The sequence below is a fragment of the Niallia sp. 01092 genome (genome assembly GCF_052318935.1).
GTDB lineage: Bacteria > Bacillota > Bacilli > Bacillales > Cytobacillaceae > Niallia.
Window position 1 is genome coordinate 1 of sequence record NZ_JBQRKO010000022.1, and the last position, 57,671, is coordinate 57,671.

General features: G+C 35.3%; 55 protein-coding genes, 2 pseudogenes and 1 other annotated feature (1 of these 58 running past the window's edge). Of the genes and pseudogenes, 49 read left to right on the top strand and 8 right to left on the bottom strand.

The features are described 5' to 3' along the window. Positions 1-211 precede the first annotated feature (211 nt). Positions 212-928 (top strand): RNA polymerase sporulation sigma factor SigK, encoded by a 717-nt coding sequence (gene sigK, locus ACTXGU_RS17915; RefSeq protein ID WP_443482902.1) that lies wholly within the window; start codon positions 212-214, stop codon positions 926-928. Positions 929-1,044: 116 nt separating this feature from the next. Here sigK and ACTXGU_RS17920 read toward each other — a convergent pair whose 3' ends face one another. Next, on the bottom strand, positions 1,045-1,365 hold the full coding sequence (locus ACTXGU_RS17920; protein ID WP_443482903.1) for a hypothetical protein: 321 nt from the start codon (positions 1,363-1,365) through the stop codon (positions 1,045-1,047). Positions 1,366-1,614: 249 nt separating this feature from the next. Here ACTXGU_RS17920 and ACTXGU_RS17925 point away from each other — a divergent pair, with 249 nt between their 5' ends. Continuing rightward, positions 1,615-1,809, top strand: coding sequence for a hypothetical protein (locus ACTXGU_RS17925; RefSeq protein ID WP_443482904.1), 195 nt, complete (start codon positions 1,615-1,617; stop codon positions 1,807-1,809). Between the two features lie 367 nt (positions 1,810-2,176). Then, the gene (locus ACTXGU_RS17930) at positions 2,177-3,973 is read left to right on the top strand and encodes a M3 family oligoendopeptidase (protein ID WP_443482905.1); all 1,797 of its coding nucleotides are present in this window, start codon (positions 2,177-2,179) and stop codon (positions 3,971-3,973) included. A 125-nt stretch (positions 3,974-4,098) separates the two neighbouring features. On the opposite strand, the gene pssA is transcribed toward ACTXGU_RS17930, so the two are convergent. Then, positions 4,099-4,638, bottom strand: coding sequence for a CDP-diacylglycerol--serine O-phosphatidyltransferase (pssA, locus tag ACTXGU_RS17935; RefSeq protein ID WP_443482906.1), 540 nt, complete (start codon positions 4,636-4,638; stop codon positions 4,099-4,101). A 124-nt stretch (positions 4,639-4,762) separates the two neighbouring features. Between pssA and ACTXGU_RS17940 the strand changes: the two genes are divergently transcribed. Beyond that, positions 4,763-5,575, top strand: coding sequence for a phosphatidylserine decarboxylase (locus ACTXGU_RS17940; RefSeq protein ID WP_443482907.1), 813 nt, complete (start codon positions 4,763-4,765; stop codon positions 5,573-5,575). A 247-nt stretch (positions 5,576-5,822) separates the two neighbouring features. Here ACTXGU_RS17940 and ACTXGU_RS17945 read toward each other — a convergent pair whose 3' ends face one another. After that, positions 5,823-5,963 carry a sporulation histidine kinase inhibitor Sda gene (locus ACTXGU_RS17945; RefSeq protein WP_443482908.1) on the bottom strand — a complete coding sequence of 47 codons (141 nt, stop codon included), beginning with the start codon at positions 5,961-5,963 and terminating at the stop codon, positions 5,823-5,825. A 383-nt stretch (positions 5,964-6,346) separates the two neighbouring features. Here ACTXGU_RS17945 and ACTXGU_RS17950 point away from each other — a divergent pair, with 383 nt between their 5' ends. From ACTXGU_RS17950 to ACTXGU_RS17985, 8 genes are all read left to right on the top strand, one after another. Next, positions 6,347-6,865 carry a YqeG family HAD IIIA-type phosphatase gene (locus ACTXGU_RS17950; RefSeq protein WP_443482909.1) on the top strand — a complete coding sequence of 173 codons (519 nt, stop codon included), beginning with the start codon at positions 6,347-6,349 and terminating at the stop codon, positions 6,863-6,865. After that, positions 6,866-7,969 (top strand): ribosome biogenesis GTPase YqeH, encoded by a 1,104-nt coding sequence (yqeH, locus tag ACTXGU_RS17955; RefSeq protein ID WP_443482910.1) that lies wholly within the window; start codon positions 6,866-6,868, stop codon positions 7,967-7,969. It abuts the gene before it with no gap. A 257-nt stretch (positions 7,970-8,226) separates the two neighbouring features. Then, a complete protein-coding gene (gene aroE / locus ACTXGU_RS17960; RefSeq protein WP_443482911.1) occupies positions 8,227-9,057 on the top strand; it encodes a shikimate dehydrogenase in 831 nt (276 codons plus the stop codon). Next, positions 9,058-9,351 carry a ribosome assembly RNA-binding protein YhbY gene (yhbY, locus tag ACTXGU_RS17965; RefSeq protein ID WP_443482912.1) on the top strand — a complete coding sequence of 98 codons (294 nt, stop codon included), beginning with the start codon at positions 9,058-9,060 and terminating at the stop codon, positions 9,349-9,351. It begins immediately after the preceding gene. Between the two features lie 21 nt (positions 9,352-9,372). Beyond that, complete coding sequence (locus ACTXGU_RS17970) at positions 9,373-9,945, top strand: nicotinate-nucleotide adenylyltransferase (RefSeq protein WP_443482913.1); 573 nt, start codon at positions 9,373-9,375, stop codon at positions 9,943-9,945. Next, entirely contained in the window at positions 9,935-10,501 is a 567-nt protein-coding gene (gene yqeK, locus ACTXGU_RS17975; RefSeq protein ID WP_443482914.1) for a bis(5'-nucleosyl)-tetraphosphatase (symmetrical) YqeK, read from the top strand. The genes ACTXGU_RS17970 and yqeK overlap by 11 nt, the downstream gene beginning before the upstream one ends. A 4-nt stretch (positions 10,502-10,505) precedes the next feature. Continuing rightward, entirely contained in the window at positions 10,506-10,862 is a 357-nt protein-coding gene (gene rsfS, locus ACTXGU_RS17980; protein WP_443482915.1) for a ribosome silencing factor, read from the top strand. After that, entirely contained in the window at positions 10,859-11,605 is a 747-nt protein-coding gene (locus ACTXGU_RS17985) for a class I SAM-dependent DNA methyltransferase (RefSeq protein WP_443482916.1), read from the top strand. Before rsfS ends, ACTXGU_RS17985 begins: the two co-directional genes overlap by 4 nt. Positions 11,606-11,710: 105 nt before the next feature. Here ACTXGU_RS17985 and comER read toward each other — a convergent pair whose 3' ends face one another. Further along, complete coding sequence (gene comER, locus ACTXGU_RS17990; protein ID WP_443482917.1) at positions 11,711-12,544, bottom strand: late competence protein ComER; 834 nt, start codon at positions 12,542-12,544, stop codon at positions 11,711-11,713. Between the two features lie 87 nt (positions 12,545-12,631). On the opposite strand from comER, the gene ACTXGU_RS17995 reads away from it, so the two are divergent. Continuing rightward, complete coding sequence (locus tag ACTXGU_RS17995) at positions 12,632-13,267, top strand: helix-hairpin-helix domain-containing protein (RefSeq protein ID WP_443482918.1); 636 nt, start codon at positions 12,632-12,634, stop codon at positions 13,265-13,267. Positions 13,268-13,765: 498 nt separating this feature from the next. Here ACTXGU_RS17995 and ACTXGU_RS18000 read toward each other — a convergent pair whose 3' ends face one another. Further along, positions 13,766-15,010 (bottom strand): IS110 family transposase, encoded by a 1,245-nt coding sequence (locus ACTXGU_RS18000; RefSeq protein WP_443482919.1) that lies wholly within the window; start codon positions 15,008-15,010, stop codon positions 13,766-13,768. A gap of 306 nt (positions 15,011-15,316) precedes the next feature. On the opposite strand from ACTXGU_RS18000, the gene ACTXGU_RS18005 reads away from it, so the two are divergent. From ACTXGU_RS18005 to holA, 3 genes are all read left to right on the top strand, one after another. Next, complete coding sequence (locus tag ACTXGU_RS18005) at positions 15,317-15,901, top strand: ComE operon protein 2 (protein WP_443482966.1); 585 nt, start codon at positions 15,317-15,319, stop codon at positions 15,899-15,901. 400 nt (positions 15,902-16,301) lie between these two features. Beyond that, positions 16,302-18,647, top strand: a complete 2,346-nt coding sequence (locus ACTXGU_RS18010; RefSeq protein ID WP_443482920.1) for a DNA internalization-related competence protein ComEC/Rec2 — start codon at positions 16,302-16,304, stop codon at positions 18,645-18,647. A gap of 646 nt (positions 18,648-19,293) precedes the next feature. Further along, positions 19,294-20,325, top strand: coding sequence for a DNA polymerase III subunit delta (holA, locus tag ACTXGU_RS18015; RefSeq protein ID WP_443482921.1), 1,032 nt, complete (start codon positions 19,294-19,296; stop codon positions 20,323-20,325). A gap of 325 nt (positions 20,326-20,650) precedes the next feature. Here holA and ACTXGU_RS18020 read toward each other — a convergent pair. Together ACTXGU_RS18020 and rpsT are read right to left on the bottom strand one after the other, a co-directional pair. After that, a pseudogene (locus ACTXGU_RS18020) lies at positions 20,651-20,785 on the bottom strand (IS5/IS1182 family transposase); the annotation flags it as partial. A gap of 871 nt (positions 20,786-21,656) precedes the next feature. Continuing rightward, a complete protein-coding gene (gene rpsT / locus ACTXGU_RS18025; RefSeq protein ID WP_443482922.1) occupies positions 21,657-21,923 on the bottom strand; it encodes a 30S ribosomal protein S20 in 267 nt (88 codons plus the stop codon). Positions 21,924-22,185: 262 nt separating this feature from the next. On the opposite strand from rpsT, the gene gpr reads away from it, so the two are divergent. From gpr to deoC, 12 genes are all read left to right on the top strand, one after another. Then, positions 22,186-23,307: a GPR endopeptidase gene (gene gpr, locus ACTXGU_RS18030; protein ID WP_443482923.1), complete on the top strand. Its 1,122-nt coding sequence runs from the start codon at positions 22,186-22,188 to the stop codon at positions 23,305-23,307. Positions 23,308-23,477: 170 nt separating this feature from the next. After that, positions 23,478-23,831, top strand: a complete 354-nt coding sequence (locus ACTXGU_RS18035) for a YqxA family protein (RefSeq protein WP_443482967.1) — start codon at positions 23,478-23,480, stop codon at positions 23,829-23,831. Between the two features lie 149 nt (positions 23,832-23,980). Further along, positions 23,981-25,816: a translation elongation factor 4 gene (gene lepA / locus ACTXGU_RS18040; RefSeq protein ID WP_443482924.1), complete on the top strand. Its 1,836-nt coding sequence runs from the start codon at positions 23,981-23,983 to the stop codon at positions 25,814-25,816. Positions 25,817-26,130: 314 nt separating this feature from the next. Beyond that, complete coding sequence (hemW, locus tag ACTXGU_RS18045) at positions 26,131-27,264, top strand: radical SAM family heme chaperone HemW (protein ID WP_443482925.1); 1,134 nt, start codon at positions 26,131-26,133, stop codon at positions 27,262-27,264. Positions 27,265-27,597: 333 nt separating this feature from the next. Beyond that, positions 27,598-28,626, top strand: a complete 1,029-nt coding sequence (hrcA, locus tag ACTXGU_RS18050; RefSeq protein WP_443482926.1) for a heat-inducible transcriptional repressor HrcA — start codon at positions 27,598-27,600, stop codon at positions 28,624-28,626. Between the two features lie 144 nt (positions 28,627-28,770). Continuing rightward, the gene (gene grpE / locus ACTXGU_RS18055) at positions 28,771-29,364 is read left to right on the top strand and encodes a nucleotide exchange factor GrpE (RefSeq protein ID WP_443482927.1); all 594 of its coding nucleotides are present in this window, start codon (positions 28,771-28,773) and stop codon (positions 29,362-29,364) included. A gap of 35 nt (positions 29,365-29,399) precedes the next feature. Then, the gene (gene dnaK / locus ACTXGU_RS18060) at positions 29,400-31,229 is read left to right on the top strand and encodes a molecular chaperone DnaK (RefSeq protein WP_443482928.1); all 1,830 of its coding nucleotides are present in this window, start codon (positions 29,400-29,402) and stop codon (positions 31,227-31,229) included. A gap of 638 nt (positions 31,230-31,867) precedes the next feature. Continuing rightward, the gene (dnaJ, locus tag ACTXGU_RS18065) at positions 31,868-32,995 is read left to right on the top strand and encodes a molecular chaperone DnaJ (protein ID WP_443482929.1); all 1,128 of its coding nucleotides are present in this window, start codon (positions 31,868-31,870) and stop codon (positions 32,993-32,995) included. Between the two features lie 19 nt (positions 32,996-33,014). Then, positions 33,015-33,956: a 50S ribosomal protein L11 methyltransferase gene (prmA, locus tag ACTXGU_RS18070; RefSeq protein WP_443482930.1), complete on the top strand. Its 942-nt coding sequence runs from the start codon at positions 33,015-33,017 to the stop codon at positions 33,954-33,956. A 290-nt stretch (positions 33,957-34,246) separates the two neighbouring features. After that, the gene (locus tag ACTXGU_RS18075; RefSeq protein ID WP_443482931.1) at positions 34,247-34,990 is read left to right on the top strand and encodes a 16S rRNA (uracil(1498)-N(3))-methyltransferase; all 744 of its coding nucleotides are present in this window, start codon (positions 34,247-34,249) and stop codon (positions 34,988-34,990) included. Positions 34,991-34,996: 6 nt separating this feature from the next. After that, entirely contained in the window at positions 34,997-36,340 is a 1,344-nt protein-coding gene (gene mtaB, locus ACTXGU_RS18080; RefSeq protein WP_443482932.1) for a tRNA (N(6)-L-threonylcarbamoyladenosine(37)-C(2))-methylthiotransferase MtaB, read from the top strand. Positions 36,341-36,369: 29 nt separating this feature from the next. After that, on the top strand, positions 36,370-37,041 hold the full coding sequence (gene deoC, locus ACTXGU_RS18085) for a deoxyribose-phosphate aldolase (RefSeq protein ID WP_443482933.1): 672 nt from the start codon (positions 36,370-36,372) through the stop codon (positions 37,039-37,041). A gap of 127 nt (positions 37,042-37,168) precedes the next feature. Here deoC and ACTXGU_RS18090 read toward each other — a convergent pair whose 3' ends face one another. Further along, a complete protein-coding gene (locus tag ACTXGU_RS18090; RefSeq protein ID WP_443482934.1) occupies positions 37,169-38,086 on the bottom strand; it encodes a Na/Pi symporter in 918 nt (305 codons plus the stop codon). 257 nt (positions 38,087-38,343) lie between these two features. Here ACTXGU_RS18090 and rpsU point away from each other — a divergent pair, with 257 nt between their 5' ends. The 21 genes and pseudogenes from rpsU to dnaG form a co-directional block, all read left to right on the top strand. Continuing rightward, complete coding sequence (gene rpsU, locus ACTXGU_RS18095) at positions 38,344-38,517, top strand: 30S ribosomal protein S21 (protein WP_003152957.1); 174 nt, start codon at positions 38,344-38,346, stop codon at positions 38,515-38,517. A 16-nt stretch (positions 38,518-38,533) separates the two neighbouring features. Continuing rightward, positions 38,534-38,977 carry a GatB/YqeY domain-containing protein gene (locus tag ACTXGU_RS18100; RefSeq protein WP_443482935.1) on the top strand — a complete coding sequence of 148 codons (444 nt, stop codon included), beginning with the start codon at positions 38,534-38,536 and terminating at the stop codon, positions 38,975-38,977. Positions 38,978-39,383: 406 nt separating this feature from the next. Then, positions 39,384-40,058: pseudogene (locus tag ACTXGU_RS18105) on the top strand (NfeD family protein); the annotation flags it as partial. 3 nt (positions 40,059-40,061) lie between these two features. Continuing rightward, positions 40,062-41,051 (top strand): flotillin-like protein FloA, encoded by a 990-nt coding sequence (gene floA, locus ACTXGU_RS18110; protein ID WP_443482936.1) that lies wholly within the window; start codon positions 40,062-40,064, stop codon positions 41,049-41,051. A 30-nt stretch (positions 41,052-41,081) separates the two neighbouring features. Next, positions 41,082-41,489, top strand: coding sequence for a hypothetical protein (locus tag ACTXGU_RS18115; protein ID WP_443482937.1), 408 nt, complete (start codon positions 41,082-41,084; stop codon positions 41,487-41,489). A gap of 317 nt (positions 41,490-41,806) precedes the next feature. Next, a complete protein-coding gene (gene yqfC / locus ACTXGU_RS18120) occupies positions 41,807-42,091 on the top strand; it encodes a sporulation protein YqfC (protein ID WP_443482938.1) in 285 nt (94 codons plus the stop codon). A 14-nt stretch (positions 42,092-42,105) separates the two neighbouring features. Further along, positions 42,106-43,299 (top strand): sporulation protein YqfD, encoded by a 1,194-nt coding sequence (gene yqfD, locus ACTXGU_RS18125; RefSeq protein WP_443482939.1) that lies wholly within the window; start codon positions 42,106-42,108, stop codon positions 43,297-43,299. Beyond that, a complete protein-coding gene (locus tag ACTXGU_RS18130; RefSeq protein WP_443482940.1) occupies positions 43,296-44,261 on the top strand; it encodes a PhoH family protein in 966 nt (321 codons plus the stop codon). The genes yqfD and ACTXGU_RS18130 overlap by 4 nt, the downstream gene beginning before the upstream one ends. 208 nt (positions 44,262-44,469) lie before the next feature. Further along, positions 44,470-46,638, top strand: coding sequence for an HD family phosphohydrolase (locus ACTXGU_RS18135; protein WP_443482941.1), 2,169 nt, complete (start codon positions 44,470-44,472; stop codon positions 46,636-46,638). A 13-nt stretch (positions 46,639-46,651) separates the two neighbouring features. Beyond that, positions 46,652-47,122, top strand: coding sequence for an rRNA maturation RNase YbeY (gene ybeY, locus ACTXGU_RS18140; RefSeq protein WP_443482942.1), 471 nt, complete (start codon positions 46,652-46,654; stop codon positions 47,120-47,122). Then, complete coding sequence (locus ACTXGU_RS18145; protein ID WP_443482943.1) at positions 47,100-47,489, top strand: diacylglycerol kinase family protein; 390 nt, start codon at positions 47,100-47,102, stop codon at positions 47,487-47,489. Before ybeY ends, ACTXGU_RS18145 begins: the two co-directional genes overlap by 23 nt. Before the next feature lie 416 nt (positions 47,490-47,905). Continuing rightward, the gene (locus tag ACTXGU_RS18150) at positions 47,906-48,310 is read left to right on the top strand and encodes a cytidine deaminase (protein WP_443482944.1); all 405 of its coding nucleotides are present in this window, start codon (positions 47,906-47,908) and stop codon (positions 48,308-48,310) included. Then, on the top strand, positions 48,297-49,211 hold the full coding sequence (gene era / locus ACTXGU_RS18155; protein ID WP_443482945.1) for a GTPase Era: 915 nt from the start codon (positions 48,297-48,299) through the stop codon (positions 49,209-49,211). Before ACTXGU_RS18150 ends, era begins: the two co-directional genes overlap by 14 nt. Positions 49,212-49,420: 209 nt before the next feature. Next, positions 49,421-49,564, top strand: a complete 144-nt coding sequence (locus tag ACTXGU_RS18160) for a YqzL family protein (protein ID WP_443482946.1) — start codon at positions 49,421-49,423, stop codon at positions 49,562-49,564. An 83-nt stretch (positions 49,565-49,647) separates the two neighbouring features. Beyond that, entirely contained in the window at positions 49,648-50,403 is a 756-nt protein-coding gene (gene recO, locus ACTXGU_RS18165) for a DNA repair protein RecO (protein WP_443482947.1), read from the top strand. 45 nt (positions 50,404-50,448) lie between these two features. Further along, positions 50,449-50,622, top strand: a binding site (T-box leader). Between the two features lie 128 nt (positions 50,623-50,750). Continuing rightward, positions 50,751-51,632: a glycine--tRNA ligase subunit alpha gene (gene glyQ / locus ACTXGU_RS18170; RefSeq protein WP_443482948.1), complete on the top strand. Its 882-nt coding sequence runs from the start codon at positions 50,751-50,753 to the stop codon at positions 51,630-51,632. 1 nt (position 51,633) lies between these two features. Then, positions 51,634-53,700: a glycine--tRNA ligase subunit beta gene (gene glyS / locus ACTXGU_RS18175; RefSeq protein WP_443482949.1), complete on the top strand. Its 2,067-nt coding sequence runs from the start codon at positions 51,634-51,636 to the stop codon at positions 53,698-53,700. A 146-nt stretch (positions 53,701-53,846) separates the two neighbouring features. Beyond that, positions 53,847-54,473 carry a helix-turn-helix transcriptional regulator gene (locus tag ACTXGU_RS18180; protein ID WP_443482968.1) on the top strand — a complete coding sequence of 209 codons (627 nt, stop codon included), beginning with the start codon at positions 53,847-53,849 and terminating at the stop codon, positions 54,471-54,473. Between the two features lie 41 nt (positions 54,474-54,514). Next, positions 54,515-55,339, top strand: coding sequence for a pyruvate, water dikinase regulatory protein (locus ACTXGU_RS18185; RefSeq protein ID WP_443482950.1), 825 nt, complete (start codon positions 54,515-54,517; stop codon positions 55,337-55,339). A gap of 716 nt (positions 55,340-56,055) precedes the next feature. Then, entirely contained in the window at positions 56,056-56,490 is a 435-nt protein-coding gene (locus tag ACTXGU_RS18190) for a YaiI/YqxD family protein (RefSeq protein WP_443482969.1), read from the top strand. Positions 56,491-56,542: 52 nt separating this feature from the next. Then, on the top strand, positions 56,543-57,671 hold the 5' portion of the coding sequence (gene dnaG / locus ACTXGU_RS18195) for a DNA primase (protein ID WP_443482951.1). 686 nt of this gene lie beyond the right edge of the window; the window shows 1,129 of its 1,815 coding nt (coding positions 1-1,129); its start codon is at positions 56,543-56,545; its stop codon lies off the right edge, out of view.

Here is a 57,671-nt window from a genome sequence, read left to right on the forward strand (position 1 = left end):
TCATTTTACATAAATAAAATTTTTGTAGATTTTGAGATTAGTGGAGACGATCAAACTTGGCTCCAGTTACATAAGAAAGTTTTTTATTCCCATCCAAATATAAACAACAAATATTTTCTAAAGATTATTATCAACAGGACAGGCAAAACATCCCCCTTCTTCACATAGTAATAAAGTATAGGCAAAAGTCCTTGAATGTGGAGGTGGAACAATGTCTGGAATTTTATATTCGCTCGGAGTTTTTCTAAAAGAATTAGTGTTTCTTGTCTCCTACGTTAAAAATAATGCGTTCCCACAGCCATTATCCGCAGCAGATGAAAAAAAATATTTACGGTTGATGGCTGAAGGCGATTCACATGCACGTAATATGTTAATCGAACATAATTTACGCTTAGTTGCACACATTGTAAAAAAATTCGAAAATACAGGTGAAGATTCAGAAGATCTTATTTCCATTGGAACAATTGGTCTCATCAAAGGGATCGAAAGTTTTTCTGAAGGAAAAGGAACGAAGCTTGCCACCTATGCTGCTCGCTGTATAGAAAATGAAATACTAATGCATTTAAGAGCTTTAAAGAAAACAAAAAAAGACGTGTCCCTTCATGATCCAATTGGCCAAGATAAAGAGGGCAATGAAATTAGTTTAATTGATGTATTAAAATCTGAGTCGGAGGATGTTGTTAATACGATACAACTCAATATGGAATTAGAAAAAGTAAAGGAATATATTGATGTGTTAGATGACAGGGAAAAAGAAGTAATTGTTGGTCGATTCGGCTTGGATTTGAAGAAAGAAAAAACACAAAGAGAAATTGCCAAAGAGCTGGGTATTTCTAGAAGCTATGTTTCGAGAATTGAAAAACGAGCACTGATGAAAATGTTCCATGAATTTTATCGGGCTGAAAAAGAAAAAAGAAGAAATAATTAAGTATTGAATAAAATTATATAAAAATAACTTTATTAATATATTCCGTAAAAAAAGGGTACTCAAAAAATAAAAAGTACCCCTTTTTTTAAAAAGGAAGCATATGATTCTACTGGTACTTATTCATTGATCTTATATTGTAAAGTTTGTGTATTTGGAGTTGCTACTGTTTTCACTAATTCTCCATTGCGGTCTTTGTATATTTCATATTCTCTGTGCGTTTCTATTATGTAGCCGTTCTCTTTAACTGTAGAATCCAATTTGTATTCTAGTTCAGGAGCTCCTAATGTTTTTTCCTCTGCATTTACTTCTGTTGATTCACCTGTATCTCCGTAAAAATAAACATAATTTTTATTAATACTTGCTGTCGGTGTCTCTACATATGCTGTAAAAGCCAACAATAGCAAGACAATAAAACCTGCAAGTCCTTTTTTCATCATTCACTCCTCCTTCTATACATCTTATGCTTGTCTGAATAGAGTATGCGCTATAGTATTGCCATTTTAAAAAGTTCCTGATCAAATGAGAAACACGGTTCATTAAAATGATAGAAGTGTTTATATATAGTGGAAAATGGGATCAAGTGAATGAATGTAATGTCGCAACGAAAAATAAATCTACTAGTAAATTAGCCTAAACAATGTGCAGGAAAAATGAATAGTTTAGTAAAGAGAGGAGGAGTGTAAACAGTGGCATATTGTAATCCTTATCAAGCTTTTCCAAGCGGACCAATAGGACCAGGAGGTTACCCTTACCCGGCTCCAGCTGGATATGGGGCATGTTATGGTTTAGCCGGTGGTGCATGGTTTGCTTTGCTTATCATTTTATTTGTTATTATTATTATATTTGGAAGCTTTTGGTTTATCGGGAACCAATTTTGTTAAGAATCAGCAAGGTTCTTTAGATTAAGTGGATCCCCATTCAGTAATAATTTTCTATCTCCCTAGTTGGTTACACAAACGCTGAACATCGTTTGTGTTCCTCGTTTTTTTTACGGTAGGCTTCCCTATTTTCGATTCGTTGCTTCTCTTGATCTTTTTTAGTAGAAGCACTTCCTAATTATTATATCCAAGTAGTATTGCTTTCAAGTTTCTTTGTCAGTACGTTCTTAGTTTTGATCAAATGTAAAATAAAGAAATGAAAAAAATATATTAATAAAATAAAAAGTGGGTTTTCATTAAGATGGAATTAATAGAATTTCTTCCCTAATAAAATTATAATGTAATAGTAATGAAAAATGAGGGGGAGATAATGTTGTCAACAACAGCCTATTCAACAGTCTGGGATTTAGATGTATTTTTCGAAGGTGGAAGCAGTTCTCCTGCTTTTAAAGAACATCTTCAAAAAACAAAGGAAAGCATTAAATACTTTGCTGATAAAGTACAAAATTATCATCCTAAAGATGGAAAACAGGATCAAGCACTAGTAAAAGAAATAATTGATTTGTTTGAAGGTGTCGTGAAAAAAATTAGACAAGCTGGGGCATTTGTCAGCTGTTTACAAGCGCAAAATATGGAAGATAAAGAGGCAGATGCATTAAGAGGTCAGGTTACGGAATTAAGTGCTGCATTTCAAAATGTTTTAACAACATTTGATGGGAAACTAGCTTCTTATAACGAAGAGCAATGGCGTATTCTTCTTGAAGGAGAAGGGGTGTCAGAGCTGGCATTTATTTTAACAGAAAGAAGAACAGGGGCAAAAGAAAAGCTTTCAGAAGAAGAAGAAAAACTTATAAATAAGTTAAGCATCGATGGTTACCACGGTTGGGGACAAATGTACGATACTATTGTAGGCAGCATGCAAATTCCGTTTCATGAAGCGAACACAACAAAAGTTTTATCAGTGGGTCAAGCTGCAAATAAATTTTCCTATCCTGATCGTAAAGTTCGTAAAGATGTATTTTCTGAATGGGAAAAAGCATGGGATGATAAAGGAGCGCTATTGGCTAAAACGTTAAATCATTTGGCAGGATTTCGTCTAAATGTGTATGAAAAAAGAGGATGGAAGAATGTTTTAAAGGAACCGTTAACCGATAGCCGTATGCAGGAAAAAACGCTGCAAACTATGTGGCATGTCATTTCTAAACACAAAAAATCATTTGTGCAATTTTTAGAGCGAAAAGCAAAACTGCTTGGTGTCGATAAATTGAGCTGGTACGATTTAGATGCACCACTTAGTAAAGTAGAATCCAAGATGTCCTATCAAGAAGGCGCTGCTTTTATCTTAAAGTATTTTTCGCAATTTGGGGAAGAAATGACTTCTTTTGCAAAAAAGGCGTTTGAAGAGAAATGGATTGAAGCAGAAGATCGACAAGGAAAACGACCGGGAGGCTTTCATACTTATTTTCCAGAAAGCGGTCAATCCCGTATTTTTATGACTTATTCCGGAACGACATCCAATGTATCCACTTTGGCACATGAGCTCGGACATGGTTTTCATACATATGCAATGAAGAATATGCATACATTAAATCGAAATTATGCGATGAATGTCGCAGAAACAGCCTCTACTTTTGCAGAAATGATTGTATCGGATGCAGCAGTTAAAAACGCAGCAAATGAAGAAGAAAGACTAAGCTTATTGGAAGATAAAATCCAACGTTCCATCGTATTGTTAATGAATATACATGCACGTTTTCTATTTGAAACAATGTTTTATGAAGAACGTAAAAAAGGAATAGTAAGCAAGGAGCGATTAGATGAGTTAATGTTAGAAGCACAAAAGGTCGCTTATGGTGAAGCATTAGCTGAATATCATCCATCTTTTTGGGCATCAAAGCTGCATTTTTATAGTACCAGCGTTCCTTTTTACAATTTCCCATATACGTTTGGCTATTTATTTTCTCTTGGGATTTATGCAAAAGCATTACAAGAAGGAGCCGGTTATGAAAAGAAATATATTGCATTATTAAAAGATACAGCAAGTATGACGGTGGAAGAGCTGGCGAAAAAGCATCTTGATGTGGATTTAACAGAAGAAGCATTTTGGGAAAGTGCTGTTCAGCTATGTATCGACGATGTTAACGAGTTTTTAGCATTAACGAAGTAGGCAGCAAAAATTTAGAACAAAAAACCTTCATTCACATCATGTTTCAAAAGTGAAAGGGGGTTTTTGTTGTCTGTGTTGTCAGGCATCATACCAAAAAAAGAAGGAACTAAAATTCCTTCTCCAGCTTAAATTTTTCTCCATTTAAAATTACCGATCATTAAAATTGACAAGATTAATAGGAAAAATAAATAAAATTGTGGCGGAATAAAGCTTCTTCCTAAGCTTAAAAATGTGATAATGCAACCTGCAGCGGTAATTGGCAGACCTGTAAAATAGCCATTGTTTTCTGTAATATTAAACCTTGCTAGACGAAAAGCTCCGCAGCAAATATACAAAACGGTAAAAAAGGAACCAGGTGCTCCTAATTCATATAATATACCTTGATATATTAATAGTGCAGGTGCAATTCCAAAGGAAATAATATCACCCATAGAGTCTAATTGTTTGCCTAATTCTGATTCAATATTAAATTTTCTTGCTGCCATACCATCTAGTCTGTCAGCAAGGGCAGCAAGGAAGATTAATAACAAGCTTAATTGAATATGACCTTGAAGGCTGAAAATAATTGAAAACCCACCTAAGCATAAATTGGTTAATGTGAGGCAATTAGCTATTTGTGTTTTCAACTTTTTAACGGTTTGGTCGAAAACGTCTGGTAAAAACATTCAAATTCACTCCTAGTATGAAAATCCTTTCATACAACTATTTTTTATATAATAATATATAATTTTAATGTACGATATGATTATTCGTAAAGAAAAATTTACAAATTATTGGAGGATTTATCTATTGAAACTATTTTTTTATCGCTTTTTAATAGAATTAACTAATGGAAAATGGAGTTCTTATATTATTAAGAAGTTTGCTCATTCTAAAATTAGTTCTCTTATCATTCCTTCTTTTGCAAAGATCTACAAAATAAATCTAAAAGAAATGGAAAAAAATATAGATGAGTATAAAAATTTGCATGAATTTTTTATAAGGAAGTTAAAAACAGGGGTACGAAATAGCAAAGCTGACAACAAAGAAGTGACCAGCCCGGTTGATGCAATTATTGAAGACCTCGGAACCATTTATAGTGATCATACCATTCATGTAAAAGGGAAAATATATTCTATCTCCGAAATGTTAGGAAGTGAACAAGCTGTTCAGAAGTATACTGGTGGAACATATATGATCTTTTATTTAAGCCCAAGTCATTATCATCGTATACATAGTCCAGTGGAAGGAGAGATTGTTAAACAGTGGACGTTAGGAGGGAAATCTTATCCTGTTAATAAATGGGGATTAAAATATGGAAAAAGTACTCTTGCTAAAAACTATCGCACGATTACAGAAGTCAAAATAGCAGATAATCAATTTGCTGCAATTGTAAAAGTTGGTGCCATGTTTATTAACTCCATTGTCTTGTCCCATCAAGGGGAGCAGTTAAAAAAAGGGGAAGAAATGGCTTACTTTTCGTTTGGATCAACGGTTATTTTATTATTTGAAAAAGGAGCATTTACAAGCAAAGACTTTCTTTCTACTCCATATCCAGTTAAAATAGGTGAAGTAATTGGCGATTTGACGTTGAATTGCGAGGAAAATGAGGAGATTTGTTAATAATCAACGATTTTTAAAATAATTAATATAGTTAGGCTTAAAGGCGAGAATGCTTTTGTAAAATGGAATAGGTGGATCTTAGATAGAAAAGCCCATTAATGGGCTTTTTAAATGAAAAAATGATAAATTTTTGAAGCTAGACGAGTGTCTAGCTTCAGCACCTATCCCTTGTGAAAGATAACCTCTTGCCTCAAAGTAAAGAGGTTATCTTTCTTCAGAGCTGACCAAGGCGCCTGTGCTTTTCTTGTTAGGAAGAAGCTTTAATTTTATTACTTAATGAACGTCGGTGAATTTCTGTTTCAATGAGACGTATAAATTCTGGGCTAAGATTTAGTTCTCTTGCTTTATGATAAGACTCTATTAACAAGTCATCTGACAGTTTACGCATGTCAGATCACCTCCATTCATTAAGTAATGTAAAAAGAAAAGCTTGTCCTTTTTTATACCCTTATTTTAACAAAAATAAACAATAAGAACAACTGTTCTGATATCCACAGTTGTAAGTGGATAACCTGTGATTAAATTGTTAAGAAGTGAATAAATTACTTAGAAATAAGTGTGTAATATGTGTATAATGTTATCCACAAATGGGGAAATATGCGTATTTTGTCGAAAAATATTTGGATAATAGGAAAAAAAAGAATCATATCTACTTTTTAAGGAGAAGAAAAGGTATAATATAACTTTGCTTTTCAACTAAATATAGATAAGAGCAATACTAGTAATGGATAGTCTTAAATAAAAGCATGAAGCATAAAGAGGTGTAATATATTGTTAAATCATTTTTTACCTGATCAGCATGTAAATAGCATTTTTGACATTACTCCTGATCTTTTAAAAGAAAAAGGTGTTAAAGGGATTATAACTGACCTTGATAATACGTTAGTAGAATGGGATCGTCCGCTTGCTACTCCTAAAATTATCGAATGGTTTGAAGAAATGAAAAGAAATAATATAAAAGTAACGATTGTTTCGAATAATAATGAAGGAAGAGTAAAAGCATTTTCTGATCCTTTAAATATTCCTTATATATTTTCAGCAAGAAAACCGATGGGGCATGCGTTTCGCAAAGCGCTGCTGCAAATGGGCGTTCGAAAAGAAGATGCAGTGGTGATAGGGGATCAATTATTAACGGATGTACTTGGCGGAAATCGAAATGGATTTCATACGATTCTAGTTGTTCCGGTCGCCCAAACAGACGGATTTATAACAAAAATAAATCGTAAAATTGAAAGAATACTATTAAATTGGTTTCGTAAAAAAGGGAAATTAACATGGGAGGATCAATAAGTGACAGAAAAAATACATTGTATCGGCTGTGGAGTAGAAATACAAACAGCAAATCGTAATGAGTTAGGATATACTCCACCTTCTGCGTTAGAAAAAGAAGTAATTATTTGTCAACGATGCTTTCGTTTGAAACATTATAATGAAGTACAGGACGTGTCATTAACAGACAGCGACTTTTTAAAAATATTAAATGAAATTGGACAAAGAGATAGTTTAATTGTAAAAATAGTTGATATTTTTGATTTTAATGGGAGTTGGCTGCCAGGGCTTCATCGCTTTATAGGAAAAAACAAATTATTGCTTGTCGGCAATAAAGTTGATCTTTTACCGAAATCAGTAAAAAAACAAAAAGTCATTAATTGGATGAAGAAAGAAGCGAAAGATCTTGGGCTAAAACCTGAAGATGTGTTTTTAGTTAGTGCAGAAAAAGGTCAACAAATCCAAGAAGTAGTGGAAGCGATTGAACATTATCGTCAAGGAAAAGATGTCTACGTTGTAGGATGTACAAATGTGGGGAAATCAACCTTTATTAATAGGATATTAAAAGAAGTATCAGGAGAAGAGAATATTATCACAACGTCGCATTTTCCTGGAACAACATTGGATATTATCGAAATTCCGTTAGCGGATGGAAAAGCATTAGTCGACACGCCAGGAATTATTAATCACCACCAGATGGCGCATTACGTAGATAAAAAAGACTTAAAATATATTACACCGAAAAAAGAAATTAAAGCCAAAATATATCAGCTTCATGATGGTCAAACATTATTTTTCGGCGGGTTGGCGCGATTTGATTTTGTAAAAGGGGAACGCCAGGCATTTGTTTGCTATTTTTCCAATGAAATAAATATTCACCGTACAAAAAAAGAAAATGCGGATGAATTGTACGAAAAACATGTTGGAGAAATGCTGACACCTCCTCGCAGAGATCAGTTAGATGAATTTCCGCAGTTAGTAAAGCATGACTTTACGATAAAAGAAGCGAAAACAGACATTGTCTTTTCAGGATTAGGGTGGATTACTGTCAATGAGGCAAATATTCAAGTATCTGTTTATGTTCCAAAAGGTGTTCATGCTATCGTTAGAAAATCTTTAATATAGGCTGTTTTCGAATAGATAGTTGCTTTTAAACGCGCTGCCTGAATACACTTCGTCCGTTTAGCGAGCGTCGAGCCTCCTCGTCGCATACGCTCCTGTGGGGTCTCTTCTTTCTCGCATTCCCACAGGAGTCTACGTGTATGCAGGCTGCTAAGAAACCGCTATTCCAAATGTTTTATGAAACAACAAACTTTGAGAAAACAGCCTTAATTTAAAAGGATGGAACACATTATAAATAGAAAAAATAGGGAGAGTTACAAATGAAGAAATATGTGGTTATTGGAGATCCTATACAACATTCTATGTCACCTGTTATGCATAATGATTTGTTTCAATTCTACGGTATGGATGCAGTATATGAACGAGTTCATATCAAAAAAGGAATGTTGAAAGAAGGTCTACAGCAATTATCGGAAATGAATGTTTCAGGATTTAATGTAACGGTGCCACATAAAACGGATATCATTCCTTTTTTAGATGATCTTGATCCATTAAGTGAAGCAATTGGCGCGGTTAATACTGTTGTAAATGAAGATGGAAAATGGATAGGCTACAATACAGATGGAGCTGGCTATTTAAGAGGATTATTATCTAAATTAACCACTCTTCATGATAAGAAGATATTAATGATTGGTGCTGGTGGTGCAGCAAGAGGGATTTATTTTACACTAGCTCATCATGGGGTAGCAAGAATCGATATCGTCAATCGTACGTTAGATAAGGCAATAAATTTAAAAGAGGCCTGTCCGTATTCAGTTGCAACAGAAATAGTAGATATGGATACTGCAGCAGCAAATTGTGGGGATTATGATTTAATTATTCAAACAACGTCTATCGGAATGTCTCCAAATGTTATGGAAGTGCCATTAGATATATCAAATATAAACAATAAAGCTTTTGTTAGTGATATAATATATAATCCATTAACAACGAAAATAATGCAAGTGGCGCAAAGCAAGGGAGCTAAAACGCAAAATGGCCTAGAAATGTTTGTGTTTCAAGGAGCATTAGCTTTTGAAAAATGGACAGGCGTTTTTCCGGATACAGAACGTATGAAAAGAAATGTGTTAGCACAATTAGGAGGAAATTAAATGCTTAAAGGGAAACAAAAACGATTTTTACGTGCAAAAGCACATCATTTAAATCCAATTTTTCAAGTTGGTAAAGGTGGAGTAAATGAAAATATGATTACACAAATTGGAGAAGCCTTAGAAGTAAGAGAGCTATTAAAGGTGAGTATTCTGCAAAATTGTGATGAGGATAAACAAACAGTGGCAGCTGAGCTTGCGGAAGGGACAAAAAGTGAATTAGTGCAGCTTATTGGATCTACTATTGTTTTATATAAAGAATCAAAAGAAAATAAAACGATTAACTTGCCATCTTAATTACTAGAAGAGGGGATTTCGTTGAAAAAAAAGATAGGAATATTGGGGGGGACTTTTGATCCTCCTCATATTGGGCATCTCATCATTGCAAATGAAGTGCTTCATCATGAACAATTAGATGAGATCTGGTTTATGCCAAATCAAGAACCTCCGCATAAAATAAAAACAGGAACTGTTTCGAATGAGAACCGCTTGCAAATGTTGCAATTAGCCATTAAAGGACATTCGAAATTTCAAGTGCAGCCGATTGAACTTAACCGTAAAGGAAAGTCTTTTACGTATGAAACGATGAAAATTTTAAAAGAAGCATACCCAAATGCAGCGTTTCATTTTATTATTGGTGCTGATATGGTAGAATATTTACCGAAATGGTATAAAATAGAAGAATTAATACAAATGGTTGAATTTATTAGCGTAAATCGGCCGAATTATAATCATGAAACAAAGTATCCAGTTCGATATGTCGATGTGCCAGCTATTAATATTTCTTCTAACTTAATTCGAGAGCGTTTGAAAAAGGGAGAAACCATTCAGTATTTAGTAAAAGATGAAGTGAAAAGTTATATAAAGGAGAATAGCCTTTATGAAACGTGAACAAGCACTTGCGATTGTGAAGGAGCAATTAACGGAAAAACGGTATTTGCATACGGTTGGTGTGATGGAAACAGCGATTGAGCTTGCTGAAAAATATGGCGAGAATGTGAAGAAAGCGGAACTTGCTGCAATCTTTCATGATTATGCGAAATTCCGACCTAAAGAGGAAATGAAAACAATCATAATCACTCAAAAGATGGACCCGCAATTGCTGAATTTTCATTCTGAATTATGGCATGCACCTGTGGGAGCATATCTTGTGCAACAAGAAGCAGGCATACAAGATCAAGAAGTGCTCGATGCGATAAAATATCATACTTCAGGCAGACCAGGAATAAGCCTGCTGGAGAAAATCGTTTATTTAGCTGATTATATAGAACCGGGAAGAAACTTTCCTGGTGTAGAAGAAGTAAGAGAATTGACAGCTGTCAATTTTAACGAAGGATTTATACAATCTGTGAAAAACACGATGAATTTTTTGATAACGAATAATCGTCCGGTTTTTCCATTAACTTTTCAAATGTATAATAGCATCGTAATGAAAATGGAGGATTGATGGAATGGAAGATCGTAAATTGCTGTTAACTGCTGTGAAAGCAGCGGATGATAAAAGAGCGGAAAATATTATTGCTCTAAACATGAAAGGAATTTCACTTGTATCTGATTATTTTATTATTTGTCATGGAAATTCAGATAAGCAAGTGCAGGCAATTGCAAGTGAAATTAAAGAAAAATGTGCAGAAATTGGTGTGAATATTAAACGTTTGGAAGGCTATCATGAAGCTAAATGGGTACTAGTTGATTTAGGTGATATTGTTGCTCATATCTTCCATCGTGATGAAAGAATGTACTATAATTTGGAACGTTTATGGGGAGATGCACCGACAGAAAATATTCAAAGCGTGATTAGTCAATGACCTACGGAAAGTTTGCTTATCTTTATGATAAGTTAATGAGCGATGTACCATATGACAAATGGTTGGAGCTGATTTTACAAGCGAAGCAAGACTTTGGCTTAACTGGGAATCATCTTTTGGATCTTGCATGTGGCACAGGTGAATTATCGATTAGGCTTGCAGAAGCTGGTTTTCAAGTTACTGGTGTAGACCTATCCGAAGATATGTTAAGTGTCGCTCAAGGGAAAACAGTCGATAGTGGACAAACTATTTTTTATTTAGAACAAGATATGTCGTCATTGGAAGGTCTGCCCCTTTTTGACATCATCGGCATTTTCTGTGATTCTTTAAATTATTTAGAATCAGAAGAAGCGGTGTTGGCTACTTTTGCAAGTGTCTATCAACATTTAGATGAAAATGGATTATTTATTTTTGATGTTCATTCGTTGTACAAGATGAACTCCCTTTTTATTAATCAAACATATGCGCTAAACGATGAAGATTTAAGTTTAATTTGGCAATGTTATGATGGGGAATATCCAAACAGTGTGGAGCATGAATTAACGTTTTTTGCATTGGGTCACGACGGGAAGTACAATCGTTATGATGAGCTTCATTTTCAACGAACCTTTTCTGTTGATCAATATAAAACCTGGTTAGCGAAGTCTGGTTTTACTGTAATAAAAGTAGCAGCTGATTTCCAAGAAGGGGAAATCAATGCGGAAGCAGAAAGAATTTTCTTTTTCTGCAAAAAAGCAGACTGACGAAAAAGATGGCACGGAAATGATCCGGTCATCTTTTTTTTGGAGAATTTTTCGAAATAAAGAAGGAGTTTTATATCGTCCTCTCGAAACTATTAAAAGTAAGGATTATTCCTCTTTTTGAATGGTTATTGATTGTTTTACTTTTTCTAAATCCTCTTCAAATTTATGATGTGTCGCCTGAAATAATTGATTAAATGTGTTTCCAAGCTGTTGTTCCAAAATATTGATTCCTTCCCCTGTTATCCCACCTTTTACACAAACTTTCTCTTGTAATGTAGGCAAAGTATAGTATCCTTTTTTTAATAACTCTCCTAAACCAATTAACATTTCACTTGCTAATTTTGTGGCAGTAACGCTATCGATTTCTGTTTCTTCCACTGCACCATCTATAAACCGTTGTGTTAAGTAGCTGAAAAAAGCTGGTCCGCAGCTCACGATATCAGATGAGACTCTTGTAATATTATTTTCAATTATTATTGGTGTCGAAAAGGATGTAAATAAGGTTGTTAATGTTTCTTTCCATTCATCGGTGCATTGATTCCCAAAAGAAAATAAAGACACACCAGCGAGCGCTCTGTTTGTAATACTAGGTATGATTCTAGCGACAGAGCAGTCAAAAAAAAGCTCCAGCTGCTCTGGATCAATTGGACTTGTAATGGTTACAATGCACATGTCACTTGTAACATATGGTGCAATTTCTTTTGATACGTTAAAAGTATCATGTGGTTTAATACACAAAAAAACAAGGTTTGCCTCCTTTACAACCTCTATACAATCATCATAAACAACAATGTTGGCATAGGCATCTTTTATTATTAATGCTTTGCTTTTCGTACGATTATGAATAAGCATTGATTTTTGGGATATTGCATTACTATCGAGCATTGCTTCAATGAGTATTCTCCCCATATTCCCAGTTCCAATCATTCCGATTTTCATCTTTCTCCCCCCCTATAATGAGCGGTTTCTCATATAACGATATGAAATGATTAAAAAAAATATACCAAGAAAGGAAGAATTATTGTCATGAATTGGATAAAACAGAATAAAACAGTTATCATATGTGGGGGAATCGCTGCGGCCCTTATTGTGTATTTGCTTTTCCCTTTTGTGAGCGCTAGTCATCAAGAAGGACAAATAACAGTCCAAAGCGAGGGAGGGGAAGAACCGTTGCAAGCTGCTGCACCTGTTTCATCAGTAAAAGAAAATGAGAAGGATCAAACGATGGTAGTAGATGTAAAAGGAGCAGTAAATCATCCTGGAGTATATGAAGCAAATCAAGGAGAAAGAGTAGTGGATGTCATCAAAAAAGCAGGTGGTATAAAAGAAACAGGCGATGAAACGAGCATTAACTTCGCATTAAAAGTAACAGATGAAATGGTCATATATGTTCCTGTTAAGGGGGAAGCAAACATCCCTGCCTCTTCTGCCAGCAAAGAGGTTGCTGCTCCAAATGGTACACAAAATGATTTAGTCGAATTAAACAGTGCAACAGCAGCAGATTTAGAGACATTGCCTGGAATCGGTCCAGCAAAAGCTGCAGTCATCATTGAATTCAGAGATGCTAACGGGGGTTTTTCAACGAAAGAAGATTTAAAAAAAATCACCGGCATCGGCGAAAAAACATATGAAAAATTAGCTGAACTAGTAACGGTAAAATAAGAAAAAGTAGTTAATTATATGGAAAAGAATCTTCTGGATTTTACCTAGATAAAAATTAAAGGCTGTTTTCTCAAAGTTTGTTGTTTTTTATGTAAAAAATGTGAAAAGAGTCCTCAGCAGACTGAATACACGTAGACTCCTGTGGGAATTCGAGAAAGACGAGACCCCACAGGAGCGTATGCGACGAGGAGGCTCGACGCTCGCCCATGGAAAGCGAAGTGTATTCAGGCTGCGAGTTTAAAAGCAACATTCTATACGAAAACAGCCAAATTAAAAGTGTACTACCTTAAAAAAGCGTAACAAGTTATAATGGCTATAGAACTTTTTTTTGATGTAAATATTAGAAGTACAGTTTGTGGATGTTCCCTAGTTTTATTTTTTTGAAGAATATATAGAGGTGAAGTCTGAAATAAATACTTGAGGCAGTCACTAAAGAAAAGAGCATAGCAAAATAAGCCATTAATCCATGACTTCGAGGTAAATTATGGTAATGGAAAATTAAGTTGCAACCATCACATGGAACCCTTGATTTTTTGCTAATAAAATCGCTTGTTCTACCGTGATTTCACGGTTTACTGGAAGAACATCCGATTTTTTATATAATTCAGCATTATATGGTTCTTGCTTTTTGAGGATGTTGTATATAGCTGTTAAAAGCATTCGTGCAATGGCAATGATTGCTCGTTTGTGACCACGTCGTTTTTTAAGTCTTAAATAGCGGTTTCGGATTTCGGGATGCTTTTCACTTTTGACTACAGCGGTAGCACACTGTACCAAAAGAGGTTTTATATAACAGCCTGCTCTTGAAATCCTTACTGACTTTTTCTTGCCGGCACTCTCATTATTAGTAGGTGTAAGTCCTGCCCAGGAACATAAATGCTTAGCTGTCGGAAACACGTCCATATTAACACCTATTTCTGAAACCACGGCAATGGCGGAAAAAATGTTCTTAAAGGACGGAACAGTTAAGATTAAGTTGATTTCTTCTGAGTAGGACGCGGCAAGAGAAAGTATTATATTTTCAAGGTCCGCTTTACGGGATTGAAGATCTTCATAGTGTTGTTTTATCACCTTTAATTTTTCAGCCTGTTCCGGTGTGATAAATCCGTCAATGGCGAGTTCTAGTTCAGGAAGTTTATTTTTCATAGAGCCATGGATTAAAGGTTTTAGGTCAATAGAGGTTTCTAAAGGATTTTTAAGGAGCTTTTCAATGATGTTCATAGAGCTTTTGCCAAAGGTATCCGAAACCACATTTCCAAGCTGAATGTTAGACACGGTTAAACTGTTTTGAAGACGGTTCTTCTTACTTGACATAAAGTTAGTTAGTTTAAAACGATAACGCATCAGGTCACGAAGCTGTCTTATAGCAAGTGGTGGCATAAAGCTTCCAGCAACAAGGTCATGTTTAAATAAATCGGCAATCCATTTGGCATCTTTTTTATCCGTCTTTTTGCCACGGATAGCCTTAACGTATTTAGGATGTGCAAGAGTGATGTTGCAGGAATCTTCCAATACATTAAACACGGGAATCCAGTATTTCCCGGTAGATTCCATACAGACATCCTTGCAGTTGTTTTCACAAAGCCATTGTGACAGCTCTTTCAATCCTTTCGTATAGGTAGAAAAGCGATGGCGTTTGTAAGTAGTGACCCCTTTGCCGTTGGTGGAAGCAATACAGGCAACAACAAAAGTTTTGTGGACATCAATACCGCAGCAGATGGGATAAACAATTTTTAAAGCCATAGGGGAAAACTCCTTTCGTGGAATGATAGGGATAGACAACATTGACTGATTGCCCAGCAATAAACGAGTAATGTTTATACAAAGATAAGTCTGCGTGCTAAAAGTCACACTTATTTGTGCTTGGAAAGGCAATCTACACATATAACAATGCGGTCACTCCATAACTGGAGCAGCCCACTCACCTCCACGTGATTTGTAGTTAATTGTTATCCCTATGACTATAGATTTTAATACAAATAACGCTCAAGACAAGATTATTTCATAACGTTTTGTGCCTTGAGCGAAGCGAAAGGAATGGGTAAAACAATGAACAGAATTTCTTGGGATGAGTATTTTATGGCACAAAGTGAACTGCTTGCACTGCGAAGCACATGTACAAGGCTAGCTGTTGGTGCCACAATTGTAAGAGACAAACGCATTATTGCCGGCGGATATAATGGAAGTATCGCAGGAGGGATTCATTGTATAGATGAAGGCTGTTATGTCATTGATAATCATTGTGTACGAACTGTCCATGCAGAAATGAATGCATTATTACAATGTGCAAAATTTGGTGTAGCAACGGAAGGAGCAGACATCTATGTCACGCATTTTCCATGTTTACAATGCTGTAAAGCAATTATTCAAGCAGGCATAAAAACAGTTTATTACGCCAATGACTATAAAAATCATCCTTATGCGATTGAATTATTTAACCAAGCTGGGATTGTCATGCAACAAGTAATAAATAAAGAAATAGTATTCGATGCAAAACAGACAGAAAAGAAACAATTTGTACAATCTATAATCGATAAGTTAAAAGCAACAGCAGATAATAAAGAGATAGAAAATATCGAAAAAAAAGCAGAGGAATTGTTTTTAATAGAACCGACTAAAAAAACTTTTGTATAAGCTTCCTTGCTTATCATCCTCAGGAGGCAATGATAAATTCAATTTATTAATAAGGCATTTGTCAACATGCTAATTTCTTTTGGACTGTTTTCTAAAAGTTTGTTGTTTTTGAATAAAATAATAAACATGGCTGAAGCATTGAGCAGCCTGAATACACGTAGACTCCTGCTTAGAAAAGCGAGACAGGCGAGACTTGTGCAGGTGCAATAGCGACGAGGAGGCTCGGCGCTCGCCCCGCGGAAAGCGTGTGGTAAGCCTCGGAAAACCGAACGAAAACCTCTGAGTGCTTGGAAAAAGAAGAAATTAGCATGTTCCCCCCTTCTCCTTTCTTCCATTCCTGTTTCAAAAACCAATTATTTGTGCTCTTGTAGCTTTTTCTACAGAGGAGGTTTTTTTGAAAATGAACCAGCTTATTTATTTTTTTAAAAATAGAGTGCTGTATTATGGCATAGCAGCCTTAATGGCAGTAATAAGTGTGCATATTCATTATGTTATATTCTTTTTGCTGTTTATTCTGTATGTAGTTTGGTTAAAAACTTGGCGGCAGCTCCCTATTTACACATTGATTGGAACCAGTTGTCTGTTTAGTATCTTTTTTATAAGAGCTGAATGGGACAACTTGCATTCTCATACCATTCTTTCCCCAATTAGCACTAGTTTTTCTATTATATTTACGGAGTCACCAGTTATCGATGGTGATAAATGGAGTGCAATTGGAAAAGAAACAACAAGTAATGAAAAGCTGGCAGTATCTTATAAACTTAAAACAGAAGAGGAAAAATTATTTTTTCAAGACCAAAAAATGATAGGGAAAACATGTAATATAACAGGTGTTTTAGAAAAACCTGCCATTGCAACAAATGAAAATGGTTTTGATTATGAACAGTATTTAAGAGGTAAATCCATTTATTGGCAGTTGGAAGCAGGTCAGTTCCCAATTCAAAATTGTTCAGAAAAACAATCTAATGTCATTACAAAATTAAAAACAATAAGACAAACAGGAAGTGAATGGATTGAGCAGCATTTTTCGAATGAAACGAAAGCATTGGCAATTGCGCTTATTTTCGGTGATAGACAATGGATAGAACATGACGTACAGACTGCCTATCAAAAATTAGGAATTATTCACTTGCTTGCGATATCAGGCTCTCATATTATTGTCATTGTTGGCTTATCATATTTTCTGCTTATTCGTTTTGGCGTAACTAAAGAAAATGCTATCACTATTTTATTATGTATATTGCCTGTTTATGCTGTTCTTACTGGATTAAGTCCGAGCGTTATCCGTGCCGTTTTGATGTCAATGCTGATTCTAGTCAAAAGAAAATGGAGAATGCTTTCTTCACTATCTGCAGTTGATATAATCAGCGTCGTGTTCCTATTGTATCTTTTTTACGAACCGAAAGTACTGTTTAATGTCGGCTTTTTATTAACTTTTACAGTATGTGTTTTTTTGCTTTTATCTTCTTCGATGCTTTTACAAGCATCCTCCCATCCGTTAAAAACCATGATTTTTACTACGTTTATTTCAGAATTTTCCGTATTGCCGATTATATTATATTATTTTTACGAATTGCCCACATTATCTCTATTGGCGAATATGATTTTTATTCCTTTTTACTCTATTATTGTGCTACCTTATTTTCTTGCCGTTTTTGTTATTTCCTTTCTTCTTCCGGCCATCGTACCCGTCTTATTAATGCCAATTGATCTATTAATAAAAATTTCGGATCAAATAGTAATGGCACTGTCTAGACTTCCTTTTAGTACGATTATTTTCGGAAAGCCGCCTCCTTTTATCCTCATGCTGATGATTATGATCCTTCCTCTTTTTTTCTTTTTGTACGAAAAAAAACCTATACGTCGACAACGCTTATATATTCTTCCTTTTATGCTATTGCTGATTCATTATATAGGAAATTTCTATAACCCATATGGAGAAGTAACCTTTATAGATATAGGGCAAGGGGACAGTATTCTGATTAAAGAGCCATTTCATAAAGGAGTATATTTAATTGATACAGGAGGTACGATTGAATGGGACAAAGAAGATTGGCAAATAAAAAACAATCCGTATGAAGTAGGAAAAGATGTTGTTGTCCCTTTTTTAAAAAGCAAAGGGATTAGCTCCATTGACAAGTTAATTCTTACCCACGGTGATTTAGACCATATTGGGGGAAGTCTTGCCGTATTAAAATCGATACATGTAAAAGAAATAGTCTTGCCTTTTACTTGGGCGGAACTAAGTAAGGAAGAGAAAGAAATTACCGCGCTAGCTAGGAAAAAAAGAATAGCGGTCACCTATGTGAAGTCTGGACAATTATGGAAAAACGGCAACGATTCGTTTTCTATTTTATCACCTATTGATAAAGAAACGGAAAATAAAAATGATGGTTGTATCGTTATTAAGGGCAGGATTGGAGGACTGGATTGGCTATTTACTGGTGACTTAGAAGAAGAAGGAGAGAAAAAATTATTGCAAAAGTACCCAATGTTAACAACAGATATTTTAAAAGTGGGACATCACGGAAGCAAAACGTCTACGTCATCTTTATTTTTGAACACGATACATCCAAAGGCTGCCATCATTTCTGTAGGGAAAATTAACCGTTACGGCCATCCACATAAGGAAGTGTTAGAACGGTTGCAGGAAAAAAAGATTACCATTTGGAGAACAGATAAAAATGGAGCGATTACGTATAAATTTTTTAAAAATGAAGGCACCTTTTATTTTGCAATACCATAAACTATTGCAGAAATAAAAAAATAGAAATTCTTTTCCTCCTAACGAATTGATTTATTAAGCTGCTTTGATTGTAAGAAAAAGAAATCTGAGAAGGTTCTTTTTCTTTTTTATAATGTGTTTATGTACGTTAGTTTCTTTTGCTGACAAGACTTGACACAAATAGTTTAACGGCACAAGGAAACACTATACTTAAATAAGTGTACCGTTGCTTGATAAGTATCCTAGGCCTTATTAAGTAATGTTCATTATAGATCAAAAGAGGAATCCGTAAAAGAATCGAACTTGTAAAATAATTCAGGGGAGATTCCGAAATGGACTTCCTCTTTCTGTTTGTATGGAAAAGGGTTCGGAGCTACGTGATTTAAATGGAAATAAACACGGTTCTGTACGCAATATTTTGTTTTTTATTCGAATGAATAAAGGGTTTTCTCCGCTCGCGCCGCCTATATTAGGTTAGAAACTGCCTTTTCCATGTTATATAGTGGAAACGAAGCACGAGGTTTCATGGGAGCTTTGTTACTTGTCAAAATGGCAAAGCTTCTTTAGGATTATAGAAGAATGAATGCTGGTGAGTAATATCACTTAATAAAAGTGAATCGAAATCATGGTTTCGATCAGGTGATAATGATAGAACGGAGAGAAAAAATTGATACAAAATTTATGGAAAAATATAAAGAATAAACAGTTTTCATCCATTTATTTACTGTATGGGTCAGAAGCTTTTTTAATAAATGAAACAAAACAATTGATTGTACACGCTGCTGTTGATATTAACGAAGAAGATTTTAATTTAAGCTCCTATGATTTAGAAGAAACGCCGATAGAAGCAGCACTTGAAGATGCGGAAACGATTCCATTCTTTGGTGAAAGAAAAGTTGTTTTATTACATAACCCGACATTTTTAACAGCTGAAAAAACAAAATCTAAAGTAGAGCATGATGTGAAAAAATTAGAAGCTTATATAAAGGAACCATCTCCTTATACAATTTTAGTGTTTATTGGAAATTGCGAAAAATTGGATGACCGCAAAAAAATAACAAAAGAGTTAAAGAAAACTGCTTCAATTTTAGAAGCAAAAAAATTAAATGAAGCAGAATTAAAAAACTGGATGAAGCAAAGAGCGGCATATAACCATGTGGAAATGGATGAAGAAGCACTTGATTCAATGCTGCAGCTTGCTGGCACTAATTTATTTTTATTAACGAGTGAAGTAGATAAAATGGCGCTGTATGTTCAAGAATCTAAATTAATTACGAAGGAAATAGTCGAAGAACTAGTAGCGAAATCTTTAGAACAAAATATTTTTACATTAGTGGATAAAATTGTTTCAAGAAAGATGGAGGAAGCACTTCGTATCTATTACGATCTGTTAAAACAGAATGAAGAACCATTAAAAATTCTGGCAATCATTACGAATCAGTTTCGTCTTATTTATCAAGTGAAAGGAATGGCGAAAACAGGGTATGGCCAACAGCAAATTGCTTCTGTGTTAAAGGTCCATCCGTTTCGTGTGAAATTAGCAGCAGGACAAGCCCAAAAATTTACAGAAGAACAATTGATGACATGCATTAATTTATTTGCAGAAGCAGATTATCAAATGAAGACAGGCGGAATGCATAAAAATATGATCATTGAAATGATCTTGTTTCAATTGCATCATGATTGGAAAAAGAATTAAAAAAAGCACATTATTTAACGAATTTGTCAAGTCGAAAAAATGAATGTTGACAGCAAAGCCCGTTAATGTACGGTTTTTCAGGTTGTCGACAAAAGGGGTTCAGAATGGTCTCATTCTGAACCCTTTTAAAATTAAGGCTGTTTTCGTATAGATTGTTGCTTTTAAACGCGCAGCCTGAATACACTTCGTCCGTTTAGCGAGCGTCGAGCCTCCTCGTCGCATACGCTCCTGTGGGGTCTCGTCTTTCTCGCATTCCCACAGGAGTCTACGTGTATTCAGTCTGCTGAGTATTTCTTTTCCCATTTTTATGTGAAAAACAACAAACTTTGAGAAAACAGCCTTTAATTAAAATAACTGGATTGATACTGGGTCGTCCTACTTCTGAATACATGTCTTTTACCAAATCATAAATAAATGAGAAATCAAGGGCAGCCTCTATTTTATGATTTTGTGGTACCAGTTGATCTTAAGCGATCATTTCTAGTTGATCCCTTTGGATAGAATTATGTTTGGAAAGCTTGTCGTCACCTCAAAAAATTTATTTACTATTATTTTAAAACAAGGCTGTGTTCCATTATATTGTTGATTTTAGTACTAGTTAATTGGAGCGAAAGGCGTGAGACTCCTGCGGGATAAGCGAGTCAAAGGGAGACCCCACAGGAGCAAAGCGACGAGGAGGCTCCCGGACCGACCGCGGAAAGCGAACGCCTGGAGCGGAAATTAACAGCCAAGTTTAAGAGAGCCTAAAACAAAAAAGACTGTAGGCAACTCCCTTATCCCTTAAATGGGGGGTGTCTACAGTCTGAAAACCCGTTAATGAACGGGTCAGGCTGTTGAAAAACGTTCGCTCTCTTCGTCACTCCCCGTTTTTTGCGGTGCTCATTACCCCAAAAACGGTAACTCCGCTCCTCAAAAAGGGTCGTTCCTCGATAGACAAACGCTTTCAATCAGCCTGAAAGTTTGCAGTCTTACTTTTTCGACAATCTGACCCGTTAATGAACGGGTTTTTTGCTTTTATCAGAATTTATATGTTTCAAGTTAAATAACTGTCTAGCTCCGACGTACAGGACGTACAAGTGCCGGAGTTGCCACAGGCTTGCAGGATGCGAGTCAATCGACGTTGCAACAGGACGTTGCGTAGTTAGTCGATTTATCTTTTTTGCGCATTTAGCCGGCCGGCGCCTAGCCCCTGTGAAAGATAACCTCTTGTCTCTAAAAGTAAAGAGCACTTTTTGAGCCAAGAGAACATTTTTCTTCGGGGCTGATCAAGGTGCTTCCGCTTTTCTGCATAACAAAAGGCTATCATATCATGATAGCCTGTGTTTAACTCATTAAGCGTTTAAAGCGTTTTTTCTTTTAGCTAAACGAGATTTTTTACGAGCAGCAGCATTTTTATGAATAAGACCTTTTGCAGCAGCTTTGTCTAATTGACTAGCAGCCTCTACAAAACTTTCATTTGCAGCAGTTGCGTCGTTAAGAGCAATAGCAGCTTCAGCCTTTTTAACAGAAGTACGCATTGCAGATTTAACTGTAGTGTTTTGAGCGTTGCGAGCAGCACTAGTTTTTACACGTTTAATAGCGGATTTAATATTTGGCATTTACGTTCACCTCCTAAAAAGAAGCATCAGGTTCTTCTTTTCACCTGATTTTACATTCCTAAAACAAACTTAAAGAACAAAAGATATTTTATCAAACGAGAAGTAATAATGCAATACTATCCACTTAATTTGCATAAAACATCAATCCTTTTCTATCTTAGCATCCTTTTTGATCATAAATCTAGTTATTTTCTTCGAATGTTTTTCTTTTTAATAGGAAAAGATAAGAATAAATCTTTTTAATTTTTGGGAGGGGACTGGAATGAAAGAAAATTTAGATTTAAGCATGTATTCGCTTAGAACTGATTTAGCAATTGAGGCAAAGGAAATCGCTTTGCAATCAGAAAGTCAAATTCAAAAGCAGCCTAATCAGTCACAACTAGATGGCGTTATTATTAAAGAAAAAGAGGAAAATGGGATTAAAGTTTCTTATTTGGAAGTAACAGAAAAAGGGGAGCAGTTGATAGGCAAAAAAAGAGGAAAGTATTTAACGCTTGAAGTAATCGGTATTAGACAACAGGACAGTAAACTGCAAAGTGAAGTAGAAAAGGTATTTGCAACAGAATTTTCTCAATTTCTTAAACAAAAACAAATTGCAGAAAATGCATCTTGCTTATTGGTAGGGTTAGGAAATTGGAATGTAACTCCGGATGCTTTAGGACCTCAAGTTTGTGAAAATGTTTTAGTAACAAGACATTTATATGAATTGCAGCCGGAAAATGTAGAAGAAGGGTACCGGCCGGTTAGTGCGCTTGCTCCAGGAGTAATGGGGCTTACAGGGATTGAAACGAGCGATATCATTAAAGGAGTAGTGGAAAAAACGAACCCGGATTTTGTTATTGTTGTGGATGCATTGGCTTCCCGATCCATTGAAAGAGTAAATTCTACCATTCAAATCTCGGATACAGGCATACATCCAGGATCTGGAGTAGGGAATAAAAGGAAAGAGTTAAGCGAAAAAACATTAGATCGACCGGTTATCGCAATCGGAGTTCCGACTGTTGTGGATGCTGTTTCGATTACAAGTGATACGATAGACTATATTTTAAAACATTTTGGAAAAGAGCTAAAAGAAGGAAATAAACCTTCTAGAGCATTAGCTCCTGCAGGATTAAACTTTGGCGAAAAGAAAGTGTTGAAAGACGAAGATTTACCAGAAGAACAACATCGGAACACATTTCTAGGCATTATCGGAACACTTCCAGAGGAGGAAAAAAGAAAGCTGATTTATGAAGTATTATCGCCTATTGGACATAATTTAATGGTTACACCGAAAGAAGTCGATGTTTTTATAGAAGATATGTCCAATCTTCTGGCGAATGGGTTAAATGCCGCTCTGCATAAAGCGATTAATCAAGACAATGTCGGGTTTAATACACATTAATTTTCATTTTAAACAAAAATAGGAGAACTGGTTGAAGCGAACGTTTGTGAGATAACCTTTATTAAAACGAATCAACTGGTTCTATCTTTCCTAGCAATTACATACTATTTAGTAGACTTGCTAGGATAGGTAAACATACTTTATTAGAATTGGGGTGAAATCAGGTGAAGATGTTTACGTTTAGAGCTATCGGTATTGCAATCATAATGTTTTTATGTGTTTTGTTTGGAATGCAGCAAGCATATAGCGGCATTCGAGATATGAAAGGTTATGAAGATAAAAATTTTTCCAGCGCTTTATCCATTGAAAAAAAAGATGACCAATTAGAAGCTTCTGTACTTGGACAAGATGTTACGAGTCATGATTTGCAAAAAAAGAAAGAGAAATTAGAAGAGCTACATGCATTTAATTTATTTTCAAATATCGGAAAAGGGGTTGCAGATAGTATGTCTTCCCTTGCCCAAAAAGGAGTAGACCTTGTTGGAAGTGTGATGGATGATAGTGATAAGCAAAAGGAAAACTAGTATGTTAGTCCTAGCGAATTGACTAGACTTTAAGAAGACGATAACAAACAGGATTTGCTTTTCATCTTTAGTTTTGATTGAATCTTATTCTTCACACTGCTATAATCAAAAATAGTGTACATTGTGCGATTATTGTAGGAGTGAACAAGATGAACAGAGAAGAAATGCTAAAAAGACAATCTAAAATACGTAATTTTTCGATTATTGCTCATATAGATCATGGAAAATCAACTTTAGCTGATAGAATTTTAGAAAAAACGAATGCACTTACTGCACGTGAAATGAAAAATCAGCTTCTTGATTCGATGGACTTAGAAAGAGAACGCGGAATTACGATCAAACTAAATTCTGTGCAATTAAAATATCAGGCAAAAGACGGAGAAATTTATACACTGCATTTAATTGATACTCCTGGACATGTCGATTTTACTTATGAGGTTTCTCGTAGTTTAGCAGCATGTGAAGGAGCAGTATTAGTAGTAGATGCAGCACAAGGAATTGAAGCGCAAACATTGGCAAACGTTTATTTAGCGATTGATAATGATTTGGAAATTGTTCCGGTTATTAATAAAATTGATTTGCCGAGTGCCGATCCTGAACGAGTGCGAAATGAAATTGAAGATGTAATAGGATTGGATGCTCAAGATGCAGTACTAGCATCCGCAAAAGCTGGCATCGGTATTGAAGATATTTTAGAGCAAATTGTAGAAAAAGTACCTGCACCTGAAGGCGATCCTGAAGCGCCGTTAAAAGCACTTATTTTTGACAGTTTGTATGATGCGTACAGAGGGGTTGTTACCTACATTCGTGTAGTCGAAGGAACGGTAAAACCTGGTGATAAAATTAAAATGATGGCTACAGGAAAAGAATTTGAAGTAATAGAAGTAGGGGTATATACTCCAAAAGCAGTTAATACAGATCAATTATCCGTTGGTGATGTAGGCTTCTTAACAGCTGCTATTAAAAATGTAGGAGATACTCGTGTCGGTGATACGATCACCAATGCAAAAAATGGCGCAACAGAAGCGCTGCCTGGCTACAGAAAATTAAATCCGATGGTGTATTGCGGATTATATCCAATAGACAGCGCGAAATTTAATGATCTTCGTGAAGCGTTGGAAAAATTAGAATTAAATGATTCTGCTCTTCAGTTTGAGCCGGAAACATCTCAAGCGTTAGGATTTGGTTTCCGCTGTGGTTTCTTAGGACTTTTGCATATGGAAATCATTCAAGAGCGTATTGAGCGTGAATTTAAAATTGATTTAATTACAACAGCACCGAGTGTAATTTATCACGTCATTATGACGGATGGATCTGAAATAAAAGTTGATAATCCGTCTGCAATGCCGGATCCACAAAAAATTGATCGAGTGGAAGAACCGTATGTAAAAGCAACGATGATGGCTCCAAATGAATACGTTGGTGCTATAATGGAATTATGCCAACAAAAACGCGGTGTATTTATTGATATGCAATATATGGATGAAACACGTGTGAAAATTGTGTATGAAATTCCATTAGCTGAAATCGTTTATGATTTCTTTGATCAGTTAAAATCGAATACTAGAGGGTACGCTTCCTTTGATTACGAATTAATCGGCTATCAACCATCTACACTTGTTAAAATGGATATTCTTTTAAATAGTGAACAAGTAGATGCATTAAGTTTTATTGTGCATAAAGATTTTGCTTATGAACGTGGAAAAATAATCGTGGAAAAATTAAAAGAATTAATTCCTCGTCAGCAGTTTGAGGTTCCGATACAAGCGGCAGTAGGTCAAAAGATTGTTGCCCGTTCCACTATTAAAGCAATGCGGAAAAATGTCCTTGCTAAATGTTATGGTGGAGATATTTCTCGTAAACGTAAATTGTTGGAAAAACAAAAAGAAGGTAAAAAACGAATGAAACAAGTAGGATCTGTGGAAGTTCCGCAAGAAGCGTTTATGGCTGTATTAAAAATGGATGATAGCGATACGAAAAAATAAGATAACAAATGGGGTTAGGCTGCTACTTGCGGCTAACCTCTTTTCTTATTTTGTATGAAAAGGGGCCGGAGCTTCGCTATTTATTAAGTTAGAATCTACCTTTTCCTTATTAGATGGTTAGGAACCTGGGCATGAGTCTCTATGGTAATTTTGCATGGTGATTAAATGTTATTTTTGGGGTAGAAACATTTCTTATGAATATAATCTCTTATAAGTTAAGGTAATATAAATTTTGAAATTAGACGAGTGTCTTAATCCGACGTACAGGATGTACTATTAAAGGCGCTTGCGCTTTTTGTAAAGGTTGTGAAAAATTGATAAAAGCAGCATATCTCCATATTCCTTTTTGTGAACATATTTGTCATTATTGTGACTTTAATAAAGTATTTTTAAAAGGTCAGCCAGTAGATGAGTATTTAGATGCGTTAGAAAAGGAAATAAACTTAACAGTTGCACAATTCGGCAAAAATCCACTTTCGACTATATTTGTCGGTGGAGGCACACCTACCGCGTTGAGTGCGAAGCAGTTAGAAAGACTTTGTCAAATCATTAACGAGCAATTAGTTATGGATGAAACACTAGAATACACGTTTGAAGCAAATCCGGGTGATCTTTCAGAAGATAAATTAAAAGCATTATACAATGGAGGGGTAAATCGCTTAAGTTTTGGTGTTCAATCATTTAATAATGAACTGCTAAAACGAATTGGCAGAACCCATAAAGCAGAAGATGTGTTTACTTCTATAGAAGCAGCAAAAAAAATTGGCTTTCGCAATATTAGTGTCGATTTAATTTACAGTTTACCTGGCCAAACATTAACAGACTTTAAACAAACTTTAGAAACAGCGTTTACATTGGATATTGAGCATTTTTCTGGTTATTCCCTTATTATCGAGCCAAAAACGGTTTTTTACAACTTGCAAAGAAAAGGAAAACTTCCGACTCCAGGTGAAGATGCAGAAGCGGCAATGTATGAGGTGTTGTTAGAAGAAATGCATAAACATGGGTTCGAACAGTATGAAATCAGCAACTTTGCAAAACCGGGCTATAAAAGCCTCCACAATTTAACATATTGGAATAATGAACAATACTTCGGCTTTGGAGCAGGAGCACACGGATATGTAGCAGGTTCTAGACGTTCCAATTATGGACCGCTAAAAAAATATATAGAACCGTTGACGCAAAATCAGCTTCCATTACTCGAAAATTATTCAGTAACAAAAAGTGAAAAAATGGAAGAAGAAATGTTTTTAGGTTTAAGGAAAAATGAGGGAGTAAATATTAGCCTGTTTGAGAATAAATATAATGAAACTCCGTTATCCCTTTTTAATAAAGAAATAGACGAATTAATAAACAGAGAGTTGCTGGTAATAAAAGATAATGCACTTCAATTGACAGAGCGTGGCCGCTTTTTAGGAAATGAAGTATTTCAGTTTTTTTTAAGATAAAGGATAAAATTTTTGAAGTTAGATGAATGTCCAGCTCCAGCGCCTAGCTCTTGTGAAAAATAACCTCATGCCTCTAAAAATAAAAAACCCTTTTTGAGTCATGAGAACATTTTTTTTCAGAGCTGTTCAAGGCGCTTGCGCTTTTAATCTTTGGAAAGCTTGCTTAAACGGTTAAAATATGTTGGAATGCTAAAAGTAACAAAGAAATCATAAGTGAAAACGATTTTTTCTTCGATAAAAAGAACCAAATTATTGACATGTTCCCCGTTTATTTGATAATTTATAAATAGAATTAGCACTCATTGCGAGAGAGTGCTAACAGAGGTGATGAATGTGTTAACAAATCGTCAATTACTTATATTACAAGCAATTGTTGATGATTTTATTTTATCAGCACAACCTGTTGGCTCGAGAAGTTTGTCGAAAAAAGCTGATATTACTTTTAGTTCGGCAACCATAAGAAATGAGATGGCTGATTTAGAAGAGTCGGGGTATATAGAGAAGACGCACTCTTCTTCTGGCAGAGTTCCTTCAGAAAAAGGATATCGTTTTTATGTTGATCATCTTCTAGCGCCACAAAAGCTTCATAAGAAAGACATAGCAACAATAAATTCTGTGTTTGCAGAAAAAATATATGAATTAGAAAAAATTGTGCAAAAATCAGCAAAAATATTGTCTGATTTAACCAATTATACTACTATAGTTCTTGGGCCGGCAATGAAAGAAAATAAGTTGAGGAAGATTCAAATCATTCCTTTAAATGAGCATACGGCAACAGCTATCATTGTTACAGATACAGGACATGTGGAAAATAGAATGTTCCATTTGCCAGGATCGATTGATGCAAGTGAAATTGAAAAAGTAGTAAATATTTTAAACGATAGACTGCTTGGTGTATCACTGGATAAATTGCATAATAAAATATACAAAGAAGTTGCGACTATATTACAGCAGCATATCAGTCACTATGATTATTTTCTGCATTCTCTGTCCGAAACAATGAAAGTGGATCACCATGAAAAATTGTTTTTTGGCGGCAAAACCAATATTCTGAGTCAGCCGGAGTTTCATGATGTAAATAAAATCAGAAAACTGTTAAATATGATTGATGAAGAAGAAGGAATACATGATCTGATACGTAACACTTCAACAGATATCAATATTAAAATTGGAAGAGAAAATAATATTAGCGCAATGGAAAATTGCAGTCTTATTTCTGCCTCATATAATATTGGGGAAGAACAAATAGGATCTATAGCTATTTTAGGGCCTACAAGAATGGAATACTCCAGAGTCGTTAGTCTATTGCGATTTTTAACACATGATTTAACAAAAGTATTAACAAATTTGTATCAAAAATAGTGATGATGGAAATAGTGATTAAATGGAAATTAGTGAACCGTGATTTACTGTTATTGATAAATGATTTAAGTTTGAGTTCAAAAAGGCAACCATTAGACTTTAATTTGTTGACTTTTTGAACATCCTTTAAGGGAGGTGAATATTTTGGCAGAAGAAAAAACAACAAGCAACGAAGAATTAGAACAACAACCTGGTACTCAAGAAGAAATCGTGGAAGACGTATTAGAAGAAGTGGAACCTGCTCCTTCTAATGAAGAAAACACACTTGAAGAAAATATGAAAGCAGCAGAAGCTAAAATTGCTGAATTAGAAACAAAACTTGAAAATGAAGGGAATCGTTACCTTCGACTTCAAGCAGATTTCGATAATTCCCGTCGCAGAGCAAGGCTTGATTTAGAAGCGGCGCAAACATATAGAGCACAAAGCTTAGTACTAGATTTGTTACCAGCTATTGATAATTTCGAGAGAGCACTTAAAATCGAAGCAAGTGAAGAGCAATCCCAAACCTTATACACGGGAGTGGAAATGGTTTACAGAGGTTTGTTAGATGCACTTAAGAAAGAAGGTGTTGAGCCGATTGAATCCGTTGGCAACGAATTTGATCCACATCTTCATCAAGCAGTAATGCAGGAAGAAGTAGAAGGAACGGAGCCTAATAAAGTGGTGGAAGAGTTCCAAAAAGGATATAAACTAAAAGATAGAGTTATTCGTCCTGCGATGGTAAAAGTAAGTCAGTAAAAAGCATTACATAAAAAAATTGGAGGGATATTTCCATGAGTAAAATTATTGGTATTGATTTAGGTACAACAAACTCATGTGTTGCTGTGCTAGAAGGCGGAGAACCAAAAGTTATTCCAAATCCAGAAGGAAACCGTACTGCTCCATCTGTTGTAGCATTTAAAAACGGAGAAAGACAAGTTGGGGAAGTAGCAAAACGCCAATCTATTACAAACCCTAATACAATTATGTCTATTAAACGTCATATGGGTACAGATTACAAAGTAGAAGTTGAAGGCAAAAATTATTCACCACAAGAAGTTTCTGCTATTATTCTTCAATATTTAAAAGGTTATGCAGAAGAATATTTAGGTGAACAAGTAACAAAAGCGGTTATTACTGTTCCTGCCTATTTCAACGATGCGGAGCGTCAAGCAACAAAAGATGCAGGTAAAATTGCTGGTTTAGAAGTAGAACGTATTATTAACGAACCTACTGCAGCAGCACTTGCATACGGTCTTGATAAAACCGAAGAAGATCAAACAATCCTAGTATATGACCTTGGCGGCGGTACGTTTGACGTATCTATTCTAGAATTGGGCGACGGCGTATTTGAAGTTAAATCTACTGCTGGTGACAACCGTCTTGGTGGAGATGACTTTGACCAAGTAATTATCGACTACTTAGTAGAGCAATTCAAAAAAGAAAATGGCATTGACTTAAGCAAAGATAAAATGGCGTTGCAGCGTTTAAAAGATGCAGCTGAAAAAGCGAAAAAAGATTTATCCGGCGTTGCATCTACGCAAATTTCGTTGCCATTTATCACTGCTGGTGAAGCAGGTCCGCTTCATTTAGAAGTTTCTTTATCAAGAGCAAAATTCGAAGAGATTTCAGCTGATTTAGTAGAGCGTACAATGGGTCCTACTCGTCAAGCTCTAAAAGATGCTGGATTAAGCGCTGCTGAAATTGATAAAGTTATTCTAGTTGGTGGTTCAACTCGTATCCCAGCTGTTCAAGAAGCAATTAAAAAAGAAACAGGTAAAGAGCCTCATAAAGGGGTTAACCCAGATGAAGTAGTAGCAATGGGTGCTGCGATTCAAGGTGGAGTTATCACTGGTGACGTAAAAGACGTTGTATTGCTTGACGTTACACCACTATCTCTTGGTATTGAAACAATGGGTGCTGTATTTACAAAATTAATCGATCGCAATACAACAATCCCAACTTCGAAGTCACAAGTATTCTCTACAGCTGCAGATAATCAAACGGCTGTTGATATTCATGTACTTCAAGGGGAACGCCCGATGGCAGCTGACAACAAAACATTAGGAAGATTCCAATTAACGGATATTCCTCCAGCTCCACGTGGAATTCCACAAATTGAAGTTTCTTTTGACATTGACAAAAACGGTATTGTAAATGTTCGTGCTAAAGATCTTGGTACAAATAAAGAACAAACTATTACAATTAAATCTTCTACAGGTTTATCTGATGAAGAAATCGATAAAATGGTAAGAGAAGCAGAAGAAAATGCAGAAGCTGACAAAAAGCGCAAAGAAGAAGTAGAGTTGCGCAATGAAGCAGATCAACTTGTTTTCACTACTGAAAAAACGTTAAAAGATCTTGAAGGTAAAGTAGAAGAAAGCGAAGTAACAAAAGCAAACGAAGCAAAAGATGAATTAAAAGCAGCGATTGAAAAAGGCGATTTAGAAGAAATCAAAGCGAAAAAAGATGCTCTTCAAGAAATCGTACAAAATCTTTCTATGAAGTTATACGAAGAAGCGGCTAAACAAGCGCAGGCTGCACAAGGTGCAGAAGGCCAAAGTGCTGGAAAAGATGATAATGTAGTAGATGCTGAATTTGAAGAAGTAAAAGACGACAAATAAACATCTAACAGTCCGAAAAAGTCAAAGTCAGGTTATTCTTGGCTTTGGCTTTTCTTTTTTTAACAATAGCTCTGTTAAACGATCATGTTGTTTGTAGGAACGGAATCTGCGAGACTCCTGCAGAAAAACGGACTGACAAGACCTCGCAGTGAGGTACGGAGGCCACTGAAAAAGTGTTTTATTAGGGTAAAAATGGTATAGAGAGTTTGAAAACGACCATCATGTTGGTTAGGAGAGGCGTCCGCACGACTCCTGCGGGATTAGCGAGACAGGCGAGACCCCACAGGAGCAAAGCGACGAGGAGGCTCGGCGCTCGCCCCGCGGAAAGCGTGTGGTAAGCCTCGGAAAACCGAACGAAAACTTCTTCGTTGTTTGGATTGTCACTACCTATATTTTATAGCATTTACTTTTTCAGTGACATCGAGGTACGAGCGAGGAGGCTTGAAAGAATGTCTGCGGAAAAGGAGTGGATTCCCTGACCTTTTGAAAATCAATGATGGAATTTAACAGAGCCTTAACGATAAACAGAAATTAGCATGAATGTTATATAAAATATGTGTTCAAAAAGGTTGTATTTTAGAATAGTGAACTGATACAATAGAATTTATGTGAAAAGAATCGGGGAGTGGTAATCAATCATGAATAAAAGAGATTACTATGAAGTTCTTGGGGTAGCTAAAACAGCCTCTAAGGATGAAATAAAAAAAGCATATAGAAAGCTTTCAAAAAAATATCATCCGGATATTAACAAAGAAGCAGATGCGGATGAGAAATTTAAAGAAGTAAAAGAAGCATATGAAGTATTAAGCGATGATCAAAAACGTGCTCATTATGATCAGTTTGGCCATACAGATCCAAATCAAGGATTTGGTGGAGGCGGCGCAGATTTTGGCGGCTTCGGTGGATTTGAAGATATTTTTAATAGTTTCTTTGGCGGAGGCGGCGGCAGAAGACGTGATCCAAATGCTCCAAGACAAGGAGCAGACTTGCAGTATACGATGACATTGTCATTTGAAGAAGCTGCATTTGGCAAAGAAACAGAAATAGAAATCCCACGCGAAGAAACTTGTGAAACTTGTAATGGATCTGGTGCTAAACCAGGAACAAAACCTGTTACATGTAAGCATTGTAATGGTTCTGGACAATTAAACGTGGAACAAAACACACCATTTGGAAAAATTGTAAATAGAAGAACATGTAATTATTGTAATGGAACAGGAAAAGAAATTAAACATAAGTGTTCAACTTGTGGTGGAGCAGGTAAAGTGAAAAAACGCAGAAAAATTTCTGTGAAAATTCCTGCGGGAATCGATGATGGTCAACAGCTTCGAGTAAGCGGTCAAGGAGAGCCAGGTGTTAACGGCGGACCAGCAGGTGATTTATATGTTGTGTTCCAAATTCGAGCACATGAATTCTTCGAACGAGACGGAGAAGATGTATACTGTGAAATGCCGATTACTTTCGTTCAAGCCGCACTTGGCGATGAAGTAGAGATTCCTACCCTGCATGGAAAAGTAAAGTTAAAAGTTCCAGCTGGAACACAAACTGGTACGAAATTCCGATTAAGAGGAAAAGGGATACCAAATGTACGTGGTTATGGTGTAGGAGATCAACACGTGATTGTTCGATTAATTACGCCAACAAAACTAACAGATAAGCAAAAGCAAGTGCTGCAAGAGTTTGCAGAAGTTACAGGTGCTTCTCCACAAGGAGAAGAAGAAGAAAGTTTTTTCTCAAAAGTAAAAAGAGCCTTTAAAGGTGAATAATGATTGGAGTTGGTAGAACATGAAGTGGTCTGAAATCAGTATTCATACAACAAATGAAGCGATTGAACCTATTTCTAATATTTTGCATGAAGCTGGAGCAAGCGGGGTCGTCATTGAGGATCCTTTTGAATTATTAAAAGAAAGAGAAGACCGCTTCGGCGAAATCTACCAATTAAATCCTGATGATTATCCTGAAGAAGGTGTAGTTGTAAAAGCGTATTTACCGATTAACAGCTTCCTTGGTGAAACGGTGGAAGAAATTAAAGAAGCCATAAATAACCTTATTCTTTTTAATATTGATATAGGTTTAAATAAAGTTTCTATCATGGAAGTAAACGAAGAAGAATGGGCAACGGCATGGAAAAAATATTATCATCCTGTCAAAATATCTGAAAAATTTACGATCGTTCCAACATGGGAGAATTATACACCAGTAAATAGTGATGAGCTGATTATTGAATTGGATCCTGGAATGGCTTTTGGAACAGGAACTCATCCAACTACTGTATTATGTATTCAAGCGTTGGAAAGAATAGTAAAAAAAGAAGATGTTGTCATAGATGTAGGAACAGGTTCAGGTGTTTTAAGCATTGCTGGAGCCATGCTTGGAGCAAAGTCCGTCCTTGCCCTTGACTTGGATGAAGTAGCAGTAAATTCTGCTAAGCTTAATCTGAAGTTAAATAAAGTACATGAAGTAGCAAACGTACAGCAAAATAATCTGCTCGACGGCATTGATATAGAAGCAGACGTTATTGTGGCCAATATTTTAGCTGAAGTGATTGTCCGCTTTACAGATGATGTATACCGTTTATTAAAGAAGGATGGCTACTTTATTTCGTCTGGTATTATTTTGCAGAAAAAAGAAGAAGTAAAATGCGCCATTATCGCCTCAGGTTTAGAAATTGTTGAAACGGTACAAATGGAAGACTGGGTCAGCATAACGGCGAAAAAAATACAGTAAGAAAAGCGCAAGCGCCTTGTTCAGCCCCGAAGAAAAATGTTCTCTTGGCTCAAAAAGTTTTAGAGCCAAGAGATTATCTTTCACAGGGCTTAGGCGCTGGCCGGCTAAATACGCCACTTCCTGTGGCAATGCCGGCACTTGTACGTCGGAGCTAGACAGCTATCTAACTTTAGATATAAATTCTGATTATGTAAAAAAAGAGGGAGTTTTCGATGATTCTACGAAAACTTCCACTACTAAGTTAAAAGAAATTAGTGATTTTGAATATCCAATAAAGGTAGGTTTTTCTATTGCAGCGGTATTTTGCGAATAATATTGACAATAATTTTATCATTGAAAAAGAAGATTACCATCATATTGTAAGAGTGATGCGAATGAAAATAGGTGATGAAATTTACTGTGTGAATAACGATCAGCAAATGGCACGTTGTTGCATAGAAAAAATTACCGAAAACCAAATTATTGCGCAAGTGGTACAATGGATAGAAGAGGAAATCGAACTACCTGTTTCTGTTACGATTGTGAGCGGACTGCCAAAAGGGGATAAGCTGGAATGGATTATTCAAAAAGGGACAGAATTGGGTGCATATCAGTTTATCCCTTTTATTGCAACTCGCTCCGTTGTTAAATGGGATGACAAAAAAGCAGATAAAAAGCTTGTTCGTTGGAATAAAATTGCAAAAGAAGCAGCAGAACAGTCCCATCGTAAAAGAATTCCAGAAGTTTCTGCACCAATTAAACTAACATCACTTGTAGAATTGGGCAAAAATTATGATGTAAAATTAATTGCATATGAAGAAGAGGCGAAATCAGGAGAAACTTCTATTCTGGCACAAAATTTATCATCATTAGAAAAAGGGCAGTCTATATTAGTTGTATTCGGTCCTGAAGGTGGATTAACAGACACAGAAGTATCCTTACTTAAGGAAAATGGGTTTCAGACTTGTGGATTGGGCCCAAGAATTTTAAGAACAGAAACAGCACCATTATATTTATTATCTGCTGTTTCCTATCATTTTGAACTATTGAGGTGAATAAACATGCCAACTGTTGCTTTTCATACATTAGGATGTAAAGTAAACCATTATGAAACGGAAGCTATCTGGCAATTATTTAAACAACAAGGATATGAACGAGTAGAGTACGAAAACATTTCAGATGTATATGTTATTAATACTTGTACGGTTACGAATACAGGCGATAAAAAGAGCCGTCAGGTTATTCGACGTGCCGTTCGTAAAAATCCAAATGCAGTGATTTGTGTAACTGGCTGTTATGCTCAAACATCTCCAGCGGAAATTATGGCGATCCCTGGTGTGGATATTGTCGTAGGTACACAAGATCGAGTGAAGATGTTGGAGTATATTGAACAATATAAACAAGAAAGACAACCAATTAACGCGGTTGGGAATATTATGAAAAATCGTGTGTATGAAGAATTGGATGTTCCTGCTTTTACCGATAGAACGAGAGCATCTTTAAAAATACAAGAAGGGTGCAATAATTTCTGTACTTTCTGTATTATTCCATGGGCGAGAGGATTAATGCGTTCAAGAGATCCAAAAGAAGTTATTAATCAAGCACAGAAACTAGTTGATGCTGGATATAAAGAAATTGTTTTAACAGGAATTCATACAGGCGGCTACGGCGAAGATATGAAGGATTATAATTTAGCAAGTCTTCTTCGTGACTTAGAGGCACAAGTAAAAGGGCTGAAACGTCTTCGCATCTCTTCAATTGAGGCTAGTCAAATTACAGATGAAGTAATTGAAGTATTGGATCAATCTAATATTGTTGTTAATCATCTTCATATTCCAATTCAATCCGGTTCAGACACTGTATTAAAGAGAATGAGAAGAAAATATACAATGGAGTTTTTTGCAGAACGAATTACTCGTTTGAAAAAAGCACTGCCAGGATTAGCTGTCACTTCTGATGTAATTGTGGGATTCCCCGGTGAAACGGAAGAAGAATTTATGGAAACGTATCAGTTTATAAAAGAACATAAATTTTCTGAATTACATGTATTCCCGTATTCAAAACGTACAGGTACACCAGCAGCGAGAATGGAAGACCAAATAGACGAAGAGATTAAAAATGAACGTGTTCACCGTTTAATTGCATTGTCTGATCAATTAGCAAAAGAATATGCTTCTCAATATGAAGGAGAAGTAGTTGAGGTTATTCCAGAGGAAGTTTATAAAGAAAATGGTAATTTGTATGTAGGCTATACGGACAATTATTTAAAAGTAGTATTTCCTGCAAATGAAGAAATGGTCGGACAAATTGTGAAAGTAAAAATAACTAAAGCTGGATATCCGGTAAACGAAGGACAATTTGTTCGGGTAATGGATGTTGTCGATCAAGAACAAGCAATCGTTTAGATGACCTTTTATATAAAGGAGAAATAATAATGAGCAAAAATATAGCAAAAATGATTGATCATACATTATTAAAAGCAGATGCGATCGAAAACCAAATCAAGCTATTATGTGAAGAGGCGAAACAATACGAATTTGCTTCTGTTTGTGTCAATCCTACTTGGGTAAAAACAGCAAGTGAGTTATTAGCAGGAACAAATGTAAAAGTTTGTACCGTTATTGGTTTTCCTTTAGGGGCAACTACATCTGCTGTCAAAGCATTTGAAACAAAAGATGCAATCGAAAACGGAGCAACAGAAGTAGATATGGTAATTAATATCGGCGCATTAAAAGATAATAATTATGCTCTTGTTAAAGAAGATATTAAAGCAGTTGTTCAAGCTGCAGATGGAAAAGCGTTGACAAAAGTGATTATTGAAACAAGTTTGTTGACAGATGAAGAGAAGGAAGCTGCTTGTCGTTTAGCGGTTGAAGCAGGTACTGATTTTGTGAAAACATCTACGGGATTTTCTACAGGTGGAGCAACTGCTGCAGATATTCAATTAATGAGAAAGACTGTTGGTCCTGATATTGGCGTAAAAGCATCAGGCGGGGTTAGAAGCAGTGAAGATACAGAAAAAATGATCGAAGCAGGCGCTACAAGAATTGGAGCAAGTTCAGGCGTTGCGATTGTAAATGGCTTAACAAGCAACAGTGATTATTAATATGGGTAAAGGGGCTGTTCAATAGTCGATTTCGGCTATTGGATGCCCCTTTTTATTTTCAACACTGATATATCAACATTCTTTTTTTTTTAATTTTCAATAGATTTACCCTTTTGGGACAGCCCCTTTATTTATGCATTTTCATGATCCATCTCCCGAAATGTGGTGCAAAAGGAAGAACCAATAAGGAAGTGACAACATTAAATAATAAACTTGCATGTGCAAGCTGAACATCTTTTATTGGGGTTAGTGCTTCTACTATCTGCTTTAATAGTGATAGAAAAGGATAAAAAAGGACTACTCCACCGATATTAAGCCAAATATGTGCATACGCACTTAGTCGTGCTCCTCTTTCTGCTCCAACGGAAGCTAAATAAGACGTAATACATGTACCAATATTTGATCCTAGCATAACGGCAATACCCGTTTCAATTGGAAGCAATCCAGCTGTTAAAAAGCCCATGATGATTCCAATGGTAGCTGTACTTGATTGAATAAGAGCGGTTAAAATGATGCCAACAAATACGGCTAATAAAGTTCGGTCAGACAGGTAGAATAGAAAATTTTCAATAAATGGTTGATGCTGGACAATATTAGCGAAATATTTAAAACCTCTCATCGTCGTGAACACGATTGCAATTCCAAATAACACACATCCAATACTTCTCATTTTCTTTTTATTTACTAAAATAAAGAAGACTCCTATTACAGCTAATGGCAAAAGAAAATTATCTATATTAACTGTGATAAATTCAGTTGTAAATGTAGTGCCGATATTCGTGCCAAGGATAATGCCGATTGATTGGGGAAAAGTAAGGGCACCTGCAGATATAAGCCCGATTGTGAGTACCATGACAGCGGAACTGCTTTGTAGAATAGATGTTATGATAATGGAAATAATCATGCCCTTCCAAGGTTTATCTGTTAGCCGTTCTAACCAAATTTTTAATGACTGGGAAGATAAATGAAAAAGACCTGTGCGCAATAATGTCATTCCGAAGATAAATAAAAGAATTAATAAGATAAAAAGAACCATATATATCATTTTTTTTCACTCCCTCAAGAAACTATATGACTGGAAAGGGAAGGACATGCCGTTTTGAAATAAAAGTATAGAATATCTTTTGTGACAGAAAATAATAAAAGACAGTAAGAAATCAAATTTTTTACTGTTTTCTTAAAAACATTTACAAGTACTAGGCTAAATACAGTTGACCTTGATTCGTTGATATATTATAATGTCAAAGTACATGTAAACCATGTTGAATGTTAGTGTGTTGTGTTCGGAGGGAGGGAAAGAGAATGTCTAAAACCGTCGTTCGTAAAAACGAATCGCTTGAAGATGCTCTTCGTCGCTTCAAACGTTCAGTATCAAAAACTGGTACTTTGCAGGAAGCTAGAAAGCGCGAATTCTACGAAAAACCTAGTGTTAAGCGTAAGAAAAAATCAGAAGCAGCAAGAAAACGTAAGTTCTAATGAGAGGGTGTATTAATTGAGTCTTCTCGAACGTTTAAATACCGATATGAAGCAAGCGATGAAAAACAAAGAAAAAGATAAACTCATTGTTATTAGAATGTTAAAAGCTGCCATTCAAAATGAAAGCATTAAGATTGGTAGTGAACTTTCTGAAGACGACGAGTTATCTGTCCTTTCTCGCGAAGTAAAACAACGCAAGGACTCCCTCCATGAGTTTGAAAAAGCAGGTCGTCAAGATCTTGTTGACAAAGTACGTGCGGAGTTACAACATGTTGAAATATATATGCCTAAACAACTTTCTGAAGAGGAACTATCAGAAATTGTTGTTTCTGTCATTGCAGAAACAAATGCTTCTTCCAAGAAAGAAATGGGAAAAGTGATGGCTGCTTTAATGCCAAAGGTTAAAGGTAAAGCAGATGGTTCACTAGTAAATAAACTTGTACAACAACACCTTTCATAAATTGATTTTGTTTTAAGGCTGCAGTAGAAACTGCAGCCTTTTTACGTAAGATAAAATTTTTTACTTAGGTAGCTTGGGGTGTACAGGAGCGAGGCGCTTGCAATTATCTTATGAAACTGTTGGTTTTAATAAAAATAATTAGGAAGTCCCTTTTGATTTTCATAAAGGGTTTATCAAGGACAAACTAAAGATAAAAAGACCTAAGTTTTGTCCTGTCACAAAAATGAAACTTTTTTCATTTTTCACCGTAAACATACATAAAGAAAGATTTAACGAACGAAGAAAGGAGGTAAACATGGGAAGAAATTTACGATTATTTGCACAATTTCTTTTTGTTTTTTTATTATCCTTCATTCCTAGTACTGCTTTTGCAAGTGGTAGGCAAATTGTCTATAAGATTGCGCTGGAGGAAACGGCTGCGGATAAAATAGCAAGGTTTGCAACTAATCCTTATATTATTACCCTATTATTAACGATAGGATGTTTAGGACTAATGATTCAATTATTTACTCATGGATTTGGTCTGCCGGGATTAGTAGCTCTCACCTCGTTCTTATTATTTTATTATGGACATATAGTGTCTGGCCTTGCCGGATATGAAACGATCCTATTATTTGTAGTTGGAATTGTTTTACTGTTTTTAGAGTTATTTATTCCAGGTGGAATTGTTGGCATTTTAGGTGGAATTGCGATTGTTACGAGTTTATTTCTTGCAGGTAGAAATATTGTTCAAATGGGAATAAGCATACTCATTGCAATAGGAATTTCCATCCTTGCATCTATTATAATGGTAAAGGTGTTGGGTAAAAGAATGAAGTTCTTTAAAAAAATGATTTTAACAGATACCACCAATACAGAAAGTGGATATGTTTCGAATCAAAATCGGACGGATTTAGTCGGAAAAATCGGTACAACATTAACGGCGCTTCGTCCTGCTGGAACAGTAGTAATAAAAGAGGAGCGGATTGATGTCGTAAGTGAAGGTATTTTCATTGAAAAAAATACGAAAGTGAAAGTGGTAAAAGCTGAAGGTGCAAGAATAGTCGTTCGAGAAGCAGATACAGATATTAAAGGAGGATAAGAAATGTTTGGTTTCGAAATTTTTTGGGTTGCCATTATTGTATTGGCTGTTATTTTATTAGGAGTACTGTTAACATTTGTTCCTATTATGCTGTGGATTTCCGCATTGGCTGCAGGTGTTAAAATAAGCATCTTTACACTTATAGGAATGCGTTTAAGAAGGGTTATTCCAAGTCGTGTTGTAAACCCGCTTATTAAAGCGCATAAAGCAGGCCTTCAAGTAACCATCAATCAGCTGGAAAGCCATTATTTAGCAGGCGGGAATGTAGACAGGGTAGTTAATGCATTAATTGCTGCTCATCGTGCCAATATTGAACTAACATTTGAAAGATGTGCTGCCATTGATTTAGCAGGTCGTGATGTTTTAGAAGCAGTGCAAATGAGTGTTAATCCAAAGGTAATTGAAACGCCATTTATTGCTGGTGTGGCAATGGATGGGATTGAAATGAAAGCAAAAGCGAGAATTACGGTGCGTGCCAATATTGAAAGACTGGTTGGGGGAGCAGGAGAAGAAACAATTGTTGCCCGTGTCGGCGAAGGGGTAGTATCCACGATTGGTTCGTCTGATAACCATAAAAAAGTATTAGAAAATCCTGATTTAATTTCCCAAACAGTTTTATCAAAAGGGCTGGATGCAGGTACAGCATTTGAAATTCTATCGATTGATATTGCAGACGTGGATATCGGTAAAAATATCGGTGCAGAATTACAAACAGAACAGGCAGAAGCGGATAAAAAGATAGCGCAGGCAAAAGCAGAAGAACGCAGAGCAATGGCTGTTGCCCAAGAACAAGAGATGAAAGCGAGAGTAGAAGAAATGCGGGCAAAAGTGGTTGAAGCAGAAGCAACCGTGCCTATGGCAATGTCAGATGCTCTCCGTTCAGGCAATATTGGCGTAATGGATTATATGAACTTGCAAAATATAACAGCTGATACGGAAATGAGAGGGTCTATCGGCAAGTTGACTAACGAAAAAGATAAGAACGACAAATAAGTAAAGAAAATCTAGAGAGGAGTAAACTCTTTGGAATATATCTCAATCATTGCTATAGTGGTAGGATTTATTTTTTCCATGCTGCAAAAAGAGAAAAAATCTAGTCCGAAAAACAAAACTAATCAGCAAAAGCCGTTTTCACTGCCGGAAGATGAAGTTTTTACAGAAAAAAACATTTATGAAAATACCGAAGAAATAGTGGACACAGTTGAAACTGAATTAGAACAAATAAAAAAAGAAAAAGCCCTATTGGAGAAAAAACTTAAAAGCATCGAATTGTATAACAAAAAGATGACAAAAGATACTTTTAACTCAAAAAAATCTGGAGACGGTTTATTTTCAAAGGATAAGCTAATAGATGCTGTTATTCTATCAGAAGTGATTTCTCCTCCAAGAGCAAAAAACGGCCATAAAATAAATGGCTCTGTTAAACGATAATGTTGTTTATAGGAAGGGAATCTGGGAGACTCCTGCGGAAAAACGGGTTTACAAGACCTGCAGTAAGGTACGAGCGAGGAAGCTTGAAAGAATGTCCGCGGAAAAGGGAGTGGATTCCCTGACCTTTTGAAAATCAACAATGGAATTTAACAGAGCCAAATGAATAAATACAGTAAAACGCACCGCTCTAGCAGTATGTTTTCACCCGGTTGATATCCTGAGCATTTCTTCAAGGCAAAGAATAAACTTTTGCATGAAATAGGTGCTAGAACCTCCTTTTTTCTCATACATATGAGAGGAAAGGGGGTTCTTTTTTTATGGCTAAAAAATGGGGATACAGCTTGCGGAACTGGGTAATAAAAAACTTAGAGCTTCCTCAAGATGTCATGATGGACTTACCTAGGATTACGATGATTGGTCAAATTCATATTTATATTGAGAACCACCGTGGATTGATTACATTTTCTGATAACGAATTAAGGCTGCTGCTAAAACAAGGACAGCTTTTAATAAAAGGAAAAGGATTTGTTATTAAAACAATTATGCCTGAAGAAATATTGTTAGAAGGAAAAATAGATCACGTAATGTACATAAATGATTAACTTGGGAGGAAGCTATGAAAAATCATTGGATAGAATTTTTTACAGGCATTATAACAGTAAAGGTAACAGGAAAAGGGTTGGAGAGGCTGCTAAATCAATTGATGCGGAACGATATATCTGTTTGGAATGTAAAAAAACATGGTACAAAAACGATCACATTTCAAATGAACCTACGCAAGATAAAGGAATTACGCCCTATTATTCGAGGCAGCGGCTGTAAAATAGAGTTCCAGCACAAGTCTGGAGCTCCCTTTCTTTATAAAAGATTAATGAAAAATAGTGGTTTTGTAATAGGGATTTTCCTTTTTTTTGGACTAGTTTTTGCTTTATCCAATATGGTATGGGGTATTGAAATAAAAGGAGCCAACCCAGCAACAGAATACAAGATCCGAAAGCAGCTTGATAAAATGGATATTAAAATCGGAAAATTTCAATTCTTTAATAAAGAATTAGATGCCATTCAGGCTGAGCTGACGAATAGCATTAATGATATTACATGGGTAGGTGTGGAATTAAAAGGGACAACTTATCATTTTCAAGTAGTGGAAAAAAATGAGCCGGAAAAAATAGAGAAAACAAGTCCGCAAAATCTGATTGCGAAAAAAAAAGCTACTATTGTGACTTATTTCATTGAAGAAGGAGAAAAAGTTTTTAACGTGAATGATGTCGTAAAAAAAGGGCAGCTCCTTGTGACAGGTACGATAGGAAAGGATGAAAATACGCGCATTGTTGCAGCAAAAGGGAAGATATGGGGAGAGACATGGTATAAATCTGATGTTACGATTCCATTAGAAAGCAAGTTCCAAGTATTTAATGGGAATGAAAAACAAAAGCATTATGTAAAAATAGCAGATATTCATATCCCGATATGGGGATTTGGAAAAATAAAATATAAAAAATATGAATTGGAAGAAAACGAAAGGAAAATAAAGTTTTTAAAATGGGATCTGCCAATCTATATGGTGAATAAAACATATAGAGAAAAGGAAGAAGTAATCAGAACCTATACAAAAAAAGAAGCGGTGGAAAAAGGCAAAGAAATGGCTAGAAAAGATGTATTAGCTAAAATAGGGGAAGACGGGAAAATAAAGGAAGAAAAAATTTTGCGCCAAACTATAAAGAATGGTAAAGTAATAATAACAATAGATTATACAACCATAGAAAATATCGCGAAAGAACAACCTATAACTCAAGGAGACTTGGAATGACAGAAGATTTAAAAACAATGAATGTTAAATTAAATGGCCCTAATGAAGCCGTAGCATTACTAGGAAATGGAGACAGCAATCTAGAAGTATTAGAAAAGGAATTGGATTGTAATATCGTAACAAGAGGAGAGACATTGCATGTTTCATCCACAAATCCTGACAGTATTGATCTTGTTGGTGACATCGTGGAAAAGCTATTGTATGTTATCCGAAAAGGCATATCCATTAGTCAAAGGGATGTTGTTTACGCCATTTCATTAGCGAAAAAAGGGACGTTAGAATATTTTGATTCATTATATGATGAAGAGATTGCTAAGACGATTAAAGGCAAATCGATTCGAGTAAAAACAATTGGTCAAAGCGAATATATTCGTGCGATTAAACGAAAGGACCTTGTGTTCGGAATTGGTCCTGCTGGAACTGGTAAAACATATTTAGCTGTTGTTATGGCGGTTAATGCATTAAAAAATGGAAAAGTGAATAAGATTATTTTGACAAGGCCTGCGGTGGAGGCTGGGGAAAGTTTAGGGTTTTTACCAGGTGATTTAAAAGAAAAGGTTGATCCATATTTGAGACCGCTTTATGATGCCCTCCATGATGTTTTAGGTACAGAGCATACGGCACGTTTAATAGAGCGAAATACGATTGAAGTCGCACCTTTAGCGTATATGAGGGGAAGGACTCTTGAAGATGCATTTATCATTTTAGATGAAGCGCAAAACACCACACAAGCGCAAATGAAAATGTTTTTAACAAGGCTTGGTTTTGGATCTAAAATGGTGATTACAGGTGATCAAACACAAATTGATTTGCCAAAAGGGGTTAAATCTGGTCTTGTTGTTGCGGAAAGGATATTACAAAAAGTATCAGATATTGCTTTTGTGCATCTAGAAGAAAGCGATGTAGTCCGGCATCCATTAGTAGGAAAAATAGTACTGGCTTATAAAGAACAAGAGAGCTGAAAAAAATAGATAGAACAGCCGAATCTCCCGTCTTTAATAGAGGATATAGGGAGAATCGGCTTTTTAAAGTGTTGTTTAAAAAGGAATGAATAGATAATTATGCACGAAAATTGGAAAAAAAGATGAAAACGACCGAAAAAACTGTTATGATTTTACATATTACGTCAAAATACGGGCGGTATATTTTTACGAAAGATAGGAGGTTATTATGAATTTCTTTCGTAATTTTGTTCAAAGCATAAAAAACTTAATGAATGCTAGCATCATGAAAATAATTTTATTTGTATTGATTGGTGCTGTGTTATTTTTTTCGATGTTTAGTAATGTAAAACCCGAAAAATTAAATGTCAGTTTATTTACAGTAGCAGACCAAACGATCCGATCTCCGATTACAGTCGAAGATAAAGTAAGTACGGAAAAGAAAAAAGAAGATAGTAAAAATCAAGTTCAAGATGTATATGTTGTTAATAAGGAAATTACGCAAAATAGAGTAGATTTAATCTCATCTATTTTTGATTCTGCTACAGAAGTAAATAACGAAGTGGCAAAAAATATCGAAGAACAAAAGAAAAAAAATGCACAAAATGATAACGGAGAGGAGAAGGTTTCAGAACCTTCGATAAATGAAAAACTCGATCTCTTAAAGGGAAAGTTAACAGATAATGTCCTAAAGGAAGTATTGGATACATCCTTGAAAACGCTTCTTTCCTACTCTCAAGAAGATTTAGACATAGCAAAAGATATTACCGTCACAGCCATTAATAGGGTGATGAATAATAAAATTCCTTCAAATGAAGTTGAAAATGCCAAGAAGCGTATAGAAGAAGAATTAAAGAGTAATTACAGCCTAAGTTCAGATTTAAAAAGTGCTTCTGTTGATTTAGGCAGATTTGCCATTATTCAAAATGAATTTTATGATCCTTCTGCTACGGAAGAATTGCGACAACAAGCGGTTGATAACGTTGATCCGGTTAAAATATTACAAGGTCAAATTCTCGTGGAAGAAGGTCAATTAATAAGCAGAGAAGTGTACCGCCAATTAGAATTGGTAGGTTTATTGGCAAGTAAAAACTCAATTCAGCCATTTATAGGGCTTGGAATGATTATTGTAGCCATTCTTTCGCTTCTATATTATTATTTATTAGTTATCGATGTTAAAAAGGAAACAAAACAAACGTATACGATTATATTCAGTCTTATTTTTCTGCTCAGTATTTTATTAATGAAAACAATCAGCATCTTTCAACAGTTTCAATTTACAGAGATTGGGTATATTTTTCCAGCGGCCATGGCTGTCATGTTAATAAAGATACTTATTGAAGAGAAATTTGCTATTATTGTAACTGTAACACTTGGCGTTTGTGGAATGATTATGTTTAATGAAGGTGTTTCCGGGACGTTTAATGTTGCCATGGGTGTGTATATTATTGCTGGAGGCATGGGGGCAATCTTGTTTCTTAAAAAACATAATCAGCGCTCTAATATTTTGCAAGCGGGGCTGTTTGTTTCCTTTATAAATATCATTAACATCCTTTCTATGCTTTATTTGCAAAATGGTCAATACGGTGCGAAGGAGTATGGTTTTTATATCATGACAGCTTTTATTTCTGGAATTGCCTCAGCTGTGCTGACGATTGGTTTATTGCCATTTTTTGAAGCTGGTTTTGGCATTATATCCACGATGAAATTAATTGAGCTGTCTAATCCGAACCATCCGTTATTAAAGAAAATTTTAACAGAGACGCCTGGAACGTATCATCATAGTGTGATGGTTGCCAATTTAGCAGAATCTGCTTGTGAAGCAATTGGAGCAAATGGTTTATTAGCTAGAGTTGGTTGTTATTACCATGATATTGGCAAAACAAAAAGGCCGCATTTTTTTATTGAAAATCAAATGAGTATGGGGAATCCACATGATCGATTGCCGCCGCAAGCTAGTAAAAACATCATAATAGCGCATGCTGTGGACGGAGCACAATTGTTAAGGAAGCATAAAATGCCGAAAGAAATTGTAGATATTGCGGAACAGCATCATGGTACATCGCTTTTAAAATATTTTTATTTTAAAGCAAAAGAAAAAGGGTTAGATGTAAAGGAAGGGGATTTTCGTTATCCTGGACCAAAAGCCACAACGAAAGAAGTCGCGATTATCGGGATTGCTGATAGTGTAGAAGCCGCTGTTAGAAGTTTAACTTCTCCTACAACAGAACAAATTGAAGGGTTAATTAAAAATATTATTTCCGATCGATTGCAGGATGGCCAATTAGATGATTGTGATTTAACATTAAAAGAGCTAGAAATAATCAGAAATACACTTTGTGAAACATTAAAAGGAATCTTTCATTCAAGGATTGAGTATCCAGATATGAAAAAGTAAAGGACGAACAAATATGAAAATCGAAATTGATTTTATGGATGAAACAGATAAAGTCGAAGAAAAGGACATAAGCACAATTCAAGAGCTAATTCAATTTGCAGCTGTAAAACAAGGATTAGAAGGCGATGTAGAAATGTCTGTCACGTTTGTGGATAATGATAGAATTCAGGAAATAAATAAAGAATACCGAGAAAAAGATCAGCCGACTGATGTTATCTCTTTTGCAATGGAAGAGCTTGGAGAAGGTGAAATACAATTAGTAGGTGTTAATATGCCAAGAGTATTAGGGGATATCATCATTTCAATTGACAAAGCTCAAGAGCAAGCATTAGAATATGGCCATTCCTATATGAGAGAACTTGGTTTTTTAGCTGTACATGGATTTCTTCATTTATTAGGATATGACCATCTTACAAAAGAGGAGGAAGACGTAATGTTCTCACTTCAAAAGGAAATTTTAGATGAGTTTGGGCTCAAAAGATAAACGAATCATAAAAAACAGTCAATTATCCTCCTTTCGCTTAGCTTTGTCAGGAATAAAAACTGCAATAATATCAGAAAGAAACGTAAAAATTCACCTCATTATCTCGATTATTGTTATAGTGCTTGGCAGTTATTACAATGTATCTGTTACGGAATGGATTGTTCTTTTTATCGTGATGGGATTGGTTATAGCGATGGAGATTATGAATACTGCTCTTGAACGCGTTGTTGATTTAGTAACAAAAGAATATCATCCCCTCGCTAAGGAAGCAAAAGATATTGCAGCTGGCGCTGTGTTTATTGCTGCATTACTATCAATTGTGATTGGCTTGATTATTTTTATCCCAAAAATATTTGCAGGTGGATAAATTACATAAATTTTCACAGAAAACCTAAATGAAAAAGGAAATTTGTTTTGGTATAGAAGATGTGCTATCCATTGCAAATTTCTTTTTTTATGCTTTGAACAATAAATTTTGTACTGGGTAAAACCTGTTTTTTTCTCATCCCTTTATTGGACATAGGATATAGTATATAATTTTTATATAGTATTTTTGTTAAAGAGATTGTATTTTTTTCTAATCTGGCTTCGCGTCAGATGATGTTTTATGAAAAATAGTCGATTTATTGAAAACGTTATATTTTTACTATAAAATATTTTTCAACCACTGGATGGAAGTAAAAAGGGAATTTCCTGTGGGGCAAAACCACTAAATTCTAAAATTTTAACAAAACAACTAAAAATAACTATCTTAATAAGGTAAAATGAAGTGAGGGATGATCATTGAATGAAAAACAATTAATAGAAGAAGCAAAAAAAGCAAGAGAAAAAGCGTATGTTCCTTATTCAAAGTTTAAAGTTGGTGCTGCCCTCTTAACTGCAGATGGAGAAGTATACCATGGTTGCAATATTGAAAATGCATCTTATAGTGCAACAAATTGTGCAGAAAGAACAGCCATTTTTAAAGCAGTTTCTGAAGGCGACACTACTTTTACTATGTTAGCAGTTGTAGCTGATACAAATGGACCAGTATCGCCATGTGGAGTTTGCAGACAGGTTATTTCAGAATTTTGTCCAAAAGACATGCAGGTTGTACTAACCAATTTGCAAGGAGAAATTTTAACAACAACAGTAGGAGAATTACTGCCACTAGCATTTTCATCGGAGGATTTAAATGAACATAAATAATAGCAATGAACATAAATCAGGATTTATCAGTATTATTGGAAGACCGAACGTAGGAAAATCAACTTTTTTAAATAGGGTAATTGGACAAAAGATCGCCATTATGAGTGATAAGCCTCAAACGACTCGAAATAAGGTTCAAGGGGTTTTAACAACAGATGATTCACAGTTGATCTTTATTGATACACCAGGCATTCATAAACCGAAGCATCGTCTTGGCGATTTTATGATGAAAGTGGCTCAGAATACACTAAAAGAAGTGGACTTGATTTTATTTATGGTAAACGCGGAAGAAGGGTTTGGAAGAGGAGAAGAATTTATTCTTGAGAAATTCCAAAATATTAAAACGCCTATTTTTCTTGTCGTAAATAAAATTGATACGATTCATCCTGACAAATTACTAACGGTTATTGATTCGTATAAAGAGAAATATCCTTTTAAAGAGATTGTGCCAATTTCTGCATTGGAAGGTAATAATGTAGAAAAATTATTGGAGCAAATTAAGGGGTATATGCCAGAAGGACCGCAGTTTTATCCAGCAGATCAAGTAACAGACCATCCAGAACGCTTTATTGTATCTGAATTAATCAGAGAAAAAGCACTGCACTTAACAAGAGAAGAAATTCCGCATTCATTAGCAGTTGTGATTGATAAAATGGAAAAAAAGCAAAATGATATTGTGCATGTAATGGCGACAATTGTAGTGGAGAGAGACTCGCAAAAAGGCATTGTAATCGGGAAGCAAGGCAGCATGTTAAAAGAAGTTGGCAAAAGAGCAAGAATAGATATTGAAAATCTGCTTGGAACGAAAGTTTTCTTAGAACTATGGGTGAAAGTTCAAAAAGATTGGCGAAATAAAATGACACAATTAAGGGACTTTGGCTTTAGAGAAGACGAATATTAATTTTTTTTATGCGAATTCGCTGGAAAGTAAAAATCACTTTCTGAGTTAAATGAACATTTTTCTTCGGGGCTGATCAAGGCGCTTGCGCTTTTCTGTTTTATACATTTTTTTAATTAGCAATATTTTCGTCTTATGATTTTGAAAAGACAGGCTATGATAAGGTTAAAGCTATAAAATGCTAGTTTTTAAAATTGAAAGGTGGGTTTATGATGTTAGACTTTACCTGGAAAGTTTTTTCTCAAACAGGTAATATTGATACTTATCTACTCTTTAAAGAATTAGAAAAGGATAATCATGAAATACCAGAACCTCAAGATGAGGAGCTAGCAAATTTTGATTTCCCCATCTCATAGAACTGTCTCTTATTAGAGGTTGTTCAAAAAGATCAGGTTATCCTTCTTTTTGAATACGTGCTTATTAGGGATGGTGAGTTTTGATGCTAGAAAAATGTGAAGGCATCGTACTAAAAACAACCAATTATGGCGAAACGAATAAAGTAGTGACTTTATATACCCGTGAATGGGGAAAGGTTGGAGTAATGGCAAGGGGGGCGAGAAAAGCGAATAGCAGACTTTCTGCTGTTACCCAACCTTTTACATATGGATATTATTTAGTCCAAAAAAGCATTGGTCTTGGACTAATGCAGCAAGGTGAAATGATCACAAGCATGCGTTCGTTAAAAGAAGATATTTTTTTAACAGCATATGCAAGTTTTATTGTTGAACTTACCGATAAATGTGTCGACGAAAAAAAACCGAATCCATACCAGTTTGAATTGCTTTATCAAACACTTCAATATATAAACGAAGGGTATGATGCTGAGGTTTTAGCCTTTATTTACGAAATGAAAATGGTCAATGTGCTTGGTTTATATCCGATACTTGATAAATGCAGTGTATGCGGTGCAGTTGATGGTCATTTTTCTTTTTCTATTCGGGAAGGCGGATTAATTTGTCATCGCTGTACAGACAAAGATCCATATCATTTTAAAATTTCTCAAGCAACCATAAAATTACTAAGAGTTTTTTATTATTTTGATTTGGCGAGACTTGGCAATATCTCTATTAAACCAGAAACAAAAAAAGAATTGAATATGATTATTTCTGCTTATTATGAGGAGTATTCGGGCTTATTTTTAAAAACAAAAAAATTCCTTAACTCTTTGAAAGACTTTGGCAAGCAATTAGAATAGAGGTTGACAATAGAAAATTTTTTCGTTAATATTCTTGGTATTAAAATAGTTGCGTTGAAAAGAAAGTAGTACTTAATTACCTTTTGGGTAAGCGAGCCTAGGATAGTGAAAGCTAGGTGCAAAAGCATTAAGGAAGGCGTTCATGGAGCAACATTAACGGAAAGTGGCTGCTTTTTGCAGCAAATAGGGTGGAACCGCGGGTTAACTCTCGTCCCTATGCTAATAGTTTTAGCATAGGGACGAGAGTTTTTTGTTTTTTATCCTATTTTAGAGATGAAAAATTCTATTAGCTCTTATGCTATTACTTAATTATTTTTTGTTGATTATTTTGGAGGTGTAGACAAGCAATGAATATTCAAAACATGATTTTAACATTGCAAAAACATTGGTCAGATTATGGTTGTATTTTAATGCAGGCATACGATGTTGAAAAGGGTGCGGGAACGATGAGCCCTTATACTTTTTTACGAGCAATAGGTCCAGAGCCATGGAATGTTGCTTATGTAGAACCATCTAGAAGACCAGCAGATGGAAGATACGGAGAAAATCCAAACCGCTTATATCAGCATCATCAATTTCAAGTGATTATGAAGCCGTCACCGGATAATATCCAGGAATTATACTTGGATTCATTAAAAGCGTTAGGAATTAATCCGTTGGAACATGATATTCGTTTTGTAGAAGATAACTGGGAAAATCCTTCGTTAGGATGTGCCGGTCTTGGTTGGGAAGTTTGGTTGGATGGAATGGAAATTACCCAATTTACCTATTTTCAACAAGTTGGTGGGTTAGAATGTAAACCAGTTTCCGTTGAAATAACATATGGAATTGAAAGACTTGCTTCTTATATTCAAGATAAAGAAAATGTTTTTGAATTAGAATGGACGGATGGCTTTACGATAAAAGACATTTTTTATCAGCCGGAATATGAACACAGTAAATATACTTTTGAAACATCAGATACGGAGATGCTGTTTAACTTATTTTCTATTTATGAAAAAGAAGCGCACAGACAAATGGATGAAGGTTTAGTTCACCCTGCCTATGATTATGTTTTAAAATGTTCACATACATTTAATCTACTGGATGCAAGAGGGGCTATCTCTGTAACAGAAAGAACGGGGTATATTGCACGATGCCGTAATTTGGCTCGTAAAGTTGCGAAAACATTTTATGAAGAACGAGAAAAGTTAGGATTCCCAATTTTAAAAAGCAAGGAGGCTGAATAATATGAGCAAAAGAGACTTGTTATTAGAAATTGGTCTAGAAGAAATGCCGGCACGATTTGTAACAAGCAGTACGAATGCATTAAAAGATAAAGTCGAAGCATGGTTAAATGAAAAACAATTAGCATACACTGGTGTTCAAGCTTTTTCTACACCTAGAAGATTAGCTGTGCTTGTAAGCGAGTTGGATGAAGCACAAAAGGATGTAGAAGAAGAAGCAAAAGGACCAGCAAAAAAAATTGCCCTTAATGAACAAGGGGAATGGTCAAAAGCTGCTGTTGGTTTTACAAGAGGCCAACAAATGACAGTTGAAGATATATTCTTTAAAGAAATAAATGGCATTGAATATGCACATGTCAAAAAATTCATTAAAGGGCAAGCGACAAATGAATTATTGGCAGAATTAAAAGATATCATTTTAAGCTTAACTTTCCCGAAAAATATGCGTTGGGCAAATAATGATCTTCGTTATATACGTCCAATCAAATGGATAGTTGCTTTATTTGGAAAAGAAGTCATCCCTTTTACTATTACGAATGTTACTACAAGCAACACATCTTTAGGTCATCGTTTTCTTGGAGAAGAAATTACATTCGAACGTCCTAGTGATTATGAAGAAGTATTATTAGGTCAATTTGTGATGGCAAATGCTGCAGAACGTAAAAAAGCAATTGTATCGCAAATTAAAAAATTAGAAGAAGAAAATAACTGGGTTATTCCAATAGATGAAGATTTATTAGAGGAAGTAACAAATTTAGTTGAATATCCAACAGCATTATTTGGGAAATTTGAAGAGTCTTTTTTAGAGCTGCCTAATGAAGTCCTTATTACAAGTATGAAAGAACACCAACGATATTTTCCAGTGAAATCAAAACAAGGAACACTACTTCCGTTTTTTGTTACCGTAAGAAATGGTGACCACCAACACTTAGAAAAAGTGGCAAAAGGGAATGAAAAAGTGTTGCGAGCACGACTTGCCGATGCAGCATTTTTCTACAAAGAAGATCAAAAATTACAGATTGAGACATTATTAGAAAAATTGCAGTCCATTGTTTACCATGAAGAAATTGGTACATTAGCTGAAAAAGTGAACAGGGTTCGTACATTAACCAATAAAATGGCAGACATGCTGCAGCTAAACGAACTAGAAAAACAGAATGCAGCAAGAGCAGCACAAATTGCTAAGTTTGACCTTGTTACCAATATGGTATACGAATTTCCTGAATTGCAAGGTTTAATGGGAGAAAAGTATGCTCTTCAAAAAGGAGAAAAAGCAGAGGTTGCCAAAGCGATCTACGAACATTATATGCCGCGTCATGCAGAGGATGACACTGCACCTAGCAATGAAGGGGCCGTCCTTTCCATTGCAGAAAAATTAGATACGATTGTTGCGTTCTTCAGTATAGGATTGATCCCAACCGGTTCTCAAGATCCATATGCGCTAAGAAGACAAGCAACAGGTATTGTACAAACATTAAAGAATAAAAATTGGGCTCTGTCTCTAGAAGAGCTGATTAACATTTGCATAAGCAATTGTACTAATACATTTAAAGTATCCAAAGAGGAAGTGTATCAACAAATTATCAGCTTCTTTAAACTTCGCATTAAACATATTCTGCAAGAAGAGGGCATTCGTTATGATTTAATTGAAGCTGTTCTTGGGAATGATGTTGGCAATATTGCCAGTTTAATAAGAAAAGCACATGTGTTAGAAGCTCATAAAGAAGAAGAAGGCTTTAAAGAAGGAATGGAAGCATTAAGCCGCGTGATCAATATTTCCAGTAAAGCAGCTACAGCTGGTGAGGTAGAACAAAGCTTATTTGAAAATGACTATGAAATCTCCTTATATAACAGCTTTTTATCTGTAAAAGAGAAATTAGAGAATACAAATAACGAAGAAGAATATTTCCAATTGCTTTTCTCCTTAAAAGAAAGTATTTCAAACTATTTTGATCATACGATGGTAATGGCAGAAGAGGAAAAAGTGAAAGAAAACCGTTTAAAACAAATGGTGAAATTAGCTGAATTAATTAAGTTATTTGCAAATGTAAATGAAGTTATTGTTAAATAGAAGCATAAGAGGATTCTAAAATAAGAAAAGATTCACTTGAACAAAGCTTTCACTAAAAAAAATTTAGTGAAAGCTTTCCAATTATACAAAGTTTCATTTCCATATAGTTTGCGAGTGAAAACTCTTGTTAAGGTGGTGAATTAAAAATAGAATTAAACAAAAGGCAAGCGCGGATTTTGGAGATTGTGAAAGAAAATGGCCCGATAACTGGGGAACAAATTGCAGATAAACTGCATTTAACCCGAGCAACTTTACGTCCAGACCTTGCTATATTAACAATGTCTGGTTTTTTAGATGCCAGACCTCGTGTTGGCTATTTTTATATTGGACAACCATCTGTGCAATCATTGACTGAAAATATCCAAAAGTTATTTGTAAAAGATTTTCATTCTAGACCTGTTGTCGTGCATGATAATACATCGGTTTATGATGCAATTGTTACGATGTTTACCGAAGATGTTGGAACTGTTTTTGTTGTAGATAATCATTCTATATTAGTAGGCGTTGTTTCACGGAAGGATTTTTTACGAGCGAGTATTGGGAAACAAGAATTAACCTCTCTACCAGTTACGATTATGATGACAAGAATGCCGAATATTACGTATTGTTCTTTAGATGATTTATTAGTGGAAGTTGGCAAGAAATTAATCGAAAGAGAAATAGATGCACTTCCCGTTGTAAAGGAGACGGATAAGGGGCTAGTTGTAATAGGACGAGTGACAAAAACGAATATTACGAAAGCTTTAGTTGCTCTTGCAGATAAAGAATGGTAATAAGAGGATGTTCATACACTAATAAGAGGGGGAAGTAGTAAATGGAAGAAAAACAAATCATTTATGTTGTGTCTGACTCTGTAGGAGAAACTGCAGAACTTGTAACGAAAGCGGCAATCAGTCAATTTTCTGGTCGTAATGTAAATGTACTGATAAAAAGATTTCCGTTCGTTGAGGATAGATCAAATATACATGAAGTCGTTCTTCAAGCTAAGATAGAACACGGAATGATTGCATATACACTAGTAAAGCCCGAAATGAGAAAATATATGAGTGAATTGGCAAGAGAAGTAGGTGTATATGCTTGTGATATTATTGGTCCAATGATTGATCAGTTTCAAATGCTCTGGGGAAAAACGCCTTTATTTGAACCAGGACTTGTTCGAAAATTAGATGAAGATTATTTTAAAAAAGTTGAGGCAATTGAATTTGCCGTTAAATATGATGATGGCAGGGATCCAAGAGGGTTAGAGAAAGCAGATATTATTTTAATTGGTGTATCAAGAACTTCTAAAACACCGCTTTCTCAATTTCTTGCACATAAAAGAGTAAAGGTTGCAAATGTTCCGATTGTCCCTGAAGTAGATCCTCCAAAAGAGCTATTTCAACAGCCCGCAAACAAATGTTTTGGATTAAAAATCAGTCCACAAAAATTGAATAATATTCGAAAAGAACGCTTAATTTCTTTAGGATTAAGTGATAGTGCAAGTTATGCACGCATTGAGAGGATTCAAGAGGAAATTGAATATTTTGATCGAATTGTTAGTAAAATTGGGTGTCCTGTTATTGATGTAACAAATAAAGCAGTAGAAGAAACAGCTAATATTATTTTTAATCTCTATTATCGAACAAAACATCCTTCTTAATTTAATCATAAGATAAAAAATAGGCTTTGTCTATTTGATGACAAAGTCTTCCTATATGTAGTAGAAGATCTTTGGACTTATACTTATTTTAATAGGCTGTTTTCGTATAAATTGTTGCTTTTAAACGCGCAGCCTGAATACACTTCGTCCGTTTAGCGAGCGTCGAGCCTCCTCGTCGCATACGCTCCTGTGGGGTCTCGTCTTTCTCGCATTCCCACAGGAGTCTACGTGTATTCAGGCTGCTGAGTACTTCTTCTTCCATTTTTTTTCGTAAAAAACAACAAACTTTGAGAAAACAGCGCTTATAATAATATCAGAATTTTATTTGTCTCAAGTTATATAACTGTCTAGTTCCAACGCTTAGCCCCTGTGAAAAATAACCTCTAGTCTCTAAAAGTAAAAAATACTTTTTTGAGCTAAGAGAACATTTTTTCTTTGGGGTTCAGCAAGGCGCCTGCGCTTTTAAATTTAGTTTGCTTCTAAAAAAAACAATGGAAATTCCTTTGTTTCTGTACTATAATAAAAAATTGTGATAAAAAAGTATTATATTTTAGGTTTAGAGTTGACTGTTAACGAATAAACTATTTATTGTTAGAAGTCAAGAATAAAGGATAAATAATTTTCGACAATATTTCTTTCAATGAAAACCTTTTTAGAAGAAGGAATATGTGGAGTGATGTAGAATAAGTAGTACAATAGGGAATCAAACCATCTATATTGACGCTGATTCTTGTCCAGTTAAGCAGGAAATTGTCGAAATTGCTAAAAGCTATTGTGTAGAAACACTTTTCGTCGCTTCTTATGCTCATATGAAAAAAGAGCAGGAGAACATGAATTGGAAATATGTTGATAATAGCAAAGAAGCAGTTGATTTATTTATTATGAATAAAGTAAAAAAACAGGATATTGTCATCACGCAAGATATAGGCTTAGCCTCTACTCTTTTGTTAAAAGAAGTGTATGTTCTTTCTCCCAGGGGAATTGTAATAGAAGAGAAGGATATCCATACAGCGTTACATATGCGCTATTTATCTGCAAAAGCAAGAAGAAGAGGTGTATATGGAAAGGGGCCAAAACCTTTTATTGATGACGACCGTCAAAGATTTAGGAAAAATTTAATGAGGATTTTGTCGAAAATTGAAGGAGTTTAACAATTAATGTCGAATACCTCACTTAGGCAAGTTAGTAGGGGAGATGTCTTAAATGGCTGGGCTTATTCCTGAAGAAAAAATTAATCAAATAAAACAAGCAGTTGACATTGTGGATGTTATTGGCGAACATGTTCAATTAACAAAACAAGGTCGTAATTTTTTAGGATTATGTCCGTTTCACGGAGAAAAAACGCCATCATTTTCCGTTTCTCCTGAAAAGCAAATTTTTCACTGTTTTGGCTGCAATGCAGGTGGCAATGTATTTTCTTTTTTAATGGATTTAGAAGGATTTTCCTTTCAAGAAGTTGCTGCAAAGTTAGCAAAAAGGGCGAATATTGAGATTGGTTCGGAATGGACCGATACAGAAAAGAAAAAAAGCATTCCTAATGATTTACAGCAAATGCTTGACGCTCATGATTTGTTAACAAAATTTTATCATCATTTATTAGTAAATACAAAGGATGGTCAACATGCTTTAGAATATTTACTAAATAGAGGCTTTACTCTTCCTGTTATTGAAAAATTTCAAATAGGATATGCTATGGAAACATGGGATTTGGCAGTAAAGTTTTTAGGAAAAAGAAAATATGATGTTCCATTGATGGAAAAAGCAGGACTAATTATTAAAAGTGAAAAGGAAAATAAGTATTTTGACCGTTTTAGGGATCGAATTATCTTTCCAATTACGGATCGTAATGGTCATACAATTGCTTTTTCAGGGCGTACACTAGGGGAGTCCCATCCCAAATATTTGAACAGCCCTGAAACTCCAATTTTTAATAAAAGTAGTACACTTTATAATTTTCATATGGCGAGGCCAAACATTCGGAAGTTACAACATGCCGTTCTTTTTGAAGGGTTTGCCGATTGTATCGCGGCTTTTAGGTCAGGGATAGAAAATGGTATTGCAACTATGGGTACGTCTTTAACAAACGAGCATATTGGTATTCTAAAAAGAAATGCTCAAACCGTAACCATTTGTTATGATTCAGATTCTGCTGGAATTGAAGCGGCAAATCGAGCAGGAGAGCTTTTAATAAAAGCAAACTGCACCGTTAAAGTGGCTTTATTACCAGATGGAATGGATCCAGATGATGTTGTCAGCAAATTTGGCGAAGAAAAATTGCAACATGAAATCCTTCATAGCAGTATTCCTTTTATGAGTTTTAAATTACTTTATT

What these genes read in the sequence shown, in the direction of transcription:
- prmA (WP_443482930.1), top strand. Translation starts at nt 33,015, where the DNA reads ATGAAGTGGTCTGAAATCAGTATTCATACAACAAATGAAGCGATTGAA.
- ACTXGU_RS18005 (WP_443482966.1), top strand. Translation starts at nt 15,317, where the DNA reads ATGAACAGAATTTCTTGGGATGAGTATTTTATGGCACAAAGTGAACTG.
- ACTXGU_RS17930 (WP_443482905.1), top strand. Translation starts at nt 2,177, where the DNA reads ATGTTGTCAACAACAGCCTATTCAACAGTCTGGGATTTAGATGTATTT.
- mtaB (WP_443482932.1), top strand. Translation starts at nt 34,997, where the DNA reads ATGCCAACTGTTGCTTTTCATACATTAGGATGTAAAGTAAACCATTAT.
- yhbY (WP_443482912.1), top strand. Translation starts at nt 9,058, where the DNA reads ATGCTTAAAGGGAAACAAAAACGATTTTTACGTGCAAAAGCACATCAT.
- rpsT (WP_443482922.1), bottom strand. Translation starts at nt 21,923, where the DNA reads ATGCCAAATATTAAATCCGCTATTAAACGTGTAAAAACTAGTGCTGCT.
- gpr (WP_443482923.1), top strand. Translation starts at nt 22,186, where the DNA reads ATGAAAGAAAATTTAGATTTAAGCATGTATTCGCTTAGAACTGATTTA.
- ACTXGU_RS18010 (WP_443482920.1), top strand. Translation starts at nt 16,302, where the DNA reads ATGAACCAGCTTATTTATTTTTTTAAAAATAGAGTGCTGTATTATGGC.
- deoC (WP_443482933.1), top strand. Translation starts at nt 36,370, where the DNA reads ATGAGCAAAAATATAGCAAAAATGATTGATCATACATTATTAAAAGCA.
- ACTXGU_RS17995 (WP_443482918.1), top strand. Translation starts at nt 12,632, where the DNA reads ATGAATTGGATAAAACAGAATAAAACAGTTATCATATGTGGGGGAATC.
- yqfD (WP_443482939.1), top strand. Translation starts at nt 42,106, where the DNA reads ATGAAAAATCATTGGATAGAATTTTTTACAGGCATTATAACAGTAAAG.
- yqfC (WP_443482938.1), top strand. Translation starts at nt 41,807, where the DNA reads ATGGCTAAAAAATGGGGATACAGCTTGCGGAACTGGGTAATAAAAAAC.
- ACTXGU_RS18135 (WP_443482941.1), top strand. Translation starts at nt 44,470, where the DNA reads ATGAATTTCTTTCGTAATTTTGTTCAAAGCATAAAAAACTTAATGAAT.
- ybeY (WP_443482942.1), top strand. Translation starts at nt 46,652, where the DNA reads ATGAAAATCGAAATTGATTTTATGGATGAAACAGATAAAGTCGAAGAA.
- recO (WP_443482947.1), top strand. Translation starts at nt 49,648, where the DNA reads ATGCTAGAAAAATGTGAAGGCATCGTACTAAAAACAACCAATTATGGC.
- sigK (WP_443482902.1), top strand. Translation starts at nt 212, where the DNA reads ATGTCTGGAATTTTATATTCGCTCGGAGTTTTTCTAAAAGAATTAGTG.
- ACTXGU_RS17920 (WP_443482903.1), bottom strand. Translation starts at nt 1,365, where the DNA reads ATGATGAAAAAAGGACTTGCAGGTTTTATTGTCTTGCTATTGTTGGCT.
- ACTXGU_RS18035 (WP_443482967.1), top strand. Translation starts at nt 23,478, where the DNA reads ATGTTTACGTTTAGAGCTATCGGTATTGCAATCATAATGTTTTTATGT.
- rpsU (WP_003152957.1), top strand. Translation starts at nt 38,344, where the DNA reads ATGTCTAAAACCGTCGTTCGTAAAAACGAATCGCTTGAAGATGCTCTT.
- aroE (WP_443482911.1), top strand. Translation starts at nt 8,227, where the DNA reads ATGAAGAAATATGTGGTTATTGGAGATCCTATACAACATTCTATGTCA.
- era (WP_443482945.1), top strand. Translation starts at nt 48,297, where the DNA reads ATGAACATAAATAATAGCAATGAACATAAATCAGGATTTATCAGTATT.
- ACTXGU_RS18160 (WP_443482946.1), top strand. Translation starts at nt 49,421, where the DNA reads ATGTTAGACTTTACCTGGAAAGTTTTTTCTCAAACAGGTAATATTGAT.
- ACTXGU_RS18185 (WP_443482950.1), top strand. Translation starts at nt 54,515, where the DNA reads ATGGAAGAAAAACAAATCATTTATGTTGTGTCTGACTCTGTAGGAGAA.
- glyQ (WP_443482948.1), top strand. Translation starts at nt 50,751, where the DNA reads ATGAATATTCAAAACATGATTTTAACATTGCAAAAACATTGGTCAGAT.
- ACTXGU_RS18145 (WP_443482943.1), top strand. Translation starts at nt 47,100, where the DNA reads ATGAGTTTGGGCTCAAAAGATAAACGAATCATAAAAAACAGTCAATTA.
- pssA (WP_443482906.1), bottom strand. Translation starts at nt 4,638, where the DNA reads ATGTTTTTACCAGACGTTTTCGACCAAACCGTTAAAAAGTTGAAAACA.
- comER (WP_443482917.1), bottom strand. Translation starts at nt 12,544, where the DNA reads ATGAAAATCGGAATGATTGGAACTGGGAATATGGGGAGAATACTCATT.
- yqeK (WP_443482914.1), top strand. Translation starts at nt 9,935, where the DNA reads ATGAAACGTGAACAAGCACTTGCGATTGTGAAGGAGCAATTAACGGAA.
- dnaJ (WP_443482929.1), top strand. Translation starts at nt 31,868, where the DNA reads ATGAATAAAAGAGATTACTATGAAGTTCTTGGGGTAGCTAAAACAGCC.
- dnaK (WP_443482928.1), top strand. Translation starts at nt 29,400, where the DNA reads ATGAGTAAAATTATTGGTATTGATTTAGGTACAACAAACTCATGTGTT.
- ACTXGU_RS18130 (WP_443482940.1), top strand. Translation starts at nt 43,296, where the DNA reads ATGACAGAAGATTTAAAAACAATGAATGTTAAATTAAATGGCCCTAAT.
- glyS (WP_443482949.1), top strand. Translation starts at nt 51,634, where the DNA reads ATGAGCAAAAGAGACTTGTTATTAGAAATTGGTCTAGAAGAAATGCCG.
- floA (WP_443482936.1), top strand. Translation starts at nt 40,062, where the DNA reads ATGTTTGGTTTCGAAATTTTTTGGGTTGCCATTATTGTATTGGCTGTT.
- ACTXGU_RS17985 (WP_443482916.1), top strand. Translation starts at nt 10,859, where the DNA reads ATGACCTACGGAAAGTTTGCTTATCTTTATGATAAGTTAATGAGCGAT.
- ACTXGU_RS18000 (WP_443482919.1), bottom strand. Translation starts at nt 15,010, where the DNA reads ATGGCTTTAAAAATTGTTTATCCCATCTGCTGCGGTATTGATGTCCAC.
- lepA (WP_443482924.1), top strand. Translation starts at nt 23,981, where the DNA reads ATGAACAGAGAAGAAATGCTAAAAAGACAATCTAAAATACGTAATTTT.
- ACTXGU_RS18090 (WP_443482934.1), bottom strand. Translation starts at nt 38,086, where the DNA reads ATGATATATATGGTTCTTTTTATCTTATTAATTCTTTTATTTATCTTC.
- rsfS (WP_443482915.1), top strand. Translation starts at nt 10,506, where the DNA reads ATGGAAGATCGTAAATTGCTGTTAACTGCTGTGAAAGCAGCGGATGAT.
- ACTXGU_RS17945 (WP_443482908.1), bottom strand. Translation starts at nt 5,963, where the DNA reads ATGCGTAAACTGTCAGATGACTTGTTAATAGAGTCTTATCATAAAGCA.